Annotated in this window: 51 protein-coding genes, 3 tRNA genes and 3 rRNA genes (1 of these 57 only partly in view); 35 read left to right on the top strand and 22 right to left on the bottom strand. The window is 61.6% G+C overall.

Features of this window, described 5'->3' with window-relative positions; all coding sequences use genetic code 11:
* The 3 genes in view from A9D13_RS07085 to A9D13_RS07075 are tightly spaced (at most 58 nt apart) and all read right to left on the bottom strand, a layout consistent with a single transcriptional unit that may run on beyond the window.
* Positions 1-93 carry the start of a TetR/AcrR family transcriptional regulator gene (locus tag A9D13_RS07085; RefSeq protein ID WP_066772130.1) on the bottom strand. Its footprint begins 570 nt before the window's first position, so the window shows 93 of its 663 coding nt (coding positions 1-93); the start codon lies at positions 91-93; its stop codon lies off the left edge, out of view.
* Positions 94-151: 58 nt separating this feature from the next.
* A complete protein-coding gene (locus A9D13_RS07080; RefSeq protein WP_066771983.1) occupies positions 152-1,114 on the bottom strand; it encodes a quinone oxidoreductase family protein in 963 nt (320 codons plus the stop codon).
* Positions 1,115-1,132: 18 nt separating this feature from the next.
* On the bottom strand, positions 1,133-2,278 hold the full coding sequence (locus A9D13_RS07075; RefSeq protein WP_244884883.1) for an acyl-CoA dehydrogenase family protein: 1,146 nt from the start codon (positions 2,276-2,278) through the stop codon (positions 1,133-1,135).
* 183 nt (positions 2,279-2,461) lie between these two features.
* Here A9D13_RS07075 and A9D13_RS07070 point away from each other — a divergent pair, with 183 nt between their 5' ends.
* The 8 genes from A9D13_RS07070 to A9D13_RS07035 all read left to right on the top strand — a co-directional run bounded on the left by A9D13_RS07070 (position 2,462) and on the right by A9D13_RS07035 (position 10,235).
* Positions 2,462-3,232 (top strand): helix-turn-helix transcriptional regulator, encoded by a 771-nt coding sequence (locus A9D13_RS07070; protein ID WP_066771981.1) that lies wholly within the window; start codon positions 2,462-2,464, stop codon positions 3,230-3,232.
* A gap of 197 nt (positions 3,233-3,429) precedes the next feature.
* Positions 3,430-3,831: a Zn-ribbon domain-containing OB-fold protein gene (locus A9D13_RS07065; RefSeq protein ID WP_066771977.1), complete on the top strand. Its 402-nt coding sequence runs from the start codon at positions 3,430-3,432 to the stop codon at positions 3,829-3,831.
* Positions 3,831-4,976, top strand: coding sequence for a thiolase family protein (locus A9D13_RS07060; RefSeq protein ID WP_066771975.1), 1,146 nt, complete (start codon positions 3,831-3,833; stop codon positions 4,974-4,976). Before A9D13_RS07065 ends, A9D13_RS07060 begins: the two co-directional genes overlap by 1 nt.
* A 1-nt stretch (position 4,977) precedes the next feature.
* The gene (locus A9D13_RS07055; protein WP_066771973.1) at positions 4,978-6,183 is read left to right on the top strand and encodes an acyl-CoA dehydrogenase family protein; all 1,206 of its coding nucleotides are present in this window, start codon (positions 4,978-4,980) and stop codon (positions 6,181-6,183) included.
* Between the two features lie 27 nt (positions 6,184-6,210).
* Positions 6,211-7,197: a thiamine pyrophosphate-dependent dehydrogenase E1 component subunit alpha gene (locus A9D13_RS07050; RefSeq protein WP_066771971.1), complete on the top strand. Its 987-nt coding sequence runs from the start codon at positions 6,211-6,213 to the stop codon at positions 7,195-7,197.
* 19 nt (positions 7,198-7,216) lie between these two features.
* Complete coding sequence (locus A9D13_RS07045; protein ID WP_066771969.1) at positions 7,217-8,230, top strand: alpha-ketoacid dehydrogenase subunit beta; 1,014 nt, start codon at positions 7,217-7,219, stop codon at positions 8,228-8,230.
* Between the two features lie 14 nt (positions 8,231-8,244).
* Positions 8,245-9,675 carry a 2-oxo acid dehydrogenase subunit E2 gene (locus A9D13_RS07040; RefSeq protein ID WP_066771968.1) on the top strand — a complete coding sequence of 477 codons (1,431 nt, stop codon included), beginning with the start codon at positions 8,245-8,247 and terminating at the stop codon, positions 9,673-9,675.
* A 23-nt stretch (positions 9,676-9,698) separates the two neighbouring features.
* Positions 9,699-10,235: a VOC family protein gene (locus A9D13_RS07035; RefSeq protein ID WP_066771967.1), complete on the top strand. Its 537-nt coding sequence runs from the start codon at positions 9,699-9,701 to the stop codon at positions 10,233-10,235.
* Positions 10,236-10,248: 13 nt separating this feature from the next.
* Here the strand turns inward: A9D13_RS07035 and A9D13_RS07030 are convergent, their stop codons facing one another.
* From A9D13_RS07030 to A9D13_RS07020, 3 genes are read right to left on the bottom strand one after another with little or no spacing between them, the layout of a single operon-like run.
* On the bottom strand, positions 10,249-11,316 hold the full coding sequence (locus A9D13_RS07030; protein WP_066771966.1) for a phosphotransferase: 1,068 nt from the start codon (positions 11,314-11,316) through the stop codon (positions 10,249-10,251).
* On the bottom strand, positions 11,313-12,521 hold the full coding sequence (locus tag A9D13_RS07025) for an acyl-CoA dehydrogenase family protein (RefSeq protein ID WP_066771963.1): 1,209 nt from the start codon (positions 12,519-12,521) through the stop codon (positions 11,313-11,315). The genes A9D13_RS07030 and A9D13_RS07025 overlap by 4 nt, the downstream gene beginning before the upstream one ends.
* A gap of 4 nt (positions 12,522-12,525) precedes the next feature.
* Positions 12,526-12,924, bottom strand: coding sequence for a nuclear transport factor 2 family protein (locus A9D13_RS07020; RefSeq protein WP_066771961.1), 399 nt, complete (start codon positions 12,922-12,924; stop codon positions 12,526-12,528).
* A 152-nt stretch (positions 12,925-13,076) separates the two neighbouring features.
* On the opposite strand from A9D13_RS07020, the gene A9D13_RS07015 reads away from it, so the two are divergent.
* Both A9D13_RS07015 and A9D13_RS07010 read left to right on the top strand, forming a co-directional pair.
* Positions 13,077-13,427 (top strand): Rieske (2Fe-2S) protein, encoded by a 351-nt coding sequence (locus A9D13_RS07015; RefSeq protein ID WP_066771957.1) that lies wholly within the window; start codon positions 13,077-13,079, stop codon positions 13,425-13,427.
* Positions 13,428-13,524: 97 nt separating this feature from the next.
* Positions 13,525-13,953 carry a nuclear transport factor 2 family protein gene (locus tag A9D13_RS07010; RefSeq protein WP_066771955.1) on the top strand — a complete coding sequence of 143 codons (429 nt, stop codon included), beginning with the start codon at positions 13,525-13,527 and terminating at the stop codon, positions 13,951-13,953.
* A gap of 123 nt (positions 13,954-14,076) precedes the next feature.
* Here A9D13_RS07010 and A9D13_RS07005 read toward each other — a convergent pair whose 3' ends face one another.
* Positions 14,077-16,563 (bottom strand): TonB-dependent receptor, encoded by a 2,487-nt coding sequence (locus A9D13_RS07005; RefSeq protein WP_066771952.1) that lies wholly within the window; start codon positions 16,561-16,563, stop codon positions 14,077-14,079.
* A 138-nt stretch (positions 16,564-16,701) separates the two neighbouring features.
* Between A9D13_RS07005 and A9D13_RS07000 the strand changes: the two genes are divergently transcribed.
* Together A9D13_RS07000 and A9D13_RS06995 are read left to right on the top strand one after the other, a co-directional pair.
* Complete coding sequence (locus A9D13_RS07000) at positions 16,702-17,712, top strand: NADP-dependent oxidoreductase (protein WP_066771951.1); 1,011 nt, start codon at positions 16,702-16,704, stop codon at positions 17,710-17,712.
* 14 nt (positions 17,713-17,726) lie between these two features.
* Entirely contained in the window at positions 17,727-18,740 is a 1,014-nt protein-coding gene (locus tag A9D13_RS06995; RefSeq protein WP_066771950.1) for an NADP-dependent oxidoreductase, read from the top strand.
* 75 nt (positions 18,741-18,815) lie between these two features.
* Here A9D13_RS06995 and A9D13_RS06990 read toward each other — a convergent pair whose 3' ends face one another.
* Entirely contained in the window at positions 18,816-19,577 is a 762-nt protein-coding gene (locus A9D13_RS06990) for an SDR family NAD(P)-dependent oxidoreductase (RefSeq protein ID WP_066771949.1), read from the bottom strand.
* Positions 19,578-19,754: 177 nt separating this feature from the next.
* Between A9D13_RS06990 and A9D13_RS06985 the strand changes: the two genes are divergently transcribed.
* Together A9D13_RS06985 and A9D13_RS06980 are read left to right on the top strand one after the other, a co-directional pair.
* Positions 19,755-20,561 carry an SDR family NAD(P)-dependent oxidoreductase gene (locus A9D13_RS06985; protein ID WP_066772127.1) on the top strand — a complete coding sequence of 269 codons (807 nt, stop codon included), beginning with the start codon at positions 19,755-19,757 and terminating at the stop codon, positions 20,559-20,561.
* Between the two features lie 2 nt (positions 20,562-20,563).
* Positions 20,564-22,030 (top strand): FAD-dependent oxidoreductase, encoded by a 1,467-nt coding sequence (locus A9D13_RS06980; protein ID WP_066771948.1) that lies wholly within the window; start codon positions 20,564-20,566, stop codon positions 22,028-22,030.
* A 198-nt stretch (positions 22,031-22,228) separates the two neighbouring features.
* Here the strand turns inward: A9D13_RS06980 and A9D13_RS06975 are convergent, their stop codons facing one another.
* Positions 22,229-23,866 (bottom strand): AMP-binding protein, encoded by a 1,638-nt coding sequence (locus A9D13_RS06975; protein WP_066771947.1) that lies wholly within the window; start codon positions 23,864-23,866, stop codon positions 22,229-22,231.
* 245 nt (positions 23,867-24,111) lie between these two features.
* Between A9D13_RS06975 and A9D13_RS06970 the strand changes: the two genes are divergently transcribed.
* Together A9D13_RS06970 and A9D13_RS06965 are read left to right on the top strand one after the other, a co-directional pair.
* Entirely contained in the window at positions 24,112-25,299 is a 1,188-nt protein-coding gene (locus A9D13_RS06970; protein WP_066771946.1) for an aromatic ring-hydroxylating oxygenase subunit alpha, read from the top strand.
* A 10-nt stretch (positions 25,300-25,309) separates the two neighbouring features.
* Positions 25,310-25,666, top strand: a complete 357-nt coding sequence (locus A9D13_RS06965; protein WP_066771945.1) for an EthD domain-containing protein — start codon at positions 25,310-25,312, stop codon at positions 25,664-25,666.
* Between the two features lie 18 nt (positions 25,667-25,684).
* Here A9D13_RS06965 and A9D13_RS06960 read toward each other — a convergent pair whose 3' ends face one another.
* The 3 genes from A9D13_RS06960 to A9D13_RS06950 form a co-directional block, all read right to left on the bottom strand.
* On the bottom strand, positions 25,685-26,134 hold the full coding sequence (locus tag A9D13_RS06960) for a nuclear transport factor 2 family protein (RefSeq protein ID WP_066771944.1): 450 nt from the start codon (positions 26,132-26,134) through the stop codon (positions 25,685-25,687).
* 45 nt (positions 26,135-26,179) lie between these two features.
* Positions 26,180-26,869, bottom strand: coding sequence for an SDR family oxidoreductase (locus A9D13_RS06955; protein WP_066771943.1), 690 nt, complete (start codon positions 26,867-26,869; stop codon positions 26,180-26,182).
* A 187-nt stretch (positions 26,870-27,056) separates the two neighbouring features.
* Positions 27,057-27,740: a TetR/AcrR family transcriptional regulator gene (locus tag A9D13_RS06950; RefSeq protein ID WP_082922191.1), complete on the bottom strand. Its 684-nt coding sequence runs from the start codon at positions 27,738-27,740 to the stop codon at positions 27,057-27,059.
* 188 nt (positions 27,741-27,928) lie between these two features.
* On the opposite strand from A9D13_RS06950, the gene A9D13_RS06945 reads away from it, so the two are divergent.
* From A9D13_RS06945 to A9D13_RS06915, 7 genes are read left to right on the top strand one after another with little or no spacing between them, the layout of a single operon-like run.
* The gene (locus A9D13_RS06945; protein WP_066771940.1) at positions 27,929-30,247 is read left to right on the top strand and encodes a TonB-dependent receptor; all 2,319 of its coding nucleotides are present in this window, start codon (positions 27,929-27,931) and stop codon (positions 30,245-30,247) included.
* On the top strand, positions 30,247-30,996 hold the full coding sequence (locus A9D13_RS06940; RefSeq protein WP_066771938.1) for a glucose 1-dehydrogenase: 750 nt from the start codon (positions 30,247-30,249) through the stop codon (positions 30,994-30,996). The genes A9D13_RS06945 and A9D13_RS06940 overlap by 1 nt, the downstream gene beginning before the upstream one ends.
* 5 nt (positions 30,997-31,001) lie before the next feature.
* A complete protein-coding gene (locus tag A9D13_RS06935; protein ID WP_066771936.1) occupies positions 31,002-31,568 on the top strand; it encodes a nuclear transport factor 2 family protein in 567 nt (188 codons plus the stop codon).
* Entirely contained in the window at positions 31,565-32,914 is a 1,350-nt protein-coding gene (locus tag A9D13_RS06930; protein ID WP_066771934.1) for an aromatic ring-hydroxylating oxygenase subunit alpha, read from the top strand. The genes A9D13_RS06935 and A9D13_RS06930 overlap by 4 nt, the downstream gene beginning before the upstream one ends.
* Positions 32,914-33,354 carry a nuclear transport factor 2 family protein gene (locus A9D13_RS06925; protein ID WP_066771932.1) on the top strand — a complete coding sequence of 147 codons (441 nt, stop codon included), beginning with the start codon at positions 32,914-32,916 and terminating at the stop codon, positions 33,352-33,354. The genes A9D13_RS06930 and A9D13_RS06925 overlap by 1 nt, the downstream gene beginning before the upstream one ends.
* Positions 33,355-33,405: 51 nt before the next feature.
* A complete protein-coding gene (locus tag A9D13_RS06920; protein WP_066771930.1) occupies positions 33,406-33,858 on the top strand; it encodes a nuclear transport factor 2 family protein in 453 nt (150 codons plus the stop codon).
* A gap of 22 nt (positions 33,859-33,880) precedes the next feature.
* On the top strand, positions 33,881-35,227 hold the full coding sequence (locus A9D13_RS06915) for an aromatic ring-hydroxylating oxygenase subunit alpha (protein WP_066771928.1): 1,347 nt from the start codon (positions 33,881-33,883) through the stop codon (positions 35,225-35,227).
* A gap of 75 nt (positions 35,228-35,302) precedes the next feature.
* Here A9D13_RS06915 and A9D13_RS06910 read toward each other — a convergent pair whose 3' ends face one another.
* The 3 genes from A9D13_RS06910 to A9D13_RS06900 are packed head-to-tail and all read right to left on the bottom strand — an operon-like array spanning position 35,303 to position 37,672.
* Complete coding sequence (locus tag A9D13_RS06910) at positions 35,303-36,076, bottom strand: SDR family NAD(P)-dependent oxidoreductase (RefSeq protein WP_066771926.1); 774 nt, start codon at positions 36,074-36,076, stop codon at positions 35,303-35,305.
* Between the two features lie 13 nt (positions 36,077-36,089).
* Positions 36,090-36,893: an SDR family NAD(P)-dependent oxidoreductase gene (locus tag A9D13_RS06905; RefSeq protein WP_066771925.1), complete on the bottom strand. Its 804-nt coding sequence runs from the start codon at positions 36,891-36,893 to the stop codon at positions 36,090-36,092.
* Positions 36,890-37,672 carry an SDR family NAD(P)-dependent oxidoreductase gene (locus A9D13_RS06900; RefSeq protein WP_066771922.1) on the bottom strand — a complete coding sequence of 261 codons (783 nt, stop codon included), beginning with the start codon at positions 37,670-37,672 and terminating at the stop codon, positions 36,890-36,892. The genes A9D13_RS06905 and A9D13_RS06900 overlap by 4 nt, the downstream gene beginning before the upstream one ends.
* A gap of 160 nt (positions 37,673-37,832) precedes the next feature.
* Between A9D13_RS06900 and A9D13_RS06895 the strand changes: the two genes are divergently transcribed.
* The gene (locus A9D13_RS06895; RefSeq protein WP_066772125.1) at positions 37,833-39,251 is read left to right on the top strand and encodes an aromatic ring-hydroxylating oxygenase subunit alpha; all 1,419 of its coding nucleotides are present in this window, start codon (positions 37,833-37,835) and stop codon (positions 39,249-39,251) included.
* Positions 39,251-40,042: a ThuA domain-containing protein gene (locus tag A9D13_RS06890; RefSeq protein ID WP_066771920.1), complete on the top strand. Its 792-nt coding sequence runs from the start codon at positions 39,251-39,253 to the stop codon at positions 40,040-40,042. Before A9D13_RS06895 ends, A9D13_RS06890 begins: the two co-directional genes overlap by 1 nt.
* A gap of 10 nt (positions 40,043-40,052) precedes the next feature.
* Here the strand turns inward: A9D13_RS06890 and A9D13_RS06885 are convergent, their stop codons facing one another.
* Positions 40,053-40,577: a YceD family protein gene (locus A9D13_RS06885; RefSeq protein ID WP_066771918.1), complete on the bottom strand. Its 525-nt coding sequence runs from the start codon at positions 40,575-40,577 to the stop codon at positions 40,053-40,055.
* On the bottom strand, positions 40,574-41,086 hold the full coding sequence (locus A9D13_RS06880; protein WP_066771916.1) for a ubiquinol-cytochrome C chaperone family protein: 513 nt from the start codon (positions 41,084-41,086) through the stop codon (positions 40,574-40,576). The genes A9D13_RS06885 and A9D13_RS06880 overlap by 4 nt, the downstream gene beginning before the upstream one ends.
* A gap of 268 nt (positions 41,087-41,354) precedes the next feature.
* Here A9D13_RS06880 and A9D13_RS06875 point away from each other — a divergent pair, with 268 nt between their 5' ends.
* From A9D13_RS06875 to A9D13_RS06860, 4 genes are all read left to right on the top strand, one after another.
* The gene (locus A9D13_RS06875; RefSeq protein ID WP_229665546.1) at positions 41,355-41,858 is read left to right on the top strand and encodes an outer membrane protein assembly factor BamE; all 504 of its coding nucleotides are present in this window, start codon (positions 41,355-41,357) and stop codon (positions 41,856-41,858) included.
* 67 nt (positions 41,859-41,925) lie between these two features.
* Positions 41,926-42,516 carry an ATP-dependent protease subunit HslV gene (hslV, locus tag A9D13_RS06870; RefSeq protein WP_066771910.1) on the top strand — a complete coding sequence of 197 codons (591 nt, stop codon included), beginning with the start codon at positions 41,926-41,928 and terminating at the stop codon, positions 42,514-42,516.
* Complete coding sequence (gene hslU, locus A9D13_RS06865; RefSeq protein WP_229665545.1) at positions 42,513-43,847, top strand: ATP-dependent protease ATPase subunit HslU; 1,335 nt, start codon at positions 42,513-42,515, stop codon at positions 43,845-43,847. The genes hslV and hslU overlap by 4 nt, the downstream gene beginning before the upstream one ends.
* A gap of 11 nt (positions 43,848-43,858) precedes the next feature.
* A complete protein-coding gene (locus tag A9D13_RS06860; RefSeq protein WP_066771909.1) occupies positions 43,859-44,053 on the top strand; it encodes a DUF1737 domain-containing protein in 195 nt (64 codons plus the stop codon).
* A gap of 61 nt (positions 44,054-44,114) precedes the next feature.
* Here the strand turns inward: A9D13_RS06860 and A9D13_RS06855 are convergent, their stop codons facing one another.
* The 4 genes from A9D13_RS06855 to A9D13_RS06840 form a co-directional block, all read right to left on the bottom strand.
* Positions 44,115-45,035, bottom strand: a complete 921-nt coding sequence (locus A9D13_RS06855; protein ID WP_082922190.1) for an MBL fold metallo-hydrolase — start codon at positions 45,033-45,035, stop codon at positions 44,115-44,117.
* Positions 45,036-45,139: 104 nt separating this feature from the next.
* Positions 45,140-46,633 (bottom strand): SulP family inorganic anion transporter, encoded by a 1,494-nt coding sequence (locus A9D13_RS06850; RefSeq protein WP_066771907.1) that lies wholly within the window; start codon positions 46,631-46,633, stop codon positions 45,140-45,142.
* 112 nt (positions 46,634-46,745) lie between these two features.
* Positions 46,746-48,566, bottom strand: coding sequence for an ABCB family ABC transporter ATP-binding protein/permease (locus tag A9D13_RS06845; RefSeq protein WP_066771904.1), 1,821 nt, complete (start codon positions 48,564-48,566; stop codon positions 46,746-46,748).
* A gap of 39 nt (positions 48,567-48,605) precedes the next feature.
* Positions 48,606-49,388 carry an aspartyl protease family protein gene (locus A9D13_RS06840; RefSeq protein WP_066771901.1) on the bottom strand — a complete coding sequence of 261 codons (783 nt, stop codon included), beginning with the start codon at positions 49,386-49,388 and terminating at the stop codon, positions 48,606-48,608.
* A 791-nt stretch (positions 49,389-50,179) separates the two neighbouring features.
* On the opposite strand from A9D13_RS06840, the gene A9D13_RS06835 reads away from it, so the two are divergent.
* The 6 genes from A9D13_RS06835 to A9D13_RS06810 all read left to right on the top strand — a co-directional run bounded on the left by A9D13_RS06835 (position 50,180) and on the right by A9D13_RS06810 (position 55,527).
* A 16S ribosomal RNA gene (locus tag A9D13_RS06835) occupies positions 50,180-51,668 on the top strand.
* A gap of 212 nt (positions 51,669-51,880) precedes the next feature.
* Positions 51,881-51,957: transfer RNA gene (locus A9D13_RS06830), tRNA-Ile, on the top strand.
* Positions 51,958-51,976: 19 nt separating this feature from the next.
* Positions 51,977-52,052: transfer RNA gene (locus A9D13_RS06825), tRNA-Ala, on the top strand.
* 270 nt (positions 52,053-52,322) lie between these two features.
* A 23S ribosomal RNA gene (locus A9D13_RS06820) occupies positions 52,323-55,114 on the top strand.
* Between the two features lie 109 nt (positions 55,115-55,223).
* Positions 55,224-55,338 (top strand): 5S ribosomal RNA (rrf, locus tag A9D13_RS06815).
* The 16S, 23S and 5S rRNA genes sit together here with 3 tRNA genes alongside, the layout of an rRNA operon.
* Positions 55,339-55,450: 112 nt before the next feature.
* A tRNA-Met gene (locus tag A9D13_RS06810) sits at positions 55,451-55,527 on the top strand.
* A 167-nt stretch (positions 55,528-55,694) separates the two neighbouring features.
* Here the strand turns inward: A9D13_RS06810 and A9D13_RS06805 are convergent.
* A partial coding sequence (locus A9D13_RS06805; protein ID WP_156521949.1) for an integrase core domain-containing protein occupies positions 55,695-56,163 on the bottom strand: 469 nt, incomplete at its 5' end.

The following is a 56,163-nucleotide window of genomic DNA, read 5'->3' as shown; positions in this document are numbered from 1 at the left end:
GCGATGGGAAAACAGCCGCTCGGCCGCGTCCAGAATACTGGCGCGGGTCTTTGCTCCCTTTTGCAGATTGCCGCTCGCGCCGGTGCTGTCCATGTGCCGGTCCATAACGACAAGAGGGCGGCTTTGCACGGGTGCGTCCTGTTGACGCGGGTCAGGGCCGCATCACGACCCGGCCAAAGGGGTGCGCGCCCGCCACGTGCTCATGCGCGGCCTGCGCATCAGACAGGGCAAATTCCCGGTCGACCGGCATCGTCAGTCCGCCGTCTGCAAATCGCTCGAAGAGCGAAGTCAGCAGCGCATGCACGCGCGGCGTATGCATATCGCGGCCAAAGGATATGCCGGTGACCTGCATCGCCTTCCTGATCAGTTCGAAAAATCCGAAACTGGGCAGCGTACCCTCCGCCGCGCCGATGACCGCATAGCGGCCATGCGCGCGCAGCGCCGAAACCAGCTGATCCTTGCCCCGGCCACCCGCGAGATCGAGCACGATGTCGACGCCCTTGCCGCCGGTAATCTCGCGGCAGGCATCTGCGATATCCTGCGTCTTGTAGTCGATCCCGTGGTGAAGGCCGAACGGCTCGATCCGCGCCAGCCGCTCCGCCCCCGACGCGGTGCCGATCACGGTTGCGCCATGCTGCGCGGCCAGTTGCACCGCGGCCAGCCCGACACCGCCGGCGGCGCCCTGTACCAGCACGGTCTCCCCGGGCTTCAGCCCGCCATATTCGAACAAGGCATCATGCGCGGTGCCAAAGGCGATGGGGATAATGGCGGCGCTCTTGAGATCCATGCCGTCTGGCACGCGATAGGCATGGCGCTGCGAAACGGGGAATAGCTCGGCATGGCTGCCATTCCAGCCAAAGCCGACGACGCGGTCACCGGGGGCTAACCCTTCGACCTCGTCGCCCACAGCCTCGACGATGCCGGCTGCCTGGTAACCCGGCACGAAGGGGGTGGTGGCGGGCGGGGTGTGGATCCGGTTGAGGAGGTCACCCCCCTCGATGCTGATCCATCCGCTGCGAATGAGGACGGTGTCGGCGCCGACGTCCGGATCGGGCAGGTCGCCGAACCGGATGACCTCCGGTCCGCCATTCTCGAAATAAAACGCCGCCTTCATGAAACGATGTCCGGGCGCTCAAAGCGCTCCGGCATAGCGGTCCAGCGTCACGAGCGGCGCTTCAGGCCAGCGCGAAAGCACCAGCAGGCGTTTATGGCCCTGCCCGATCGCGAGTTCGTCGGTAACACCCATGCCGCCATGCAGCTGGATCATCTCATGCCCAAGCTCCAGCGCATTTTCCGCGATGAAGGCCCGCGCGCCATCGGTGTTCGCGGCGAACTCGGGGCTGTTCTCGCTCACCACTGCGAGCTCGATCAGCGCACGGCTCTGCTCGAGCAGCGCATACTGGCCCGCCATGCGATGCTGCACTGCCTGGAACTTGCCGAGCGGCATGCCGAACTGTTCGCGCGTGCGCAGATATTCGAGCGTTTCGTTGAACATGGCACCCATGATGCCCAACGCCTCGGACGAGCGGGCAAGGCTGGCGAGCGTCTCGATCCGCTGCTGATCCGCATCGTCGATGGCAAGCCGGTTGGATGCAGGGATCGTCACGCCTTCCAGCGTCAGCGAAGCGGTAAAGCTGCCATCGGCAAGCCGCCATTCGCGCGTATCCAGCCCCTCAGCGTCGGCGGGGATCAGGAAAAGTGCTTCGACCCCGTCTTCGCCGATGGCGCTGACGATAAAGCCGTCAGCCATGCCGCCGGCGATCGCATAGGCTTTTTCGCCCTCGATCGTGACATCGTCTCCGTTGCTGCGCACGGTGGTTTCGCGCGGTAGCGCCGGATCGCGCAGAGTCATTTCTTGCCGGGCCATGGCAACGCGTCTTTCGCCGGAGATCAACCCAGCGACCCAGTCATCGCGCAGGTCGCCGGCAAGGCCCGCGGCGATATAAAGTCCGGGCAGGATCGCACTTTCGAGGACGGGTTCGACCACGATACCCGCGCCAAGCGCCTGAAAAATAACAGAGAGCGCCGTGGCGTCGAGGCCGAGGCCTCCATCCTCATCGGAAAAGGGCACCGCCAGAACGCCCAGTTCGGCCAGCACGGACCAGTTGTCGGCGCTATAGCCGGCTTCTTCGTTCAGATAGCTGCGGCGACGTTCGACGTCATAGCGGTCGGCGACGAAACGCTCGACCACGGCCTTCAGCATCTCTTCGTCTTCGTTGAGTTCGAAATTCACTTTCTGCTCCTCTTCCGCCTTTCTGGATAGCAGCATTCGATCCATGCGAAGGCTCTGCAAAGTGTTAGGGGCGTGGCGGCTATGACCCCATAACGACCTCACGGTGGCCACGCCGGAGGGGCCACCATTGTCGCATGTTGGAAAGAGATGAATTTCGGCTATTCCGCGCAACGGACTTGTTCTTTGGTCCCGTGCTGGATAGTCCTTGCTTCCGGAGAGGTAAGAATAATGCCGAAGATTGTAATTGATCGGCTGGATGACGTGACCATCGTCAAGGCCGAAGATATCCGACCAGCTGCTCGCGCCCTCGCAGAGATTGCGGAGGCATATGGCATGCGTGTTGCGCCCGCGCATGATATCGCGGACAAGCGAACGCCGGTCGATGCCGACGGAAACATCCTTGCAAGCGAGATTTTCGGCTGGCCCGATAGCGAGAAAGTCTGGTGGCGCATTCCGCGCATCGCGCTCGAATCGCCGATCACCTCGGCCTGCCGCTATGAGACGGAGCCGTTCTGGATCAATGGCGAGGGGTTTCACCAGCGTGTGCCGAACCCCTTCCTCGACGCGATCGACCTCAATAACTTCGAAAGCAGGGCCAGGACGCGCGCTGCGATCGTGGTCCCCGTGCACATGGCGTTCGGGAAGATCGGGGCGGTGAGCTACAACCCCATCGACGCCGAATGCACCGACCTGTCGGAAACTTTCGAAAAGCATGGCGACGAGCTGGGCATCTATGCCCGCGCCTTCATCGCCAGCTATACGCGGATCATGGGCGAGATGCAGTCGCTCCCGCCCGGCTCGCGTCTTTCGAAGCGCGAGGTGGAGTGCCTGCGCTGGGCCGCCATCGGCAAGACCGACATGGAGATCAGCATGATCATGTCGCGCAGCCGCGCGACCGTGCGTTTCCACATCCACAACGCCTCGACGAAGCTGGATGCGGTGAACCGCAGCCAGACCGTCTTCAAGGCGGCGCAGCTCGGCTATCTTTCGGTGAACTGAGCGGGCGTAAGCCCTCCCTTCATCAGCGGTGATCCCCGGCCTCAAGTGCCGGGCGATGCCTTGTGCCGCCCGGCTTTCCTGACTGTGCGAGAGGATAGCCTATCGTTTTGAGCAGCATGCATCTGCCTCGGCTTTGCGCTTTAACTAGGACAAGCAAAGACGATTCATGCCCGCATACGGGCAGGAGAGGGAAATTGATGCAAGCGATTGCAGAGAACCTGTTCACAGATGAACAGCCGCCGCGCCTGATCGGCGGGCAGAGCAAGGCCAGCGGACGCATCGTATTTCCCTGTCCCGAAGGTGATGAATTCGAGCCCGTGGCCCTGTCGCGTGAAGGCACGCTGTGGAGCTACACCATCCAGCGTTTTCGCCCGAAGAGCCCGCCCTATCAGGGGCCGGAAGCTTTCGAACCTTTCTCTGTCGCCTATGTCGAATTGCCCGGACAGGTCATCGTCGAGGCGCGGCTGACCGATGTGGCATTCGAGGACATCGCCATCGGCATGAAGCTGGAATTCGCGCCCATGCCGTTTGAGAAATCGACGGGCGAAACCGTGCTGGTACCAGCGTTCCGCCCCGCAGCCATGGCGGAGGCGGCGTAATGGGCGACGTCTGCATCATCGGCATCGGCATCCATCCTTTTGGCCGGACCGAGGGAATGAGCGGCGTGGACCAGGGCGTGTTCGCCGTGCGCGAAGCACTGCGCGACGCGGGGCTGGAGTGGAAGGACATCCAGTTCGCCTATGGCGCGTCGGAAGCGGCGGGCAATCCCGACACCATGGTCGACCGCCTGGGCCTGACCGGCGTGCAGTTCATCAATGTGAGGAATGGCTGCGCGGCGGGCGGATCGGCGCTGTTTTCGGCACAAATGGCAATCAAGTCGGGCGAATGCGACATCGGCCTCGCCGTCGGTTTCGACAAGCATCCGCGCGGCGCCTTCGATGCCAAGCCTTCGGAATACAACCTGCCTGAATGGTATGGTGAGGCAGGCTACATGGTCACCACGCAGTTCTTTGCGAACAAGATCATGCGCTACATGTCGCTGAACGGCATTTCGCGTGACACGCTGGGCCGGGTTTCGGAAAAGGCGTTCCGCAATGGCGCGAAAGCGCCGCATGCATGGCGGCGCGAGCCGGTGCCGATCGACGTTATCCTCGACGCGCCGATGGTGTCCGATCCCTATTCCAAATTCATGTTCTGCTCGCCTGCAGAGGGCGGCGTGGCGCTGATCCTTGCCAGCGAGAAGAAGGCCCGCGAGCTGGGCATCACGCCGATCCGGCTGAAGGCCGCGACCATGCGCACCCGCCCGCCGGGCAGCTTCGAAGTGTTCGCCCCCAGCGTCGATGTCGAGCGCGGCGGCACCGCCACCAATATCGCCAGCCGCGACGCGTTTGAGATTGCCGGAATCGGCCCTGCCGATGTCCGTGTTGCCCAGCTTCAGGATACCGAGGCGGGCGCGGAGCTGATGCACATGGCCGAGAACGGTTTCTGCGCCGACGGCGAGCAGGAAAAATGGCTGGCCGAAGGCTGGACCGAGCTGAACGGAAAGCTGCCGGTCAATACCGATGGTGGCTGCCTTGCCTGTGGTGAGCCGATCGGCGCCTCGGGCCTGCGGCAGGTTTATGAAAATGTCGTGCAGCTGCGCGGTGAAGGTGGGGAACGGCAGGTGCCCGGCTCACCCAACACCGCCTACAGCCACGTCTATGGTGCCCCCGGCGTGTCCGCGGTCACGATACTGGAGCGTTGAGATGGATATCGAACTGAGCGAGCAGGAGGAGGCGTTCCGTCAGGAGGTCCGCGCCTTTCTGGCTGAAAACCTGACGGACACGATCCGCGATGGCGCGATCAGCTCCCCCACCGTTTTCGTCGAACCCGAAATCGGGCAGGAATGGAACGCGGTGCTGAACAAGAAGGGCTGGCTCGCCTATCAGTGGCCAAAGGAATGGGGCGGCACTGGCTGGACGCCGACGCAGCGCTATATCTTCGAAAAGGAATGCGCCCTTGCTGGCGCGCCGAACCTGACCGTGCTGGGGCTGAAGCTCGTCGCGCCCGTCATTTTCAATTTCGGGACCGAGGAGCAGAAGGAAAAATATCTGCCGCGCATCCTGTCGGGTGAGGATTACTGGTGCCAGGGTTTCTCCGAACCCAATGCCGGCTCCGACCTGGCCTCGCTCCAGACCCGCGCCGTGCGCAAGGGCGACAAGTATATCCTGAACGGTTCGAAGATCTGGACGACCCATGCCCATTGGGCGAACAAGATGTTCGTGCTGGCCCGGACCGATCCCAATGTGAAGAAACAGGCAGGCATCAGCTTCTTTCTTGTCGACATGGACCAGCCGGGCATCTCTGTTCGTCCGATCCTGACGCTGGCGGGCGACCATGAGGTGAACCAGGTCTTCATGGAAGACGTCGAGGTTCCGGCAGACGATCTTGTCGGCGCGGAAGGGCAGGGCTGGACCATCGCCAAGTTCCTGCTGGAGAACGAGCGCGGCGGTTCGTGCCACGCGCCCAAGCTTTCCTATGATCTCGAACAGATCTTCGCCATGTCGGAAAACATGGCGGCCAAGGGCGGCACGCTCAAGGACGACATCGACTGGCGGCGGCAGGTCGCGCGGCTTCGCCTTGGCGTGCAGTCGCTTGAGATGATCGAACTCAAGATCCTGTCGCGCATTGCGCGCGGTGAAAAGCCGGGGCCGCTGACTTCGCTGACCAAGCTGATTGCATCGAACCTGCGGCAGGATATCGACCTGCTGGCGGTCGATCTGTTCGGTCCTGCTGGCATGCAATTGCCGATGGCGCGCCCGCTCTATGGCGACAATGCCCCGCAGGCGCTGGGTTGCCCGCGTGCGCAGGTTGCTGCGCCGCGCTATCTCAACAGCCGTGCATGGACGATCTTCGGCGGCACCGATGAAGTCCAGAAAACCATCATCGCCAAGACCGTGCTGGGTCTTTGACGTCCATAATCCGGGAGAGACTAACCCATGCAACTCAGCCGTGAAGACCTGCTTCAGGCCTATCGCCGGATGAAGACGATCCGCGATTTCGAGGAACTGCTGCACGACGAGATCCAGACCGGCGAGATCGCCGGCTTCACTCACCTCTACGCCGGACAGGAAGCCGTGGCCGTGGGCGTGTGCGAACATCTGAGCGATGATGACAAGATCGTCTCCACCCATCGCGGCCATGGCCACTGTCTGGCCAAGGGCTGCGACGTGACCGGAATGATGAAGGAGATCTGGGGCAGCCGCGAAGGCCTGTGCAAGGGCAAGGGCGGTTCGATGCATATCGCCGACACCGACAAGGGCATGCTGGGCGCGAACGGCATCGTGGGCGCGGGCGCACCGATCGCGGTGGGCGCGGCCATGGCGGCCAAGCTCGACGGCAAGGACGAGAGCGGACGGCTCAAGGTCTCCATCGCCTTTTCGGGCGACGGGGCCTGTAACCAAGGCACCACTTTCGAAGCCATGAACATGGCCGTGGTGACCAAGGTGCCCGCGATCTTCGTGTTCGAGAACAACCATTATTCCGAGCACACCGGTTTCGAATACGCGGTCGGCACGCAGCAGGACATCGCCAGCCGCGCCGAGGCTTTCGGCATGAAGGTATGGCGCGCCGACGGCACCGATTTCTCCGCCGTGCACGACACGATGAGCGAAGTCCTCGAATATGTCCGCGCAGGCAATGGCCCCGCCGCGGTCGAGTTCGATACCGAGCGTTTTTATGGACATTTCGAGGGCGATCCGCAGCGTTATCGCGGTAAGGGCGAGCTTGACCGCCTGCGCGCCGAGCGGGACTGCATCAAGAAATTCCGCGAAACCGTGACCGAGGCCAAGCTGCTGGAAGGCAGCGACCTCGACACCGTGGACGCAGAGGTCGCCAAGACCATCGAGGAGGCGGTTGCCGCTGCCCGTGCGGCCGACCGGCCCACGCCCGAGGACGTCCTTGCCGACGTCTATATCGACTATTGATCCGGCGGAGACGATTACCGTGGCAAAAATGATGTATCGCGACGCCGTTCGCAACACGATCTTCCAGGAAATGAAGCGCGATGACAGCGTCGTCGTGCTTGGCGAGGATGTCGTCGGGGGCATGGGCACCGATGGCGGTCCCGAAGCCATTGGCGGGATCTGGTCGACCAGCACCGGCCTGTTCGGCGAATTCGGCGCGGACCGCGTGATCGACACGCCGATCTCCGAAAGCGCCATCGTCGGCGCGGCGGGCGGCCTTGCCCTGTGCGGCAAGCGCCCGATCGCCGAACTGATGTTCGCGGATTTCATCGGCGTTTCGCTGGACCAGATCTGGAACCAGATCGCGAAATTCCGCTATATGTTCGGCGGCAAGACGCGCTGCCCGGCCATCATCCGCATGGTCTATGGCGCAGGCTATAACGCCGCGGCCCAGCACAGCCAGAGCCCGCACGCGATCCTGACCGGCATGCCGGGGCTGAAGGTCGTGATGCCGACCACGCCCGCCGATGTCGCCGGGCTGCTGCGCGAAGCGATCCGTACCGACGATCCGGTGATCTTCATGGAGCACAAGGCTCTCTACGGGATTGAGGGCGAAGTGCCTGACGATCCGGATTTCACCATCCCCTTTGGCCACGCCCGGCTGACCCGCGCGGGCGAAGATGTGACCATCGTGGCCACCGGCATGATGGTCGGCATGGCCGAACAGGCCGCCGACGCGCTGGCCGAGGATGGCATCGGGGCGGATGTCATCGACCTTCGCACCACCAGCCCGCTCGACGAAGAAGCGATCCTCGATTCGGTCGAGGTCACGGGCCGTCTGGTCATCGTGGACGAGGCGCCGCCGCGTTGCAGTCTTGCCACCGACATCTCGGCGCTGGCCGCCGAAAAGGCGTTCGCGAGCCTCAAGGCTCCGGTCCAGATGGTGACCGCGCCGCATACGCCGATCCCCTTCGCGCGCGAATTGGAAAGCGCGTACCTACCCAACCCTGACAAGGTCGAGGCTGCCGTGCGCAAGGCCTTGGCCTATAGCTGAGGAGGCGCGAGACCATGGGAAAGATCCGTGCCTTTACGATGCCGAAATGGGGCATCGAGATGACCGAGGGAACCGTTGCGGAATGGAAATTCGCCGAAGGCGACAGCTTCGCCCGCGGCGACCTGATCTGCCTGATCGAGACTGCCAAGATCACCAATGAGGTCGAGGCCGAATATGATGCGACCATCCGCCGCATCGTGGTCGAGGGCGGCGGCGATGCCGAGCCTGTTGGCGCATTGCTGGCCGTGTTCGACGACGGCTCGGCCAGCGATGAGGAGATCGAGAGCTTCATCGCGGACTTCAAACCCGCCGAGGGCGGCGTGGCCGCTGGAAAGCAGAAGAAGAAGGAAGCCAAGCCCAAGGAAGCGGCGATAGCGGGCGAGGGCGACAAGCCCAGGGCCATAACCATCGACACCAACCGCCCGATCAGCCCCGAGGCGCTGAAACTGGCTGAAACCGAAGGTGTCGACATTACCGATATCGAGGGTTCGGGGCGCGGCGGTCGCATCACGTTTCAGGACGTGCAGCAGGCGCTGCGCGGCCCGTCCAGCCGCAGCTACAAGGGCACGACGGTCCTGCCTGACGAGGGCGAGTACTATGCTTCCCCTTTGGCACGGCGCATCGCCGCGATCCACGGGATCAGCCTTGGCGAAGTGAAGGGCACGGGTGCGCGTGGGCGCATCTCGAAGAAGGACGTGCTGGCGAAGGTGCCGCAGGATACCGGCGCCCCGGCGCTGGGTGCGCCTTTCGTGCCGGTGGCGAACGAACCCGATATCCAGCCCTTCGACAAGATCCGCAAGGTAGTCGCCAAGCGTCTGACCGCGGCCAAGCAGACGATCCCGCATTTCTACCTGCGGGTATCTGTCAGGGCTGATGCGCTGCTCGCCGTGCGCAAGACCGCGAACATGGTCTTGGGTGCCAAGGCGTCGGTGAACGACTATATCGTCATGGCCTCGGCCAAGGCGCTGGCGAAGCACCGCGATGTCAACGTGCAGCTGCATGGGGAGGAGATCCACAGCTTCCCCCACGCCGATGTCGCGGTCGCGGTGGCCAGCCCCAAGGGCCTTGTTACTCCCATCGTCAGGCAGGCCGACCGCATGCGGATCGACCAGATTGCCGGCGCGACCAAAGGGCTGATCGAAAAGGCCAAGGAAGGCCGCCTCGGCTATGAGGAGATGGATGGCGGCACGTTCACCGTCTCCAACCTCGGCATGTTCGGGATCGAGAATTTCGATGCCATCATCAACCCGCCGCAGGGTGCGATCCTGGCTGTCGGCGCGGCTGAACGCCGTGCCGTCGAAAACGAGGCGGGTGATATTGAATTCGCCACGATGATCTCGATGACGCTTTCGGTCGATCACCGCGCGATCGACGGGGCGGCGGGCGCACAGTTCCTCCAGACGCTGAAAGCCCTGATGGAAGACCCCGAACAGCTGTTCGCATAGAAAAGACAGACAGGAGAGACCCCATGCCCCGTTCAGGCACCATCGCCGCGCTTGGCCCGGTGATGCAGCAGGCATATTTGCCGGCGGATTTCGATGCCGCGCTGGAATACTGGACGAAGGACATGGGCGTGGGGCCCTTCTTCCTGCTGGAGAATATCCAGCTGGGCGACATGACCTGCATGGGCGAACCGACCGACGCGATGTTCAGCGTTGCCATCGCCTATTGGGGCGACATGCAGATCGAGCTGGTGCGGCCGGAAAACGATGCCCCGGCGCATTACACCGGGCGATATGCCGTGCATGACCGGTTGCACCACATCTGCCAGGTTGTCGATGATATCGCCGAGGCGCGCCGCGTGCTGGAAGCTGCGGGCGCGACCATCGTGGTCGAAGGCAAGATCGGCGAGGACGGGCGCGTCATTTACGCCGACCCCGGGTTTGGCGCGGGCGGCATCACCGAATTCGTCCAGCTGGGCGAGGGCGGAGCGGAGCTATTCGCAATGATGAAGGACGCCGCCGTCGACTGGGACGGCAGCGACCCTCTGCGCAAGCTGGGCTAGACGCCCGGCCCTGTCAGCCGCAGCGTTCCATCGCGTCTGCGGCAAGCTGCGCCAGCCTCGGAAAGGCCTCGGCCCTCTCGCGCGCCTGCGAATTGGCCGCGGTGCCGCGGATCACGCGGCCCTTGATGCCGTGGAAGATCGCGGCCAGCCGGAAGAACTGGAACGCGATGTAGAAATCCCAGTTGGGAATGCTCTCACGCCCCATGCGCGCGCAATAGGCGGCGACATAGTCCTGTTCCGAAGGAATGTTCAGCGCGGCAAGATCCGCGCCCTCCAGCCCCGCCACGATGTCGGGCGGCATGTGATACATCATCGCGTGATAGGCAAAGTCGGCCAGCGGATGCCCCAGCGTCGAAAGCTCCCAGTCCAGAACCGCCAGCACGCGCGGCTCTGTCGGGTGGAAGATCATGTTGTCGCAGCGGAAATCGCCGTGGACGATCGATGTCTCATCGCCATCGGGAATATTTGCGGGCAGCCATTCGACCAGCCGGTCCATATTGGGGTCGCGCCCAGCTTCTTCGTCGGCCAGATACTGCTTTGACCAGCGGCCGATCTGGCGCGCGAAATAATTGCCGGGGCGGCCATAATCGCCAAGACCGACGGCCTCGTAATCGACCTGGTGCAACTGCGCCATGGTCGCGTTCATCGCGTCGAAATAGGCGGGCCGATCCGCATTGGGCACGTCGGGGAAAGTGGCGTCCCAAAAGATGCGCCCTTCCACCATGTCCATCACGAAGAACCACGTCCCGATGACGTTTTCGTCGGTGCAGATGCCGTGCACCCGCGGCACGGGAAACCCGGCCTTGCCCAGACCCGTCATGACCTTCGCTTCGCGCTCCACCGCGTGCGCGCCCTTGAGCAGCTCGCCCGGCGGCTTGCGGCGCAGGACATAGCTCGCACCCGGCGTGGTCAGCCGATAGGTCGGGTTCGACTGACCGCCCTTGAACTGGGCGATGTCGATCGGGCCTTCGAAGCCTTCGACATTAGCCTCCATCCAGCCGGTCAGCGCGGCAAGGTCGATCTCATAGCCTTCGCGCACCGCGGTGGTGCCGGTATTGGCCTCGGCAATCGCGTCGGTCATGCGTTCGCTACCTTCCAGCCCTTCTTCAGCTTCTTGGCCAGCGACCATTTGTGCACTTCGGTCGGGCCGTCATAGATGCGGAAGGCGCGGATTTCGCGGAACACCTGCTCAACGATGGTGCGGTCGGTGACGCCGGTGCCGCCCATGACCTGCACGCAATTGTCGGCAATGGTCATCAACAGGTCGGCGACGGCCACCTTCGCCATCGAGCTTTCGGTCGTGCCCAGATTGCCGGTGTCGAGCACCGAGGCGCACCAGTAGATCATCAGCTCGGCTTGTTTGAGGTCGATCTTGTTCTGGGCCAGCATGAAGCCCACGCCTTCATGATCGATCAGCGGCTTTTTGAACGCTTCGCGGCGGCATGCGTAATCGACCGCGATTTCCTGCGCGCGGATGCAGCAGCCCAGCCAGCGCATGCAGTGCGAGAGCCGTGCAGGCGACAGGCGCACCTGCGCATATTTGAACCCTTCGCCCGCTTCGCCCAGCATCTGGTCGGCGGGAATGCGCAGGTTTTCGATGGTAATGGTCGCATGGCCGCCAGGCATCGAGGTGTCGATGGTGTTGGGAACCTCGTCGATGCGGATGGCGGGGTCGGGCAGGTCGACAAGGAACATGCAGGCACCTTCCGCACCCTCTTCCTCCGACTTGGCCATGACGATGCCAACCTTGGCGCCCTGCGCCCCGGTGATGAAGGTCTTGCGTCCGTTCACCACCCAATGGTTGCCGTCGCGCTTGCAGATCGTCTTCATCATCGAAGGGTCGGAACCTGCGCCGCCCCAATCGGCAGGCTCGGTCATGAAGAAGGCGCTGCGCGATTCGCCCGATACCAGCTGGTCGAGGAAGCGGCGCTTCAACTCGTCATTGCCGACATGGCCGAGGAGATACATGTTGCCTTCGTCCGGCGCCATGGTGTTGCAGGCAAGCGGGCCCAGCGGAGAGAGGCCCGAGCGGATCAGCACATAGGCGGTGTCGACCTGCGAAAGATGCGAGCCGTCGTCCATGATATGCGGGGTCATAACACCGGCTGCGCGCGCCTTTTCGCGCATCTCCGCCACCAGTTCGTCAGTGGCGGCGCCATGGTGGTCGCGGCGCGGGTCGCGCTCATAGGGGGCAATGGTTTCGCGCACAAAGGCCTCGACCTTGTCGCCGATCGCCTTCGCCTTGTCGCTTACGCCAAAGATGTTGGGCTGTGCCGTCTCGCTCATGATATCAGTTTCCAGTGTGCGCAGCCGCGGCCGCCAGAACGGGGGCCGGGTCGTAGTAATAGGGTTTGATTTCGCAGACCTTGCCGTCACGGAACCGGAACATCTCGACGAGCTCCGCCGGTTCGAGGCCCTTGCCGTAATGCATCTTGAGGATGACGCAGGCATATTCGCCGCCAAAGGTGCGCGAGATCGTCTCCAGCGATTCCACCTGCAGCTTGGCGAACACGTCGAGGAACAGCTCCTTCAGCGCATTGGTGCCGCGATAGGTGCCGGCCATCGGCAGCCCGTCCGCTTCGGTGATGAGGAGATCGTCGGTCACCATCGCCGCGACCTTGTCCCAGTCGCCGGTTCCGGTTGCGGCATAGAGTTCGTCGATGAATGCGTCGGCCTGTTCCGGTGTCATTTCCGCTCTCCCATTTTCTATCGCTTTGGACCAGTTTCTCGCCAATCCGGCGCGCTTGCGATAGCTATCGGATATAATAGCGTGAAACTGACTCGCGGGGCCGCTAGTCAGGAAAGCAAGGCTAAGAAGAGACAAAGAGGACTGACCTGATCGTGAGCGAAAGCTGGCACAAGTTGATTGCACAGGACGAATTCCCCGAAACCGGCAAGCTCGCCGCAATAGTGGCGGGCTGGTACGTTCTGGTGGCCAAGACCGACGACGGGTTCCACGCCGTCAATGACCGATGCACCCACCAGGCGGCGCTGCTTTCGGGTGGCCGTATCCGCCGCGGCGCGGTGATGTGTCCGCTGCACGGCGCACGTTTCGAAATGGCGACGGGCCGCTGCATCGGCGGGGCTTACAAGGATTTGCGCACATTCGACCTGCGCGTCGAGGACGGCCAGATCGAGGTCTGCGTCCCCGACGAACCGCCGGGCATGGAGGAAGTGCCGGTCGAGAGCTGACCGGCAAAGCGGCGCACCCTGCCGAAACCGCCAGTTTCGCGCTGCCCCTTCCGATCTCTACCCTCGGGCTATCAAAACCCTTGGGAGAGATGAGAAAATGCCATTTACCGGACCTCATGAAGATCGCCTTGCGATCCGCGACCTGCTGGACGCCTATGCCGACGCGGTGACGCAATGCGATGCCGAAAGCTGGGGCGCGACCTGGGCGCCGGAAGCGCGCTGGGAAATGCCCGACTACCCCGAGTTCCCGCCGCAGGAAGGGCGCGACAATATCGTCGGCCTGTGGGTAGAGGCGATGAAGCAATATCCCGGCATCATGTTTCAGGCATGGCCCGGCTCCATCGTGGTTGATGGCGATCACGCCACCGTGCGCAGCTACACCGCCGAGGTCTATGACAAGGACGGGCAGACCATGCGCGACCGCGGCGAATATGACGATGAATGCGTCAAGATCGACGGTCGCTGGTACTTTTCGCGCCGCGCCTTCAAGAACATCCACCGCCAGCAGGGGCCCAAGGGCATCTGATACCTCGCCATGACCGGGCGATCCGCTTCGCCCGGTCATGAGCAGCGGGCCAAAAAAGAGGGGGAGGAAGCGTTTGTGCTTCCTCCCCCTTTCACCATGCGCGGGGCTTGAGGGTCATCCGCGTCAGAAGCGCACGCTGGCCTGGACCATGACCGTGCGCGGGAGTGTGCCGAAGCCGAGCTGGTCGGCCTTGGTGCCGGCAGGGGAGCTTGCGACCGGGGTCGAAGGCCCGTCGACGACGCCCGTGACATAGAACTCGTTGGTGAGGTTCTTGCCGATGACAGCCAGTTCCCAGCCCTTGTCCTCTGCCCCGAAGCGGATACCGGCATCGAGCGTGACATAGCTGTCCTGCCGCGACAGCGGGTTGTTGAACGCCGAAGGCAAGTAGCTGTCGGAATAGCGGGCATCCGCACTGAAGCCCAGCATGTAGTCGGTGCCGACCGGCATGTCATAGGCCACGCCGAGGTTGCCAGTCCATTCCGGCGCGACCGAAAGCGTCGCCCCCGTCTGGTTCTGGCGCAGGCCGCCACCGGCAGAGACGATCGAGCAGCCTTCTGCAGCCGTCTGGCCCGCATAGCAGGGGCCTTCGGGGAACTTCGTGTACTGCGCATCGGTGTAGTTGATCGAACCGTGCAGGTTGAGCCCGTCGAGCGCATAGGGCGCATATTCGAACTCGACTTCCACGCCGCGGGTGCGGGCATCGGCGGTCAGCGTCTGGAAGGCGAAGACGGCCGAGCTGAAGAAGTCGATCTGCAGGTCGCTGTAGTCATAGTTGAACGCGGTCAGGTTCAGGCGCAGCTGGTTGTCGAGGATCGTCGACTTGATGCCCAGCTCGAAACCCTCTGCGGTTTCCTTGTCGAAGGTCAGGTCGCCCAGCGGATCGCTCGACAATTGCGAGTTGATGCCGCCGTTCGAGAAACCGCCCGACTTGTACGCCGTCTTGTACGCGCCATAGACGAGCACGTCGGGCGTCGCGTTCCAGGTCAGCGTGACTTCCGGCGACAGGTCCTTGAAGCTCTGCTTGGCGTTCACCTCGCCCAGACCGTCAGCCGCGTCGGGCGAACGGAAAATGCCTGTCAGCGCGGCATTGTTGTAGGGCTGCGCGAAATAGCTGTCCTTGCTTTCGTCGGTATAGCGCGCACCGGCGGCCAGCTCGAGATCGGGCATGATCTTGTAAGTCATCTGACCGAAGATCGCGAAAGTCTCGCCCTTGGTGAAGCTGGTCTTGGTCGTCGCCAGGAACTCGTTTTCGGGCGAAGCCGTGCTGTCCGACAGATTGGCGAACATGATGTACTGATCGAAGTCGCGGCGCGTGTCCTGATACAGGCCGCCGATCATGAAGTTAAGCGGACCGTCGAACTGTGTCAGCAGGCGCAGTTCCTGCGAGAAAGCCTTCCAGCTTGAATCCTCGGTCGCCCAGGTGCCGGCGTCGCTCGACTGGAAGTCGCAGGCGCAGGCCCATTGGTTGTTGTTCCACTGGTAGTTCGTGACCGAAGTCAGCTGCATGTCGCCCAGCTGCCACGCGACATTGCCGGTGACATTGGCCGATTCGTACCGGTTGAACAGGCTGCCGTCTTCCTTGGAAAGCGGGAACACCGGCGCGATGTCGGCCGGGATGTTGTTCTGGTGGGTGACGAAATCGTTGGTGCAGGCATAGCCGGTCAGCTGCGAATTGCCGCTGTCGAGCCCGCAGGCATAAGCGACATAGTTCCATGAGCTATTGTTGACCGTGTTGTGATCGTAACCGGCCTTCAGGGTGATGGTCAGGTCATTGTTCGGTTCGAACAGCAGCGTACCGCGGGTCAGGAATTCTTCCTCGCCCGGAGCTTTCGACGCGGCGGGATAGGCGATGTGGCTGGTGACGTCGCCGGTGGCGATATCAAGCGTCGCATAGTCGCGATTGACCGAGATATTGTCGTAGAGGCCGCCGTTCATCTTGGAATAGCGTGCCGCGATGCGCACCGCGATCTGATCGCTGAGCGGAACCGAGCCGCCAGCCTCCAGCCGCCACTGGTCAGCGGCGAATTCATAACCGGCCTTGGCGTTGAATTCGGGTACGAATTCGGGGCTCTTGGACGTGATGGCGATCACGCCGGCGGTGGCGTTCTTGCCGAAGAACAGCGCCTGCGGGCCCTTAAGCACTTCGACCCGTTCAAGATCGAAGAAGCCTTCCTGAATGATGCGGCCCTGCCCGTAATAGGCACCGTCGACGACGACCGCGACCGACTGTTCGATACCGATCGAGGTCGAGGACGAGCCAATGCCGCGAAGCGTAAGCTGCGCGCCCGAACCGTTGGATGCGCGGCCCACGTTGAACTGGGGAGCGATGGCGGCGATCTTCTCGACGCTGGTGATGTCGCGCGTCGCGATCGCCTCTTCGGAAATAGCGGTCACGGCGACCGGAACGTCCTGCACGCTTTCAGCGCGCTTACGGGCGGTGACGACGATTTCGCTTAGGCCGCCGCGCGTTGCGGGGGCAGCATTGGGGTCCTGGTTTTCGACCGGATCGACGGCGTTGCCGGTCTGGTCCTGAGCGATTGCGGGGTTAGCCAGCAAAACGAGGCTGGCAAGGCTCGACGCGGCCAACAGGCCGTGCTTGCAGTTAGACATCTCTACTCCCTTCACCCTTTTTATGGTGTGAACGAATCGATAGCAGGAGTTGCTCGCCTGCGCGCCTAACGAGAATGACAGGTGGCCACGTGGCGGCTGGGCGTGCACCAATCCCGCAATTGGGAAAGGATGCATAATATGACCACCAACCGTTTCTGGCGGCTCGATTCTCGTCCGGAAGGCGATGATTTCGCCTCCGCGCTCTCGCTTGTCAGCGAAGATCTGGCGCCGCTCGCCGATGGCGAGATCAGGGTGAAAGGCGAGTATCTTTCGATGGATGCGGGCACCCGCATGTGGATGAACTCGCGCGAGGACGGCTATCAGCCGCCGCTGCCGCTCGGTTCGAAAATGGCCGGTCAGGCACTGGGCCGCATAAGCGAAAGCCGTGATGATCGCTTTCCCGAAGGATCGCTGATCCGCGTGTTCGGCCAGTGGGCCGATTATTCGACCGTGCGTCCCGACGATGCATGGGCGGTGCTGGTCGACGATTCGATAGATGATCCGCGCCAGCATTTCGGCGTGCTCGGGCTCAACGGCTGGACCGCGCTTTATGGGGTGAAGGACATCCTTGGCATCAAGGAGGGCGAGACGCTTGTCGTTTCGGCTGCTGCGGGCGCGACGGGCAGCCTTGCCTGCCAGATCGGGCGCAACCTTGGCGCGAAGGTCATCGGTATCGCCGGCGGCCCCGAAAAATGCCGCCACGTCGTTGAAAATCTCGGCGCGGATTCGTGCATCGACTACAAGAACGAGAATGTCGCCGAGGCGCTTTCGCGGATCGAGGGCGGCATCAACGCCTATTTCGAAAACGTGGGCGGTGCGATCCTCGATGCCGTGCTGCAAAACATGGCGCTGCATGGCCGTATCGCGGTGTGCGGCATGATCGCCAATTACGCGGATGAACATGGCGCGCTGGGCCCGCGCAATTACGATCAGGTGCTGATGCGCCGTCTGAAAATCGAGGGGTTCCTGCTGCCCGACGTGCCCGAACGAGGCCCCGAATATTACGAAACGCTACTGAACTGGTACAAGGAAGGGCGCATCGACGTGCCCTTCGATATCACGACCGGCCTTGAAAACACGCTGGAGGCCTATTCAAGGATGATGACCGGCAAGAATACCGGCAAGGTGCTGGTCGAGCTGAAGTCCTAAAGGGGAGAGGGGGCATGCCCGGCAATCGCCGATTCATCCTGCGTCGCCGCCCGGTGGGCGATCCGGTGCCGAATGATTTCGAACTCGTCGACGAAGATATTCCCGCCGTGCCCGCAGGCGGCTTCGTCATGCGCAACCATTATTGCTCGCTCGATCCCGCGCAGCGCGGCTGGATGGCGGATGAAGAAAGCTACATGCCGCCGATCCCGCTGGGCGATCCTGTGCGCGCGACCTGCATCGGCACGGTGGAGGCCAGCGATAATGCGGATTTCCCCGTGGGAAGCTGGGTCGTCGAACTGAACTCGATCGAGGAATATAGCGCGGTCACACCCGGCCATTTCACCGCGGTCGTCGATGTCTCGATCGTCGACAGCCCTTCGCGCTTCCTGTCAGCCTTGGGCGCTGTGGGGCTGACCGCGTTTTTCGGCCTGACCGAAGTCGGCAAGCCGAAGCCCGGCGAAACCCTGTGCGTAAGCGCTGCTGCTGGCGGGGTCGGTTCCGCCGTCGGGCAGATCGGCAAGATATTGGGCTGCCGCACCATCGGGATCGCGGGCGGGCCGGAAAAATGCCGCCGCCTGACCGAAGATTACGGCTTCGACGTCGCCATCGACTATCGCGGCAAGGATCATGAGGCCCTGCGCGCCGAATTGGCCAAGGCTGCGCCCGATGGCATCGACATCGTGTTCGAAAACGTAGGCGGCGAAATATTGGAGGCCGAGGTATTCCACCTCGCGAAGGAAGCCCGCATCGTGCTGTGCGGCCTGATCAGCGAGTATAATTCGGTTGAACGCCACGGCCTCAAGAACCTGTGGCAGGTGCTTGTCCACCAGGCGACGCTGCACGGCTATCTCGTCATGGATTACGCCCCCCGCTTTGCCGAGGGCGGGGCACAGATGGCGCAGTGGATGGCCGAGGGGAAGCTGCGCGTGGACGAGGATGTGCAGGAGGGTATCGATAACAGCTACGATGCGTTCATGCGCCTGTTCAGCGGGCGCAATACGGGAAAGCTCATCCTCAAGATCGCCTGAACTGCAACGCATGTGAAAAGGGCAGGTCCCGCATCCGCGAGACCTGCCCTTTTTCTGTCGGCTATCAAGCGGCGATCAGAACTGGACGCGCTTGGTAAATCCGCCGTCGACCACGATATTCGCGCCCGTCATCGCCTTGCACGCAGGCGATGCGACAAAGGCGATGGTTTTAGCGAGTTCCTCGCCATCGGTCAGGCGGCCCGTCGGGATCTGGGCGAGGATCGAATCGTAAAACTCCGTCATGTTTTCCTTGATATGGACCCAGGGGCCATCCTCGCACATGACGGGGCCGGGCGTGATGCAGTTGGCACGAATGCCCTTGGCAGCAAGCGCCTGCGAAAGGGCGGAGGCATAATTCGAGACAGCCGCCTTCAGCGCGTTATAAGGCTGCACGCCCATGAAATCCTCAACCGCTCCGGTCGAGCTCAGACAAATGATCGAGCCTGCGTCTGATGCCTCCAGAAAAGGCATTGCCGCCTCGACGCCGCGGCGCAGCGGCAGGATGTCGACATTGAGGACGGTTTGCCATGCTTCATCGGTATCTTCGCCCGGATTGACCGAGGTGAAGCTGATGAAGATGTCGCAGCCGCCCAGCGCATCCGCGGCCTTCGTCACAAAGGCGGGAACGGTCGCGGGATCGGTCACGTCGAGCGCTTCGGCATAGACGGTCACGCCGGTCGGCTTCAGCTCGCCTTCCACCTTGTCGACCTTGTCCTGCGTGCGGCCGCAGATCGCGACATTGCATCCTTCGGCTGCCAGCGTCTGGGCGACCTTGCGCCCGATGCCGCCATTCGCGCCGACGAGTATGGCTTTCATGCCCTTGAGGCCGAGATCCATGTGGAGTTCCTTTCCCTTGTAATTCAGTCTTGAGTGCCGGCGAATTGCCGGGGCTCTTGGGCGCGATCCTAGGCCTTGCCGGCGCGCACATCGACTGCACTTTTTCGCAGTGCTGTTCGCCATGCGCCAGTGGTAACGCGGCTACCAGAACACAAGGCATGAATGGGAGAGCCGATCATGGCGAGGCTGGCAGGCAAACGCGCATTGATCCTTGGCGCAAGCAGCGCGGGCAACATGGGGCAGGTGATGGCGCGCCGTTTCTTTGCAGAAGGCGCGCAGCTGACCGTCGCCGGGCGCAAGCGCGAGGTTCTCGACCGCTTTGCCGAGGAAACCGGCGCCCATGCCGTGACCTGCGACATCACCAGCGAAGACAGCGTCAATGCACTGGTGGCGGACGCTGCCGGTGCGATGGGCGGAATCGATATTGCCGTGAATGCGACGGGCTGGGGGCTTCTGACCCCGTTTCTCGACAATACGCGCGAACAGCTTGAACGGATGAGCGCGCTGCAACTGGTCGGCCCGTTTCAGTTTTATCAGGCGCTCGTTCGCGTGATGGCGCGGTCGATGGGCGGCAATGGCGGTTCGATCATCCAGATTTCCAGCGCCACGGCAAAGATCATGCTGTGGAACCATGCCGCCTATATGGGGACGAAAGCCGCGACCGATCACATCATCCGCTGCGTCGCCAATGAATTCGGGCAGGACGGCATCCGCGCCAATTCGATTTCGCCGGGCCTTACGGAAACGCCGATGACCGAGGAGGCGGGCGAGGTGCCGGGCCTCCTTGAAAGCTTCATCCCCGGCTATCCGCTGGGCCGTTACGGGACGAGCGACGACATTGCCGCCGCCGCCGTTTTCTTGGCCAGCGACGAATGTTTCATGACGGGCGAGAACCTGCAGGTGAACGGCGGGCTTTGCCTGCGCGGCAATCCCACGCCTGCCGAGATGGAGGCCAGCATCGCCGCTGCGACCGAGGGGAAGTGAACATGAAGGAAGTGCCTGAACTGCTTGCCGACGATGCGATCCCGGGCTGGGACCGCGAATGCGATGTCGTGGTCATCGGACAGGGCGTTGCCGGAACCTGCGCAGCGCTGGAAGCGCACCGCGCAGGCGCAGACGTGCTGATCGTCGAACGCGCCTCGGGCGGCGGCGGGGCCAGTGCGATGTCTTCGGGCATCTATTACCTTGGCGGCGGCACGGCGGTGCAGAAGGCCATGGGTTACGAAGACACGCCGGACGAGATGGCCGCCTATATGATGGCGAGCTGCGATCCGCTCGACCCGGTTGCGGTGCGCAGCTTTTGCGATGATGGTCCGGCGCATTTCGACTGGCTCGAGGAGCAGGGCCTTCCCTTCGAGCGGACCGAGTTCAAGGGCAAGGCCGTGTTCCTCAACGACACGACCTGCCTGATGGGCACCGGGAATGAGAAGCTGTGGCCCTATAACATGATCGCAAAGCCCGCCCCGCGCGGACACAAGGTGGCGGGCACGGGCGAGAACGCCGGACACACCGGCATGGCTCCGCTGCTGCAGAAGTGCGAAGAGGAAGGCATCGCCGCGATCTATGACAGCGGCGTCACGGCGCTGGTCGCCGATGGTTCGGGCCGGATCGTCGGCGTGCAGATCAAGCAGACCGACGGCACGATCTACGCAAAGGCGCGCCGCGCCGTGATCATCGCGGCGGGAAGCTTCAACCTCAATCGTGAGATGATCGCCGAGAACATCCCCCTGCTGGGCGAGACGAGCGAGCCGCTCGGCATCCCGAGCAATGATGGCGCAGGCGTTTTGCTGGGACTTTCGGCTGGTGCGGGGACGAGCGCGATGGACGGGGTTATCCCGACCGCGTCGATCTATCCTCCGGGGCAGCTCATCAAGGGCATCGTCATCAACAAGCGCGGCGAACGTTTCGTGGCCGAAGACAGCTATCATGGCCGCACCGCGAACTTCGTGATGGAGCAGCCCGACCAGAAAGCCTATCTGATCGTCGACAGCGAGATATTCGCCTATCCCGAGATCCCGACCGCGAACCACACCCTGATCGACGGTTACGAAACGATCGAGGAGATGGAGGCGGGCCTCGACCTGCCGACAGGTTCGCTGGTCAGGACGATGGCGTTCTATAACGAGAACGCAGCCGAAGGCCGCGACCCGCTGCTGCACAAGGATCCGTCTTGGCTGAAGCCGCTGGACCAGGGGCCGTGGGCGGCATTCGACATCTCGTTCGACCGGTCGACCTATCTGTTCATCACGCTTGGCGGGCTGAAATCCGGCCCCAATGGTGAGTGCCTCGATCAGCGTAGCGAGCCGATCCCCGGCCTTTATGTCGTGGGGGCCAGTGCGGCGCATATCCCGCGTACCGGCAAGGCCTATGCCAGCGGTATGAGCCTCGGGCCCGGCAGCTATTTCGGCCGCCGCGCCGGTCGCCACGCAGCCGGCGCGAACTGGCAGGGCTGAGCCTTCGGCCGCCGAAGCGTTGGATCGCCTCGGTCCTGCAATTCGGTTCTGCGATAATGTCGAAGACAGCGCGCCGTCCGAACTCTCGTCGGACAGGCGCTGTATCGCCGCGATGCGCAATTTCGTTGTCGCCCACTCTTAAAGGCCGCGATCGACCTGGCCCTGAGCCGCTGCGAGTATCGCTGCCGCGAGGTTGCTCTAGGCGCGGGCCTCCGCGCGCTCTTCCTCGATCCTGGCCTTTACGTCGGCGCGTAACTGGTCCTTGCGGATCTTGCCCGACGCAGTGCGCGGATAGTCATCGACGAATATGAAGCGTTCGGGTGTCTTTTGCTTGGCCAGCCCGCTTGCCGCGACATGGGCGCATAGCACTTCTATTTCAGGCGTTTCGCCCGCGGCAATGACATAGGCGCACACGCCTTCGCCCAGCCGTTCGTGCGGCATGGCAACGACGCTCGCGTCCTTGACCAGCGGGTGAGTGCGCAAGACGTCCTCGATCTCGACCGCGCTGATGTTTTCGCCGCCGCGAATGATCAGGTCCTTCTTGCGCCCCGTGATGGTGATCGCGCCCTCGGGCGACAGCACGCCCAGATCGCCGGTCTTGAAATAGCCCTCGTCGTCGAAAGCAGCCGCGCTTTGCGCTTCATCCGCATAGCCCAGCATCATCGATGGCCCGCGGGCAAGGATTTCGCCTTCCTGCCCGGCGGCGACCGGCAAGCCCTCGTCATCGACCAGCTTGACTTCGTAATCGACGACCTCGCCATCGGTTGTGGCGGCCAGATGCTCGTTGTCGGGCCAGCCGAAGCTGACCAGCGGCACCTCGCTCGCGCCGAAAACGCGAAAGGCGCGCATGTTTTCGAACGCCGCATTGGCAGCCGGGATCAGCTCTGGCGGCACCGCCGCGCCGCCGCAGGCGAACATGCGCATCGTCGGCAGGCGCGTGCCTGCCTCGCGCGCCGTATCGGCCAGTTCGACAAGGAAGGGCGTGGCCGCGACCGTGCCCACGACGTCGTGCTCTTCGATCAGGCGGACCGCTTCTGCCGCGTTCCAGCTTTCCATCAACACCACGCGGGTGCCGACGATGAAGGGGGTTTCAAGCCCATTGGCATAGCCCGACACATGGGTGACGGGGGAGGGCATGAGCAGCGTTTCGCCATCGCCGATACGCCAGTGGGCATAGCTTTTGCGCACGATATTCTCGAGCGTGTCATGGCTATGGAGCACGCCCTTGGGCCGCCCGGTCGTGCCGGAGGTGAAGAGCACCATCTTGACCGAACCTGCATCCACCGGGACATCGGGGGAGGGCAGATCGCGGCCTTCCGCCACCATGGCGGCCAGATCGTCCCTGCCCGTTCCGCGCACGGTGAAGACATGGTCGAGATGTTCAAGCCCGGGCGCGAGCCGCTCTGCCATGGCGGCGAAGTCGAAGCGGCGGAATTCGGTGCAGGTAAAGATCGCGCGGGCGCGGCAATCGCGCAGCATCATCTCGACTTCCGCATCGCGGTAGATCGGGACGATCGGATTCACGACCAGCCCCAATATCGCGCAGGCAAGGTTGAGGATGCCCGCCTCATGCCAGTTGGGCGTCTGGAAGGCGATGGTATCGCCCTGCCGCAAGCCGCGGGCATAAAGCGCATTGGCCAGCGCCTGCGCATCATTCAGCCATTCGCGGCGGGTGAGGGAGCGTTTTTCATCGATCAGGGCAATGAAGCCGGGATCGGCATCAGCCTTCTCATGCGCGAGGTCAGCAAGCGTCTTGCCGCGCCATTCGCCCGCAAAAGGGGCGAGATGTGCAGGTGGCAGGGTCATCCACGCCCATGGCGGGTCCACTCGGTTCATTGATCGATAGCTCCTTTCCCACCTCCCGTTCTTGCCCATAAGCGCCTGCGGGGCCATTGGCGGAAATAATAGGGGGTGAGGCCGTGTTTGCCCACCGCATGCCATGTAACCGGCAATGCTGCCGGTTTTTCTTTTGCCCCTATGATTCCGAACAGTTGTAATCGTCCCACCTGCGCGGCAGCTTTGCGGCCAAGCAGAACAGGGCCCGGACGGGCCCGGTCGAAAATACACGTGGGAGAATGGCGATGGACCGCGCAGCACGCATCGGTCATCTGGGTGAACTGGCCGAAACGATGATCGGCTATGTCGAGAACAAGACGACCTATCAGGGCGACTACACCATGACGGTGCCGTCCGCGTCCTATTGCGACAAGGACGTGTACGACAAGGAGATCGAGACGGTCTTCAAGAAGCTGCCGCTGATGCTCGCCTTCACCGCCGAAATGCCCAACCCCGGCGATTACAAGGCGATGGAAGCGGTCGGCATGCCGGTCCTCATCACCCGCGACAAGGATGGCACGGTCCGCGCCTTTCTCAACGTATGTTCGCATCGCGGCGCGCCGGTGGCAGAGGAAGGACACGGCAATTGCCCGCGCTTCACCTGCAAATATCACGCATGGACCTTTGGCCGCGACGGCAAGCTGATCGGCATTTCCGACCAGAAGAGCTTTGGCGATGTCGACAAGTCGCAGCGCGGCCTGCGCCAGCTGCCATGTGAGGAACGTAACGGGCTGATCTTCGTGACGCTCGATCCCAATGGGTCGATCGATCTCGATGGCTATTTCCGCGGCTATCTCGACGATTTCGGCGATCTGGATTTCGCCGACTGGCATTTCATCAGCAGCCGCACGATCCATGGCGCCAACTGGAAGATCGCGTTCGACGGCTATCTGGAAGGGTATCATTTCCAGTCGCTGCACCCCGAAACGATCTTTCCGCGCACCCCGTCGAACACCATGCATTACGAAGGCTATGGCCCGTCGATGCGGATCAGCTTTCCGCAGCATGAGATCGCCGACCTGCTGAAGGACGTGCCGCGCGACGATTGGGGCAAGCGCGAGAATTTCGGCTATGACTTCGTGCGGATCCTGTTCCCCAATGTCTCGGTTTTTGTCGCGCCCGAAATCACGCAGGTCGCGCAGCTGTTCCCCGGGCCGACGCCGGGTGAGAACCGCACCGTGCTCAACTATCTGTGCCGCAACGCGCCCAAGGACGAGGCCGAGGCCGAGAAGCTGGAGCAGATGGTCAATTTCTTCCGCGACGTGACCTATGAAGAGGATTACGTCATCGGCCTCGAAATCCAGAAGGGCCTGGAATCGGGTGCGCATGAAGAGCTGATTTTCGGCAAGAACGAGCGCGGAAACCAGTATTTCCATGAATGGCTGAACTGGTACATGGCCGGTGATCCGGATGCGCCCGAACCTGTAATGTGATTATCGCGCCATGACGATCACCCTGATGACGATCATGCGCCGCCGTGCGGGCATGAGCCAGGCGGAATTCGTCGATTACTATGAGGCCGCGCATGCGCGGATCGGGGAAAAAGTGCTTGCCGGACATGCCACGCGCTATGTCCGGCGCTTCCTCATGCCGTTCGGGCATGATGATGAAGCGGGCGCGCCCGATGTTATTCTGGAAATAGATTTCCCGGACAGGGAGGCGATGGATGCATTCTTCGTCTCTGTCGCAGACCCCGCAGTCGCGGCGATGATCGCAGAGGATGAAGAACGTCTGTTCGACCGCCCTTCGATGCGCAGCTATCTGCTGGATGAGAGGGAAAGCGCCCTGCCACCGGTGTAGCAGGGCGCTCTCGCCAGCTTATTCGCCCTTGTTCCGGCGTTCGTGGAAGATGCGGTATTCGCGGCGGGTAAAGACCCATTTGCCGTCGATTTTCGCCAGCTCGTCCTCGTAATGGCCATTGCCGTGGACGGTCTCGCCGGTTTCGGGGTGCTGGTAGATCTCGATCGTCATGGTGGTGGCTTTCGCCTTGTCGCCATCGACCTCGATCCGGCCCGGGTGGGCAAGATAGACCATCGGGCGGGTCATGTTATCGAGGCCATAGACCTTCATCGACCCGACCCATGCGTCGACGATGGCCTTCTTCCCCTCGAACCCGCCAAGGTCGGGATATTCGGGCAGCGCCCAATAGGCGTCCTCCGCCCAGGTCGATGCCCATAGATCGGCATCGATGGACATGACGCCAAAGGCATAGGTTTCCATGGTCTCGCGAATGGCGATCCGGTCTTCGAGCGGGCCGGTGAAGGGCATGTCACTCTCCTGTGTTTGCGGTTTGGGGGCGCGGCTTATGGCCGATTACCAGGGGTGACGATCACCGTTCCATTTGAAGAAATCGCCGCTGTCTTCGATCGTCAGCGACTGGGAGAGGGCGTGAATGCCCGAGGCGCTTTCATCAGGCGTGATCTCTGCGTTGGGGCCGCCCATGTCGGTCTGGACATAGCCAGGGTGCAGCGTGACGACGATGATGCCCTTGTCCTTGAGGTCGATGGCGACCGAACGCATGACGCGGTTGAGCGCCGCCTTGGCCGCGCCATAGGCATACAATCCGCCATAGGGCCATGTGCTGGCGGCCAGCTGGCTGGAGAAATTGATCACCTTGCTGCCTTCGTGCATGCGCGGCAGAAACGCCTTGAGCACGGCGAGCGGGCCCTTGACCATCAGGTCGAAACTCTCGTCCCAGCCGTCCCAGTCAATGTCGGTTTCCAACTCGTTGTTGAGCGGGCCGGTATTGCCCGCCACATTATAGAGGATGTCGACCTTGTCGTCGCCGGTGGCGGCGGCAGCGGCGGGAATGGCCTTGAGGTCGCCTGCGTCCATCCGGTGGATCGTGACTTTCCCGCCCGATCCATCGGCGAGCGCGGTCAGATCGCCCGATTTGGTGGTGTCGCGCACCAGTGCAAAAACGCGGTCGCCCGCGGCTGCATGCTTGCGCGCCAGTTCGAAACCGATTCCCCGGCCGGCGCCAGTGATGAAGACATTTGCCATGCGAGGGCTCCTCTCTTGTCGTGGGTCAGGTCCTCGCCAGCGTCCGATGGGAATATCGATGCGCGGCGGCCTGCCGTGTTGCCGCCTTTCGGCGGGTGGATATGCCGTGCAAGTTGGGCGGGCGCATGGCCCGCTTCAACTATCCTTTCTCATAAGTGGTTTGGCAGCCGGCGATGTTTTCCGCCGGTCAGGCACCGGCCTCGCGCGCGATGCCTTCGACCAGGGCGATGATCTTTTCCTGCACATTGTGCGATCTCGCCGCGCCGATGGTCGATTGCTGGATCAGCAGCCCCGTGTGCACTGTCAGGACGATGTCGCTGGCAAGCTGCATCTCATCCTCGGCGCCGCGCCATTGCGGAAAGGCGTGGCGCATTTCGCCCAGCCAGACCTCGTCATAAAGGCGGGCTGCGGGCAGGAATATCTCGGCCAATGCCTCGTCGCTGCGGGCAGCGACCGACAGGCGCAGGAATGCGGCATATTCGCGGCTTTCCACCGATTGCCAGTGCATTTCCATCGCCAGGCGGTGAGGGGTCTGCGGCACATCCCCTGCCTCGGGCACTTTCAAGCGGGCGAGGAAATCGTCGAGAAACTGGCGCATGCGGTGATAGAACACATGCTCTATCAGCCCGGCGACCAGCGCCCCGCGTGAGGGGAAGTGATGGTGCACTGCCCCGCGCGATACGCCGGTGCGGCGCACCACGTCGTTGATGGACAGTCCCGCATATCCGAATTCGACAAGGCCATCGATCGCGGCTTCCAGCATGTCCTCGCGTGTTTGCAGGCTCTTGCGCTGCTGCCAGCGTTCATGGTCCTCGGGGCCGCCTCCGGGCCTGATCCGTCTGAGGGCCCGGGATCTGCGGGTAACTGTCATTGCTCACTTTCCATGCCTGAAGGCGCTGAACCTATCACTTCATTCAGTATCCTGCCGTAGCACTTTACGCCAATAAAACCGACATGGCTGCCGGTTATTTCCGGCGGCAGGCGAATTATGGCCGGGAAAGGCCAGGGCCAAGCCCTCGATCGCGACATAGATCGCGCCGGGGCATCGGGAGAGGAAGCATGGGAAAACACGTATTTTATTCCGGAACCGCACTTGCATCGGTGTTGCTGATGCCGGCGACCGCGCTTGCGCAGGATGCTGCGGACCAGGGCGATTCGGTTACGGCTGAAGCGCCGGCGCCGACTGGCGGTCTCGAAGAGATCGTGGTGACCGCGCAGAAGCAGAGCGAATCGATCCAGGACGTTCCGATTTCGATCACCGCGGTCGGCGGGCAGCAGCTGGCCGACATGCAGGTCACCACCCTGCAGTCGCTGCAGGGCAGCGTTCCCAATGTCCAGATCGACAATTTCGCCAACACCCCTGCCAGCGCCGTATTCACGATCCGCGCCATCGGCGTGATCGAGCCCGATCCCTATGCCGGCAACACCGTTTCGATCGTGGTCGACGGTGTGCCGCAGTTCTTCTCGATGGGCGCGCTCATCGATACCTATGATATCTCGCGTGTCGAGATTCTGCGCGGGCCGCAGGGCACGCTGTTCGGTGCGAACACCACCGGCGGCGTTGTCAATGTCGTCAGCGCGCAGCCGACCGGCGAATTCGGCGGCTGGGTCAAGGCGGCCTATGGCAACTGGAACCGCTTCGACCTGTCCGGCGCGATCGAGATGCCGCTGGTCGAGGATCTCGCCTCGGTCAAGGTCTCGGGCCTGCATACGCAGCGCGATGGCTGGGTGACGAACGTTTTCAACGGTAAGGACATGGGCAGCCGCAACGTGGACGCCGTGCGCGGCCAGCTGCTGGTTACGCCGACCTCCGACTTCAGCATTACGCTGCAGGGCGAATATGTCGCCGGTCGCAACGGCTCACCGGTCGTGATCAACGGCGGCCTGCCGGGCGAAGCGAATTATGTGCCCGAAGGCACTTTCTGGAACGGTGCGGAGCTGCCGCAGTACCAGAGCCCGTGCAGTGTGCCGGGCGAACCCTGTGTGGCGCCCGAGAAATATTTTTCGGGCAACAACCAGGTGCCCGACACGTCGGACATGGACACCTATTTCGGTGTCGCCACGCTTGAATGGGCGAACACGCCGCTGGGCGACCTGACCTCGATCACGGGGTACAAGGAATTCACCCTGTTCGAATATACCGACCAGGACGGCACGGCGAAGACCAACAACGCCACGCGGCGCAAGACCAATGGCTGGCAGTTCAGCCAGGAACTGCGCACTGCGTTCGAAAGCGGCATCTTCTCCGGCGTGGCGGGCGTCTTCTACCTCCAGACGCATTACGACCACTACCAGATGTACAAGCTGGATTTCGCTCTTGAGGGTCTGGCCCAGTTCAACAGCCAGGATCAGGACACGAAAAGCCTCTCGGCCTTTGCCCAGACCTATACGCAGATCACCGACCGCCTGAAGCTGTCGGCGGGTATCCGCTTTACCCATGACAAGATCGACGCGCGCTCAACGCTCGATACGGTGTTCGGTCTGCCGGCCCTGACCGATCCGGAATGGGATGGGGGATTGAACGATCCCTCGGCTGTCCACCAGATCAATGTCGGCGGCAAGAAGAGCTGGGACAATGTCGGCTGGAAGGTCGGTCTCGATTACGAGTTGACCATGGACGCGCTGGTCTATGCCAGCTGGGCGCGCGGCTTCAAGTCGGGCGGCTTCACCGGCCGTATCGGCGTTGCCGCCGATGGCGACACGCCGTTCGGCCCGGAAGAGGTCGATACCTATGAAGTCGGCCTGAAAGCCGATTTCCTTGATAATCGCCTGCGCACCAATCTGGCCGTGTTCTACACCGATTACCGCGACATGCAGCTGGCCCAGATCTATTTCGATCCGGCCACCAACACACAGGGCAACCGCATCCTCAATGCCGGCGCATCGACCATCAAGGGCTTTGAATTCGAAGCGCAGGCGGTGCCGGTCTACGGCCTGACCTTCCGCGGTTCGATCGCCTATCTCGACGCCAAGTACGACGAATTCATCTATGGCGATCCGGTCTCGGGCGAGTTCTTCGACCTCAAGGGCTACCGCTTGCAGAACGCGCCCGAATGGGCGGGCACGGTCGGCGTGAACTACGAATACGAGCTGGGTAGCGGCGGCCGCGTCGTGGGCGACATCAGCTGGCAGTACACGGACGAGAAATACTACACCGCCATCCTCGATACCCCGCGCTCGCTGGTGCAGGAGACCTATAACGTCGATGGCCTCTTGACCTATCACGCGCCCGGCGATGCCTGGCAGATCGGACTGTGGGGCAAGAACCTGCTCGACACGCGCTATATTTCCACCGCTTATGATTCGCCCGGATACATGGCGATCACGGGCTATGCGCCGCCTCGCCAGTACGGCATCTCCGCGCAGGTGAACTTCTGATGGGCGGCCGGGTCGAAGGGCGCGTTGCGCTGATCACCGGCGGTGCATCCGGCCTTGGGGCAGAGGACGCGCGCGTCCTCTCCCGCGAGGGTGCGAAGGTCGTCATCACCGACATCAACGAGGAAGCTGGCCAGCAGCTCGCCGAAGAGCTTGGCGAAGCCATCTATCTCCATCACGACGTGCGCGACGAGGCGCGCTGGGCCGAGGTGGTGAAGGCCACGATCGACCGGTTCGGCAGGCTCGATACGCTCGTCAACAATGCAGGCCTGGTGAAGTTCGGCACGGTCGAGGAGCAGTCGCCTGCGGATTTCCGCTTCCTCGTCGATGTCATGCTGACCGGCACCTATCTCGGCTGCCAGGCCGCGATCCCGCACATGTCTAAGGACGGGTCGGGTTCGATCATCAATATCTCGTCCATCGGCGGGCTGGTTGGGATGAGCGCGATTCCAGCCTATAGCGCGGCAAAGGCGGGGGTCATCGGCCTGACCCGTTCGGTCGCGGTGCACTGCAAGGAACAGAAATATCGCATTCGCGTCAACGCGGTCGCGCCGGGCAGCATCGTCACGCCCATGACGGCGCAGGCGCTGGCCGAACTGCCTGAAGGCAGCGCCGGGCTGGAGCATCAGGCCGCGTATGGCATGGGACAGCCCAGCGACATCGCGAACATGATCCTCTACCTCGCCAGCGACGAGGGGCGCCATATCAACGGCACCACGATCACCATCGACAATGGCGAAACGATGGAGTGACGGCGATGGCAGATCCGGAAACAGATCTGGGGCGGGAGATCCGCGATCTTGCCGCCCGCCGCGACATCAGTGATGCGGTCCAGCGCTACATGCGTGGGCTGGACCGCCTCGATCGTGACACGCTGCTCAGCGCCTTTCATCCCGATGCTTTCGTCGATTGCGGGCTCATGGCGGGAAACCGCGAGGATTTCGCCGATTTCGCCATCGACCTGCTTTCGGACATGGAGGGGACGCATCACTTCCTCGGGCAGGTCCGGATCGAGATGAAATCCGCAACCAGCGCATCGGGCGAATGCTATTTCCAAGCGTTCCACGATGTGCGCGACGAAACGGGGCAGATTCGCGACGTGATCGTCGCGGGCCGCTATGTCGATGAATATTCCTGCGAGAATGGCCAGTGGCGCATCATGCGTCGCAGGCTCATAACGGACTGGGTGACCGACCAGCCCGGAAGCCGGGTCTTCTTCGCCGAAAACCCCGCCGCACCGCGCGGGGGTAGGCGAGGAGAGGATTTCAGCGAAACGCGAGACTGGTCGGTCCTGTCACAGCAGGAAGAGGACCAGTTTTCATGAATATCCAGACCGGCGCAGCTCGCTATTCGGCCGAACACGACCAGCCCGTTCGCGGCGATACCATCACCGCCGACCGCTACACTTCGCGTGAGTGGATGGAGGGTGAGTACGAAAAGCTCTGGCCGTCGGTCTGGCACCTTGGCGGCGTATTGGCCGATCTTGAGGAAGAGGGCGATGTCATTCGCCACAACTTCGGCCGCGAATCCGTCATCATGGTCAAGCAGGCCGATGGCGGCGTGCGCGCGTTCTACAACACCTGCCCGCACCGCGGTAACCGGCTGGTGCTGGGCGATGTCGCCTCCACCCCGCGCATTACCTGCGCCTATCATGGCTGGCAGTTCGATCCGTCGGGCACGCTGGTCAATGTGCAGGACCCCGACGATTTCCCCGGCGGCAATCCGTGCGGCAAGGTCCATTTGACCGAACTGCGCTGCGAGACATGGGGGCCCTTCGTGTTCTGGGCGATGGATCAGGATATCGCCCCGCTTGAAGAATGGCTCGCCCCGTTCCCTGAGCGGCTGGCAGGCTATGGTCTCGAAAACTGGGTCCGCGTGCTGAATGTTTCGGCCGATTGCGAATTCAACTGGAAGATCATCCGCGACAATTTCAACGAGAGCTATCACCTCCCGACGATCCATCCCGAACTGGCGACCTTCATCAACGATGGCCTGCCGACCACATTGTTCGAGATGTATGAGAACGGCCACAACTCGATGTGGATGATCGGCCACCAGGCGACCAGCCGTAAGGATTACGTGAGCGGCGACGTGCCCCCGGGCCTGTACGAAGCGGCCGAGGCATGGGGCATCGACCCCAAGGAATATCGCGGCCGCACCGACGATATCCGTCAGGCCATCATCGAGGCGAAGCGCAAGCACGGTCCCGAACGCGGCTACACCAATTATCACGCGATGAGCGATCAGCAGCTGGTGGACTATTTCCACTGCACCCTGTTCCCCAATCTCACCATCACCATGAGCCCGGAGCAGTGCCAGATCCTGCGCACCGAACCGCACCCGACGGATCCGGCCAAATGCGTTTTCCAGCACTGGTGCCTCTATCCCCCGGTCGAGGGGATGAAGGAAGTCGAGACCCCGGTGGGCAAGGCGCCGCTGCGCCATGACGCGATCGCGCATCATTCCGTCTATGGCGATGGCGTGTCGCTGGGCTTCGTGGCGGATCAGGACCTGTCGATCGGCACGACGCAGCAGCAGGGCCTCAATTCCCGCGGTTTCAAGGGCTGCCTGCTGACCTATCAGGAAAAGCGCATCCAGCGGTTCCACGAACTGCTGAACGATGTCGTGCTCGGTCACCCGACCGAACAGAAGGCGGAGGCCGGCGAATAATGGCGAGCCTTGCCGAAAAGCACAGGACGATGCCCGAAGCGGTGTTCAAGGCGCTTTCGCGGCTGATGACCGAATATGCGCATGGCGTGGACACGCGCGGCGACCCTGAAAAGGTCGTCGCGTGCTTCACCCCCGATGCCGCGCTCGATTTTTCGGCCGTGGGCTTCCCGGTGATGAACGGAGAGGACGAGATCCGCGCCTTCTATACCGGCCTCGTCGAGAACATGGCCTATGAATTCCACATGGCTGCCAATCCCCGGGCTGAAAGCTGGGACGGCACCGTGGGCACGCTGACCTCCTATGTCATGGGCATGGGGCTGGCGAAGGATGGCACCGCAATTTCGGTGCAGGTCAAATACTGGATGGAATGTGTCGAGTATGAAGGGGCCTGGCGCTGCCGGCGCTTCACGCTCGAGGCGATGATGCCGATGGCCGCCTGACCGGGCGGCCCGGCGAAACGGGACGCGGTCCCGCAAAGGAGAGGAAGTACCATGTCGCAGATGCCCGAAGATGTCCGCACCGCGCTGGAGCGTCATCTGATCGAATATTGCTATGCCGTCGACGGGCTCAAGGATGTCGAGCCGCTGCTCGATCTCTTCACCGATGATGCGGTCGCCGACCTGACCGCGATCGGGCTGCCGATGATGAACGACAAGGGCGACATCCGCGCCTTTTTCGAGGCGGTCTTCGCCGACATGACGCATCACTTCCACTTCATCAGCAATTTCCGCCCTGAAAGCTGGGACGCGGACACCGGCGTGGGCGCGATGACCGCCTATGTCATCGGCATGGGCGCATCCAAGGACGGCAACACGGTCGAAGTGCAGGTGAAATACCGGATGGAATGTCTGCAGCAGGACGGCGCATGGAAGTGCCGCCACTACACCATCAGTCCGATGATGCCGATGCCCTGTTCGCTTAGTGAAATTCACGGCGAACGCTGAAACTCAAGAAGGAGCATATCGCATGGCAGACACGCTCGATCTTCCGCCGGCAAAGCCCGGCTATCCCACTCACCCCGATGCGCAGAAACCCGCCGCGCGCGGCGATGTGATCACCGGCGACCGCTATTGGTCCAGGGAATTCGCCGACCGCGAATGGGAACACATGTGGACCAAGGTCTGGCATGTCGGCGGCCGCACCGCGCAGCTGGAAGAAGCGGGCGATTTCATCACCCATGACTTCCGCCATGAATCGGTGCTGATGGTCCGCCAGCACGATGGTTCGATCAAGGCGTTCCTCAACGTCTGCCAGCATCGCGGCAATCTCCTCGTCAACACGGACGAGGGCGGGGTGAACGGGCAGTTCACCTGCCCCTATCACAATTGGAAATGGGGCCTCGACGGCATGCTCGAGGAAGTGCAGGACCCGGAAGATTTCCCCAAGGGCGACCCCTGCGGCAAGCTGAAGCTGCATGAACTGGCCTGTGACACATGGGGCGGGTTCATCTTCTTCAGCTTCAACCCCGATCCGAAACCGCTGCTCGATTATCTCGACCCGGCGCCGACGCTGCTGGCCAATCGCGATCTCGACAATTGGGTCCGCGTGGTGCGGCGCAAGCTGCGCGTGAACACCAACTGGAAGTTTGCCTCCGACAATTTTAACGAGGCCTATCATATCCCCGCGGTGCACCCGCAGTTCATGCCGATGATCGACGATCACTACTCGACCACAGTGTTCGAGATGTATCCGTCGGGCCACAACCGCATGATCGAAAAGCTGCAGCCGTCCTCGCGTTACGAGGATGCGCAGCAGATGAAGCCGCTGTGGGCGCAGGTCCTGTCCGAGTGGGACATTGATCCCAACGACTATGACGGGCGCGCACAGGAAGGCCGCAAGGCGCTGCAGGAGGCGCGTCGCCGTCTGGGGCCGTCGCGCGGCTATAAATATTTCGAGAACTTCACCGATGACGAGCTGACCGACCAGCTGCATCACACTTTGTTCCCGAACCTGACGCTGACCGGCACGCCCGAAGGGCTGCACGTCTTCCGCACCGAACCCGATGCCGACGATCCGAACTGGTCGACCTTCGACTATTGGTATCTCGTGCCCAAGGTGGAGGGACAGACCGAGGTCGCGACCCTGTACGGCATGCGTCCGTATGAGGAAGCCGAGCTGGAGACCGACGATTACGCCGATTACGAAGCGAATATCGCGCAGGGCGACTTCCTAACGCAGGATCTCTCGCTTGCCGTGACGCAGCAGCGCGGCCTGCACTCGATGGGCTTCAAGGGTGCCTATCTGTCGGGCCAGGAAGCCCGCGTGGCGCGTTTCCACGAAGTGCTGAACGATTATCTGGAAGGGCGGCGCTGAAGCCTACCGGATTGAACCAAATAGAAATGGCCCGGGACTGCAAAGGTCCCGGGCCATTTTCGTTTGCGCCTCGGATCAGATGCGGCTGAAACCGCCGTCCATCACCAGTTCGTCGCAGGTCATGAAGCTGGCCGCGGGCGAGCACAGGAACACGACCCCGCCCGCCATTTCCGCTGGCTTGCCCAGACGGCCGATCGGGTGTCGCGCGATGGTGGCGGCCTCAGCGACCTGCGCCGATGGGGCCGCGCCCAGTTCGACATAGCGGTCCATGATCGAACCCAGCATGCCGGTGTCGATGCCGCCGGGGTGCACGGAGTTGACGCGGATATTATAGCCCAGCGCACCGAATTCGGCCCCCATGCAGGTCGAGAGCATCTTCACTGCCGACTTGCTGGTGCAATAGGCGGCGTTGAAGGGCGCGCCGCGAAGGCCGCCGACGCTGGAGAAATTGACGATCGAGGCGCCGCTCTCACGCGCCTTTCCGCCTTCCTTGAGCAGCGACAGCAAGGCTTGCGTGCCGATGACGACGGCATCGACATTGACGCTGTTGACGCGGTGGAAATCGGCAAGCGGCGTATCCTCGAACCGCGTCACGATCGAAATGCCGGCATTGTTCACCAGCGCATCCAGACGCCCGTATTCCGATGCGATGAAATCGGCGATCCGCTTCCAGTCGTCCGCGCTCGTCACGTCATGGGTGAAATAATGATCGGCGCCTGATGCATCGTCCGGGCCAAGGTCCGTGGCGATGACGGTTGCGCCGGCCTTTTTCATGGCGGCGACGATCTCGCGCCCGATCCCGCCGTTCGCGCCTGTTACCAGCGCCATACAGTCATTGAGTTCAAACATCCCGGCACTCCTCTCAACGCGCGACATAGCCGCCGTCGACTACCATTTCAGACCCTGTCATGTAGCTCGATTCCTCGCTGGCCAGAAAGGCGATGGCATCGCCGATTTCCTGCGCCGTGGCGAGCCTGCCTACCGGTGTGGAGCTGCTGACAAGGTTTTTCAGATCCTCGGCCTTTTGCGCCTGTCCGCGCGCGACCATGGCATCGAAGCCTTCATCCAGCAGCGGCGTCTGCACGAAACCGGGATGGATCGAATTCGCCCGGATCGGCACGCCATGGGCGGCGAATTCTACCGCGCAGGCCTTGCTGAACTGGCGGATCGCGCCCTTCGACGCGCAATAGGCCGAGCTGTCGGGGAAGGTGACGAGACCCATGATCGAGCTGACATTCACGATCGATGACCCGCCCTTGCGGTCCTTGCCCGACGCTTCGAGCAGGGCATAGGCATGCTTCGTGCCAAGGAAGGCCGCGTCGCTGTTTACCGCCTGCACCCTGCGCCACTTGTCGAGCGAGAGATCCTGCACGCGGCCCGTGCCGTCGATCCCGGCGTTATTGACCAGCACGTCCAGCCTGCCATCGGCCTTGTCGATTTGCGCGATCGCATCCTGCCATGCCGCTTCCTGCGTGACATCAAGCTGCACATAGGCGCTGCCCGATAGCGAAGAGAGCGCATCGGCAACCGCCGGGTCGTCGCTGTCCTTGAGGTCGGCGAGCCAGACCTTCGCGCCCCTGGCGACCAGCGCCCTGGCCGCGGCAAAGCCGATTCCGCGAAGCCCACCTGTGACCAGCGCGACGCGCCCGTCCATGGTGGCGGTCATACCCCCGACATTCCGGCGGTGGTGGCACCGTCGATCGTGTATTCGCCGCCGGAGATAAAGGCGGCCTCGTCGCTGGAGAGAAATGCGACGAGGCCGGCCACCTCACCGACCTGTGCCATACGCTTCAATGGCGACATGCCTTCGTACATCGCGCGTGCGGCAGCAGGATCGGGTTGGGAATCGACGATGCTCGTGATCATTTCGGTTTCGACCACGCCGGGCAGGATGGAATTGACGCGGATCTTGTATCCGGCCTGGCCGCAATAATTCGCGGCGGACTTGCCCAGCGCGACCACGGCCGATTTCGTGACCGAATAGGCCATGTAATTGCCCATGGCGCGCAATGCGTTCATCGAGCTGTTGATGATGACGGAGCCGACAGGACCTTCAGGGTTGTCCTTCATGATCCGCACCGCGTTCTGCACCGTCAGCATCACGCCCGTCAGGTTGACCCCGAGGATATTATTCCAGTTTTCCAGCGTGATGGCCTCGATGCTGGAATCGCCCTTTTCGGTGCCCGCATTGGCAAAGGCGATGTCGAGCCGACCGAAATCCTTACGGATGCGGGCCGACAGCTCGTCCCATGCGGCCGCGTCCTGCACCTTGTGGGCAACGAAAGTCGCGCCTGTATCGGCACAGATGGGATCGGCTGCTTCCTTGCGCGAACCTGTGAAAATGACCTTGGCGCCTTCCGCGCTCAGGCGGCGGACAGTCGCCTCGCCAATGCCGGCGGTGCCGCCCGTGATAAGCGCAACCTTGCCTGCAAGCCTGTCTGACATCTGTAATTCTCCCAGTTCTTTGATTGCAGGATTGGCCAGAGCGCGGCTTCAGGCAACCTATGACTTCGACAAGGTGACGCGCTGTTCACTTCTGGGCACATTGACGTAAAGATTGGCGCGTAAGCGCCTCGCGCATGACATAATCGAGAGGACAATGGCGATGGCAGACATCGAACCCGACATCAAACCCGGCGAAGACCGTTCCGAAGGCATCAGCTGGAACGAGCTGATGGAGAAGGATTCGCGCAAGGCGCCCGATTTCCTGACCGAGGATGCCTATGATTATCGCGGATCGGAGCCGATCCCGGCAGAGCGTTACACCAGCCCCGAATTCGCCAAGCTCGAGCGCGAGCGCATGTGGCCCTATGTCTGGCAGTTCGCTGCCCGCGAAGAGCAGCTGAACGAGCCGGGCGATTTCGTCGTCTATGAAAACGCCGGTCGCAGCTATCTGATCGTGCGGCAGGACGACGGTTCGATCCGCGCCATGCACAATGTCTGCCTCCACCGCGGGCGCAAGCTGCGCACCGAGGACGGCAATGCCGAGAAGTTCGTGTGCCCCTTCCACGCTTTCGCGTGGAACAAGGATGGCAGTTTCGACCATGCGCCGTGCCAATGGGATTTCCCCCATCTGCGCAAGAAGAACATGAACCTGCCCGACGCCGAGGTCGACACCTGGCAGGGCTATGTCTTCCTGCGCGAAAAGCCGGGCGGGCCGAGCCTTGAGGAATATCTCGCGCCGCTGCCCGAACACTTCAAGCGCTGGCGCCATGACGAATGCGTCACGGTAATGCATGTGGCGAAGGAAGTGCCCGCCAACTGGAAAGTCACGATGGAGGCGTTCCTTGAGGCATGGCACACCATCGTCACCCACCCGCAGTTGCTGCCCTTCACCGGCGATTCCAATTCCGCCTATCGGACATGGGGCGACAATGTGAACGTCAATCTCGTCCCCTTCGGCGTGATGAGCCCGCATATCCAGGAAGGGCAGGGCGAACAGTGGATCGTTGACGAGTTCATCAAGTATAACGGCCGCAGCTCCGACAATTACGACCCCGATGGCGATCCGATGGCGATCGCGGTGCCCGAAGACCAGACCGCAAGGCAGGCGCTGGGCGCGAAGATGCGGCAGGTCTATACCGAGCAGACTGGATACGACCATTCCGACGCGACCGATGCCGAAGTGCTGGACGCGCTGGTCTATAATGTCTTTCCGAATTTCGGGCCGTGGGGCGGCTTCATGCCCAATATCGTTTATAGCTGGTTCCCGGGCGAGACCCCCGATACCTGCGTCATGGACGTGCGCATCCTCGCCCGCGTGAAGAAGGGCGAGCCCAAGCCCGCCGCCGCGCCGCGCAAGTTCCTCACGCTTGACCAGAAATGGACCGAGGCGCCCGAACTCGGCGGGCTTGGCGATGTTTTCGAGCAGGACATGGACAATCTGCCCTATGTGCAGGAAGGGCTGCACTGCTCTGCCAATGGCAAGGTCGAGCTGGGCAATTACCAGGAAATCCGCATTCGCCAGTTCCAGGACACGATGATGAAATACATCAATGGCGAGCTGGGAGCGAAGGCGGACTGATGGATCGCATCGACCATGGCCCGGACCCGTTGTCCGGCGCCACCGAAGACAGCCATCCCGCCCGCATCGATTGCGTGTTGATCGCGGGCGGCGTGTGGCACGACATCGATTTCGCGCGGCTGGAGCTGTTGAAGCTGCTGGCCGAAAATCCGCGTATCCGCACCCGCGTGTTCGAGGATTTCGAGAACGTCGAGGCGATCGCTTCGGCCGACATGCTGATCAGCTATACCTGCAATGTCGTGCCCAGCGACAAGGCGCAGGAAGCGCTGCGCGACTGGGTCGAAGGCGGTGGGCGCTGGTATGCGCTGCATGGCACGAACTCGATCCTCAAGCTGATGGACGACGGCCTGTTCCACGCCCCGCGTGAAGCGCCGCTCTTCATGGACATCCTCGGCAGCCAGTTCATCTCGCACCCGCCGATCGCGCCCTATCGCGTGACCGTGGCCGATCCCGATCACGAACTGGTCGCAGGGGTCGAGCCTTTCGAGACGAATGACGAGCTCTATCACCTCGAGACGCACGGGCCATTGCATGTCCTCCTCGAAACCGAATGCACCGAGGAAGGCACCGGTTTTGCCGAGGCCGCCGATGCGCCGGGGGTGCATCCGGTGATGTATATCCGTGAACGCGGGAAGGGCGCGGTACTGTACAACACCTTGGGCCATTGCCGGGGTCATTACGACCTTCAGCCCATGGCCGAATGGTGGCCGACAGTGGACCGCTGCGCGTGGGAGCTGCCGGTGTTTTACGACCTGCTGCGCCGGGGCATCGGCTGGATCTCGCCCAGCTAGATGCCGCCTGTCACTCCTTGAGATTAAGCCCCTTCAGCGCATCGAAGGGGCTTTTCTTTTGCGGCTCCGCAAGCCCCGCCTCTTGTCGCACGCGTTCGGCATCGGGGCCGGTGGCGAACGGATCAATGGCCAGCGCAAGGCTCTGCGCCACTGCTTCGCCAAGGTCGAAACGGTCGCCTGTATATTCGATCTCGTCCAGCTGGGCTTCGTCCAGTTCGATCTCTTCATCCTCCTCGTAATCTTCGCGCTCGGGCACGAAGAGAAAGGAGAGCGGCTCGTCGATCTTTGCAGGAAGCGGGTCGCCCGATACGGCGCAGCTCTGCACGATGGCAGCCTGCAATTGCCCGTTGGCGCTGACATCCTCGCCCTTGCGGTGGAGGACCAGTTTCGCGGACAGTCTGTCGACCGAGACGAGAGCGAACCGTTCGGCCAATGCGGCGCGCTCTGCTTCATCGGCGATGATCTCGACCTCGCGGCCCTCGCACTGGCGCACCGCGATCCAGCGTTCGAGTTCGGACTTGGCAGGTGCGCTCATCGCATGACCCTCCCTTCGAGGATATCGCCATCGTCCATCGCGGCCAGATCCGCCGACAGCGCCCGCAGGCGCTGCGCCACCGGGGCAGGGGCCGCGCCATCGAGCAGCGTGACATTGCGGTCCACCGCCTGTTCCAGCAACGCGTCATCGGCGCTCTCCAGCCCTTCGCGATAGGCCGCGATCCGGCCGCCCAGGGCGGAAACGAGCTTGCCGATATGCTTGCCCACCATCAGATCGCCCACGCCTTCCTCGCGCAGCTGGCCGTCCATGTCGGTGATGAACATCTCGGTCAGGGCGACGCCGTTTTTCGGGTCGGTCGACTCAAGCCGGATCAGCACCAGCGCAGTCACCGCGCTCACCATGTCGAAACGGCCCTCTATCGTGTCGGCAACGCCTGCATTGGCATACCATTCGGGTTCGCGCGCGATCGCGATGGTACGGTGCCAAAGGGCGGAAATGCCGGTCGGCTCCATCGGCTTGGGTCGGAAAAGGCGGGAAAACAGCGACATCTTGGTAACAGGCACTCCTGCCGAGAGGGCGCATGTGCATTATGCACCGGCCCGTTCATCGGCGATTAAATCGGTACTCTTCACGCCTGCAGGCAGGCGCAGCCAGGCTGTGGAGCGATCCGCCCGGTCGATAATCGTCCGGTACGCTTGTGCGCTTGCGGGTCAGGCTCTAAAGGCTTGGCGCAGACGATATAGTAAGGTCGCGCGGCGGGCGAAAGCCTTGGCGGACCATGGCAGGCCCCTGATGGGGCAAGAGTTAAGGCGGATCATGTTTTCCAAGCGCCCCTTCGACGTTTCTCGTATGGCCATTTTCGCGACGCTTGCAGGCGCCGCTCTCGCCACGGGTGGCTGCACATCGATCCGCGATCACCGCGGCTATATCTTTGACCCCGCGCTAGCCAATGCGATTCAGCCGGGCATCGACAACAAGCAATCGGTCGAAGGCACGCTGGGCCAGCCCAGCATCGCGAGCCAGTACGGTCAGCCGGTCTGGTATTATGTATCTTCCACCACTTCGCAACGTGTGTTGGGCGTTCCCAATACCGAAAAGCATGAAGTGTTGAAGGTCGCATTCGACGCGTCGGGCAACGTCGCCAGCGTGACACGGGGCGGCATGGACGATGTGCGCGACATCAACCCCAATGGCGACAAGACCGAGACGATGGGCCGCGACCGCAGCTTTATCCAGGATCTGTTCGGCAATATCGGCACCGTTGGCAGCATGCCCGGCGGCGCGGGCGGCAGTGCAGGCGGCGGCCCCAACGGCAGCTGATCGGTCGGGCGGGGTAAGCTGTCGCGGGTGATATTGAACCCGCGCGCGCCAGCCCCATATCCGGCGCATGGACGGATATTCGCATAATTCGAACTCGGCCCACGGGCTGACGCCATGGCATGGCACCACGATCATCGGCGTAAAGCGCGGCGGCAGGACCGTCGTTGCGGGCGACGGACAGGTATCGATGGGCAATACGGTGATGAAGCCGACTGCGCGCAAGGTGCGCCGGATCGGCAATGGCTCCGTGATTGCCGGTTTCGCAGGTGCGACCGCCGATGCCTTCACCCTTTTCGAACGGCTTGAACGCAAGCTGGAGCAGCATCGCGGCCAACTGATGCGCGCTGCGGTCGAGCTCGCCAAGGATTGGCGCACCGACAAATATCTGCGCAATCTTGAGGCGCTGATGATCGTCGCGGACAAGGACGTGCTACTGGTCATCACCGGCAATGGCGACGTGCTAGAACCCGATGGCGGCATCACTGCGATCGGATCGGGCGGCAATTATGCCTTGTCCGCTGCAAGGGCGCTTTCGGATTACGAGCAGGATGCAGAAACGATCGCGCGCAAGGCGATGAAGGTCGCCGCCGACATCTGCGTCTTTACCAATGACAATGTAACGCTGGAATCCATTGAGGATGAGAGCGCAAAGGCATGAACGATCTTTCCATGGACAATCTGAACCTCACCCCGAAATCGCTTACACCCAAGGCGATCGTGGCCGCGCTCGACGAACATATCGTCGGGCAGAAGGACGCGAAGCGCGCCGTGGCGGTCGCCCTGCGCAATCGTTGGCGCCGCCAGAAACTGCCCGCCGAACTGCGTGACGAGGTCACGCCCAAGAACATACTGATGATCGGCCCCACGGGCTGCGGCAAGACCGAGATCAGCCGCCGTCTGGCAAAGCTGGCCGATGCACCTTTCGTCAAGATCGAGGCGACCAAGTTCACCGAGGTCGGCTATGTCGGCCGCGATGTCGAGCAGATCGCCCGCGATCTGGCCGAAGAGGCGATCCGTCTTGAAAAGGACCGCCGCCGCGAAGCCGTGCGCGGCGCGGCGAGCGAGGCGGCGATGAAGCGCCTGCTCGACGCGCTGGTGGGCGAAAATGCGAGCGAGGCGACGCGCGAGAGTTTCCGCCTGCGCATCATCGACGATTCGATGAATGACAAGGAAGTCGAGATCGAGGTCGAGGACCAGCCCAACATGAACATGGAGCTGCCCGGCATGGGCGGCAATGTCGGCATGATCAACCTGTCGGACATGATGGGCAAGGCATTCGGGCAAAAGAACATGAAGCGCCGCAAGCTGACCGTGGCGCAAGCCTGGGACAAGCTGATCGACGAGGAAGCCGAAAAGCGCATGGACCAGGACGATGTCGCCCGCGTCGCGCTGCAGAATGCAGAGCACAACGGGATCGTCTTTCTGGACGAGATCGACAAGATCGCCGTGTCCGACCAGCGCGGCGGCACCGTCAGCCGCGAAGGCGTGCAGCGCGACCTGCTGCCGCTGATCGAGGGCACGACCGTCTCTACCAAATACGGTCCGATGAAGACCGATCACATTCTCTTCATCGCCAGCGGCGCGTTTCATGTGTCAAAGCCAAGCGACATGCTGCCCGAATTGCAGGGCCGCCTGCCGATCCGGGTCGAGCTGCAAGCGCTCACCGAAGAGGACTTCGTCCGCATCCTGTCGGAAACGCGCGCCAACCTCGTCGAACAATACTGCGCCCTGATCGCGACCGAGGAGGTCACTCTGGATTTCCATGAGGATGCAATTCAGGAAATCGCCTCCACCGCCGCGCAGGTGAACGAGACGGTCGAGAATATCGGCGCACGCCGCCTGCAGACGGTCATGGAAAAGCTGCTGGAGGAGGTGAGCTTCGACGCGGAAGAACGCACCGGTTCCACCGTCACTATCGACCGCGCCTATGTGCAGGATCGCCTTGGCGAGCTGGCGGGCGATGCCGATCTGTCGAAATATATCCTGTAAGGTCGAAACCCATGGACAAAGCCAACCCACCCGAAGGCCGCCTGCCTTACCGCTGCCTCACCGGCCCCGACGACCACGCCTTTTGCGAGCGTGTGTCAAAGGCGCTGGAAGAAGGATGGAAGCTGCACGGATCGCCATCGCTGACGCACGACGGCAGGCAGGTGATCGTGGCGCAGGCCGTGATCTGGCCCGGCTGGTCGGACTGATCCCTCGCCCTGAATAAAAGAAAGCCCCCGTGTCGATCAGACGCGGGGGCTTTTCTCATGCTCATTCGGGCGTAGAAACTTCGGGACGCATCTGGAGATATTCATTGTCGACCAGCTGGCGATAGACGCCCGCGATATTGTCATCGTGCCACTCGTCGAACATCTTGAGGTCCGAAAATTCGGAGAGGTCGAGAGATCCCTGTATCTCCTCCAGCGACTGACCTGCGATGATGCCGTCCAGCACGCCTTCATGCAGCGTTTCGAGATAGGCGAGCGAGCGGCGCACGTCTTCGGGCCCGCCCATGTCGGCATGGCCCCCGATAAATCGTGAGAATTCGACATCGTCGAGAACCGCGCGGATCGATGCGATCGCTCCGACGACGTCATAACCCTTGAGATCGAGATAAGGGAGGCGGCCCAGCGTGATCCAGTCGACGACATGCAGCGTGCCGTGTTCGGGCATCAGCATGCTGACCGATCCGCGCCCGTTATTGGTGCCCCAATATTGCAGCTCGACATGATCGCCGCCCGGCAGGGCCAGCGTGAAACTATCGGCGAAGGTAATGTCGGGCATGCGCACCTGCGCCTTGGTCAAGACCCAGGCTTGCGCCGCCAGTTCATGGGCGACGAATTGTGTCGCGCCATCGTCCAGCTCTTCCCCGCCATAGGCGTGGTCGGGGTGATTGTGGCTGTAGAGAACATGGGTAATGGGCTTGCCCGGAAAGCGCGTGCGCAATTCGCCGCGCAGCCAGCGCGCCGCTTCTTTGCTGAGCGGGTCGCCGGTTACGATGCCTTCGTCATGGACAAGGAAGAAGGAGTGATAATTGCCCGCCGTCCAGCGATAAAGCCCGTCGCCCAGATCGGAGATCGCCCGCGTTTCGCTTTGCGCGGCGGCGCTGGCGGGCAGGGCGGTTGCCGCGATGACCGGCGCGGCCAAAGTCAGCGATAGAAAAGAGGCGGAACGAAAAAGCTTGGCGACCATGCGGTGTCCTTCTTTGCGGCAGCGCCCGTCGCGCCGCCTGCCTCAAAAGGAATGTGGGTGCCGCCCTATCGTTCCGCCTGCAATCAATTCATACGCACTGATACTCAAGGATGCGGGGCGAGCCCTGTCTCCACGCCGGTCTTGTCGGTCAGCGCAAACTTGTCGACCAGGTCGGCGCTGGCGCGGTTGAGGCCCACGACCTGCACGCTGCGGCCATTGCGGCGCATGCGTTCGACCACCTTGTCCAGCGCACCCACGGCGGAGATGTCCCAGAAATGCGCCGAGGTCACGTCGATCACCACGTGATCGGCAGGATCGGGCTGCCCGCTTTCGGGGCCGAGCGCGGCCTGGAACCGGTCGACGCTGGCAAAGAAGATCTGGCCGGTGACGGTGTATTTCGCCACTTCGCCATCGCGCATGCGGGTGACGGAGAACATGCCCATCACCTTTTGCGCGAAGAAGATGCCCGACAGCACCACGCCAACCAGCACGCCCAGCGCGAGATTGTGGGTCGCGACCACGACCACCACGGTCGCCAGCATGACCACGCTTGACTGCCAGGGGTGGCGTTTGAGGTTCGGAATCGAGTTCCAGCTGAAGGTGCCGATCGACACCATGATCATGATCGCCACCAGCGAAGGCATCGGCACTTGCCCGACCCAGGGCCCGAGTACGGCGAGCAGGATCAGCAGCACGAAACCGGCGGTAAAGGTCGACAGCCTGCCGCGCCCGCCCGAAGTGACATTGATGACCGACTGCCCGATCATGGCGCAGCCGCCCATGCCGCCCAGCAGGGCCGCGACGATATTCGCTCCGCCCTGGCCTGCGCATTCGCGGCGCTTGTTCGAATCGGTGTGCGTCATGTCGTCGACGATCTGCGCGGTCAGCATCGATTCGAGCAGGCCGACAGCCGCCATCGTCAGCGAATAGGGCGCGATGATCGCCAGCGTTTCCCACGTCAGCGGTATCTGCGGCAGGTGGAAATAGGGGAGGCCTTCGGGCAGTTCGCCCATGTCGGCGACGGTGTTGACCGGCAATTCCATCGCGATCGACACGACCGAGAGCACGATGATCGAAATCAGCGGCGAGGGGATCGCGGTCGTCACCTTGGGGATGAGATAGATCATGGCCAGCCCCGCCGCGACCATCGCATAGGTGATCCACGTCACATTCGTCAGTTCCGGCAGCTGCGCCATGAAGATCAGGATGGCGAGCGCATTGACGAAGCCGGTGATGACCGAGCGCGAGACGAACTGCATCAGGAGGTCGAGGCGCATGATCGCCGCGATCCCCTGAAAGATGCCCATCAGGATCGTTGCGGCGAACAGATATTCGACGCCATGATCGCGCACCAGCGGCACCACCACCACCGAAACCGCCGCCGTCGCGGCAGAGATCATGCCGGGCCGCCCGCCGATCAGCGCGATCACCATTGCGATCGCGACCGAGGCATAAAGACCAACGCGCGGATCGACGCCCGCGATGATCGAAAAGCCGATGGCTTCGGGGATCAGGGCGAGCGCAACGACGATGCCGGCAAGAATGTCGGCACGCGGGTTGGAAAGCCAGTCGCGGCGAAGCGTGGCCGGATCGAACATAGGTCAGGTCCTGTGGGCTGTTGAGCGGCATGCGGGCCGCGATATGCCTTCGCATGTGCAGAAAACATGCGCGCAAGGCAACCCCCGGACTGTGGTGAGGGGCGTCCTGCCGCTATTCGGCGGCCTCGCTGGCAGCTGGCGCTTCGCTCGCCTGCCGGGCCCACATTTCGGCATAAAGGCCATCTTCGGCTAGCAGCTGAGCATGGCTGCCCTGTTCCACCAGTTGTCCGCCCTCCAGCACGATGATGCGGTCCGCGTCGACCACGGTCGACAGGCGGTGCGCGATGGTGAGCGTGGTGCGATCGGCGGCAACAGCGCGTATGGTGCGCATGATGTCCTGCTCGGTCCTTGTGTCGAGGGCGCTGGTCGCCTCGTCGAACAGGATGATCGGCGGGTTCTTCAAAAGCGTGCGCGCAATGGCGACACGCTGCTTTTCGCCGCCCGACAGCTTCAGCCCGCGTTCGCCCACTTCGGTTTCGTACCCGTCGGGCAGGCTTTCGATGAAATCGGCAATGGCCGCGCCGCGCGCTGCCGCCTCGATCTCGCTGCGGGTCGCGCCCTCTCGGCCATAGGCGATATTATAGCCGATGGTGTCGTTGAAGAGCACGCTGTCCTGCGGGACGATGCCGATATGGGCGCGCAAGCTCTGCTGGGTGACGGTTTTTATATCCTTGCCGCCGATCAGGATGCGGCCTGCGGTCGGGTCGTAAAAACGGAACAGCAGTCGCGCGATGGTCGACTTGCCCGCGCCCGATGGCCCGACAATGGCGACCCGCTCGCCAGCCTCCACCTTGAAGGTCAGAGATTTCAGGATCTCGCGATCCGGATCATAGCCGAAACGCACACGGTCGAACCGCAGGGTAGGGCGGGTGATGACCAGCGCGGGCGCGCCCGGCGCGTCGGACACTTCCATTGGCGTGTCGACCAGCGCGAACATCTCGGCCATGTCGATCAGTCCCTGCCGGACGGTGCGATAGACCATGCCCAGCATGTCCAGCGGGCGGAACAGCTGCGTCAGATAGGTCTGCACCAGCACCAGATCACCCGTCGTCAGGTCGCCGCGATACCAGAACCAGACCGTGTACCCCATGGCAAAGGCCATCAGCCCATTGGTGATCAGGGCCTGCACGATATTAAGGAGACCCAGCGAGTTCTCGCTCTTTACCGCCGCATCGGCATAGGCGCGGGCCGACCGGCCATAGCGTTCTTCCTCGCGGTGCTCGGCGCCGAAATATTTGACCGTCTCGTAATTGAGCAGCGAGTCGACGGCGCGGCTCAACGCCTGTCCGTCCAATGCGTTCATCTGCGCCCGCAGCTTGGTGCGCCACTCGGTGATCCAGCGCGTCGCCAATATATAGGCCACGACCGCAAAGCCGGTGGCGGCAACCAGCGTCCAGCCGAAATTGATATAGAAGATGACGCCCACCGCGATCAGCTCGATCACCGTGGGGGCGATGTTGAACAGCAGGAAATAGAGCATGGTGTCGATGCTCTTGGTCCCGCGCTCGATCGTCTTGGTCACCTCGCCGGTGCGCCGCGACAGGTGGAACCGCAGCGAGAGGCGATGAAGCTGCGCGAACACGTCCTGCGCCAGCGTGCGGGTCGCGTCCTGTCCCACGCGCTCGAAAGCGATGTTCCGGAAATTATTGAAAGCGACCGAGGCGAAACGCCCCGCCGCATAGGCCAGCACGAAGGCGAGGGCGACCATTGCCGCCTCGTTCGCGGGCGTGGTCATGGAATCGATCGCGCGCTTATAGGCAAAGGGCAAGGCGAGCGTCGTCGCCTTGGCCGCCAGCACCAGCGACATGGCCAGCACGATCCGCACGCGCAGGGCGCGATTGTTCGCTGGCCACAGATAGGGAAGGAACCGGCGCAAGGTGCGCCAGTCAGCCTGGCTTTTCAGCTGGCCGGTGGAAATATGATCGGGCGGCATGGCCCCCTATCTAGTGACGGCACCGGGATAAGCCAGTGGTCAGCCCTTCAGGTCGAACGAAACCTCCCGCCGCGCGAAGTCGACCGAGATCCGGCGGAAGGCGCGCAGATGGTTCATGCCAAGCAATACCGCGGGCTGATCCGACAGGCCGAGCGATTCGAAGGCGGGGGAATCGCTGATGATGAAGGCGCTCTCGCCCATGACCAGCGGACCCATCCGAAAGCTGTCGGCCAGCACGACTTCACGCAGACCTTCCGCGCCGGTCACGTCCAGTATGCTCGCCTTCCCAATCGCGCGCGCGCGCGACAGCCGCCGGCGAAGCGCGGGATTGGCGATCGAGACATTGCTGCCGGTATCGATGATGACCTGTACCGGCACACCGTCGAGATCGGCCGAAGTCAGCACCATCCGGTCATCGACTCGCCTGGCGCGGACCGTGATTTCGAAGCTGCGACCGTCCGATCGCGCCGACAATGCGGACTTGGGGCGGCTTCGCGAACGGGTGATGGTGATGTTGTCACTCTCGAAATCGAAGACCACCCGGTAATCGCGAAGGCTGTCGATCCCCAGCACGCCGGCTGCGCCGAGATGTTCTGCTTCCAGCAGGACGGCACGGGCCGAACTGATGGCGTGTTTGCCGATATTAAACCGTGTCGCCCCGATTCTCTGGGCATCGGCCCGGCCGATCCCTCCGGCGAGGCTGAGGCTGCCTAAGGCCACCAGTCCGAGATCGGCGGCTAGCTGGGTGCTGAACACCGTCGTCTCTGACCCTGTATCGATAAGAAAGGGAAAGGGGCCGACGCCATCGAAGTGAACGGGCACCGTTATTCGCTCGAAGGAATTCGTTCCGGCAATCGTCCCGTGCTCCCCGGAAGCCGATCCATCGCGCATCTCGCCAGGGCCATGGAGGGAATCGTCCTGAGCTGCACGATCAAGGGGAGGGGGCTGGGCGGATGCTGCTCCGCTCATGACGATGGCAGGGACGACCAATGCGGTCGCAAACGCGAACCTCTCCAACGAGTCCATCTCTCTTCTCCCGCTGGCATCCTACTCCTTGTCCGGCAAAATCCCAAGCAGAGGCCCCGGAATCCGCCGTTTGCGGCTATCCGGCAATCAGGAAATCTGCGGCGCGAGGAGGGGGGAGCCTACTGTAAAACAGCATAAGTTACTGAAATGCAGCATTTTATCACTTTTTTGAAAGAAAAATGAAAAACATGTGTTGACCGACTCAAAGGGTGTCCATATATGCCGCCTCACCGACGGGGACGACGCTTCAACGGCTCGCTTCTGACGGTCGCCAACATAGACGGACAGCAGCTCCTCCGAACGTTAAGATCGGGGCGGCTTAGTTGTCCGCCTTTAATTGTCTGGCGGTTCTTTGACATTGTAGGTTTTAGATGAAGGGACATGTGGGCGACGGCGCCCCGTCCGGGGAGCTTCAGGCTCCGTGTACGGGTTGATTAAGTCGATGCCACGTTCTGCCGGCCACCACGGCTGGTATGAATGATACATGTCCTTCGTATCCATTACGTTTGACAAGTGCAGGTATCGGCTCCTGAAGTTCGGTGCATTGGGCGGGTCAGCTTCGGCTGATGCTCATTGTGTCGTGACACAAACTTGAGAGTTTGATCCTGGCTCAGAACGAACGCTGGCGGCATGCCTAACACATGCAAGTCGAACGAAGGCTTCGGCCTTAGTGGCGCACGGGTGCGTAACGCGTGGGAATCTACCCTTAGGTTCGGAATAACTCAGAGAAATTTGAGCTAATACCGGATAATGTCTTCGGACCAAAGATTTATCGCCTTTGGATGAGCCCGCGTTAGATTAGGTAGTTGGTGAGGTAAGAGCTCACCAAGCCGACGATCTATAGCTGGTCTGAGAGGATGATCAGCCACACTGGGACTGAGACACGGCCCAGACTCCTACGGGAGGCAGCAGTGGGGAATATTGGACAATGGGCGCAAGCCTGATCCAGCAATGCCGCGTGAGTGATGAAGGCCTTCGGGTCGTAAAGCTCTTTTACCAGGGATGATAATGACAGTACCTGGAGAATAAGCTCCGGCTAACTCCGTGCCAGCAGCCGCGGTAATACGGAGGGAGCTAGCGTTGTTCGGAATTACTGGGCGTAAAGCGCGCGTAGGCGGCTTGCCAAGTCAGGGGTGAAATCCCGGGGCTCAACCCCGGAACTGCCCTTGAAACTAGCAGGCTAGAATCTTGGAGAGGTCAGTGGAATTCCGAGTGTAGAGGTGAAATTCGTAGATATTCGGAAGAACACCAGTGGCGAAGGCGACTGACTGGACAAGTATTGACGCTGAGGTGCGAAAGCGTGGGGAGCAAACAGGATTAGATACCCTGGTAGTCCACGCCGTAAACGATGATAACTAGCTGTTCGGGTTCACAGAACTTGGGTGGCGCAGCTAACGCATTAAGTTATCCGCCTGGGGAGTACGGTCGCAAGATTAAAACTCAAAGGAATTGACGGGGGCCTGCACAAGCGGTGGAGCATGTGGTTTAATTCGAAGCAACGCGCAGAACCTTACCAGCCTTTGACATCCTGGTCGCGGATTAGAGAGATCTTTTCCTTCAGTTCGGCTGGACCAGTGACAGGTGCTGCATGGCTGTCGTCAGCTCGTGTCGTGAGATGTTGGGTTAAGTCCCGCAACGAGCGCAACCCTCATCCTTAGTTGCCATCATTTAGTTGGGCACTTTAAGGAAACTGCCGGTGATAAGCCGGAGGAAGGTGGGGATGACGTCAAGTCCTCATGGCCCTTACAGGCTGGGCTACACACGTGCTACAATGGCGGTGACAGTGGGCAGCGAACTCGCAAGGGTGAGCTAATCTCCAAAAACCGTCTCAGTTCGGATTGTTCTCTGCAACTCGAGAGCATGAAGGCGGAATCGCTAGTAATCGCGGATCAGCATGCCGCGGTGAATACGTTCCCAGGCCTTGTACACACCGCCCGTCACACCATGGGAGTTGGGTTCACCCGAAGGCGTTGCGCTAACTCGCAAGAGAGGCAGGCGACCACGGTGGGCTTAGCGACTGGGGTGAAGTCGTAACAAGGTAGCCGTAGGGGAACCTGCGGCTGGATCACCTCCTTTCTAAGGATTGATGCGAAAGCGTCCGACGTCAGTTGGAAAGAGCTTCGCAGCTTCCAAAGAACATGCCGTCGTCCTCATGTCCCTTCATCACTGGAGATCAGCACCGCTGCTGCAAAGCGCGTGTGCTGTGTCGCCTGAGCTGGCCATTCTGGCTTCCACTGGCGCCCGCTGCGGCTGCCTTCTGCAAGGAAGGATTGAGCCGGCGGGCAAGTGGGCCTGTAGCTCAGTTGGTTAGAGCGCACCCCTGATAAGGGTGAGGTCGGAGGTTCGAATCCCCCCAGGCCCACCAATCGTTTTGCGTTTCTAAAGGGGCCTTAGCTCAGCTGGGAGAGCACCTGCTTTGCAAGCAGGGGGTCATCGGTTCGATCCCGATAGGCTCCACCAGAACGCAGATGGTGACGAACTACTCCAGGGATGAAGAGAAAGCTGATCCGGCTTATGCCGGTTAGGCGATCATATGGATCGCCGATCTTTGACATTGTGAATGGGTTTTTAAATCGATGCCGTGGCGGTATCGTGTGACGAGCAGGGAGACCTGCGCGTGCATGGTATCATCACAAGATCAATCAAAATTGATTATCTGGCTGAGATATCGTCCGCACCTAGTTAACAGCGCAGGCATTATGCAGGCCTGTCGTTGATGGTGTGGATTCTCAAGCGTGAGGTAAGAGCATTTGGTGGATGCCTTGGCATGTACAGGCGATGAAGGACGTGGCACGCTGCGATAAGCGTCGGGGAGTTGTGAGCAAACTTTGATCCGGCGATTTCCGAATGGGGAAACCCACCTTCACCATTTCTCTCGTTGTTCGAGCAATCGGGCAGTGAGTGAGGTGGATAAGGTATCCCGAGGTGAATAAAATAGCCTTGGTGAAGCGAACCCGGGGAACTGAAACATCTCAGTACCTGGAGGAAAAGACATCAACCGAGATTCCGTTAGTAGTGGCGAGCGAACGCGGACCAGGCCAGTGCCTGTATCTAAACTAGCAGAACACTTTGGAAAGAGTGGCCATAGCGGGTGACAGCCCCGTATGCGAAAATGAGGATACAGGACTTGAGTAGGGCGGGACACGTGAAATCCTGTCTGAACATGGGGGGACCACCCTCCAAGCCTAAATACTCGTACATGACCGATAGCGAACTAGTACCGTGAGGGAAAGGTGAAAAGCACCCCGATTAGGGGAGTGAAACAGTACCTGAAACCGAATGCTTACAAGCAGTTGGAGCCTCTTTAGGGGGTGACAGCGTACCTCTTGCATAATGGGTCAGTGACTTAATTTATCATGCGAGCTTAAGCCGTTAGGTGTAGGCGCAGCGAAAGCGAGTCTGAATAGGGCGACTGAGTATGATGAATTAGACCCGAAACCCGGCGATCTATGCATGACCAGGTTGAAGGTGCGGTAACACGCACTGGAGGACCGAACCGGTGAATGTTGAAAAATTCTCGGATGAGTTGTGTTTAGGGGTGAAAGGCCAATCAAGCCGGGAAATAGCTGGTTCTCCGCGAAATCTATTGAGGTAGAGCGTCAGATGTTTGCCGATGGGGGTAGAGCACTGGATGGGCTAGGGCGGCGCGAGCTGTACCAAACCTAACCAAACTCCGAATACCATCGAGTCTAGTCTGGCAGACAGACGGCGGGTGCTAAGGTCCGTCGTCAAAAGGGAAACAGCCCTAACCTACAGCTAAGGTCCCCAAGTCATCACTAAGTGGGAAAGCATGTGGGAATCCCAAAACAACCAGGAGGTTGGCTTAGAAGCAGCCATCCTTTAAAGAAAGCGTAACAGCTCACTGGTCTAAATAAGGGTTCCTGCGGCGAAGATGTAACGGGGCTAAAGTGATGCACCGAAGCTTAGGGTTCATAGTTTACTATGAGCGGTAGCGGAGCGTTCCGTAAGCGAGTGAAGCGATCTGGTAATGGGTCGTGGACGTATCGGAAGTGCGAATGCTGACATGAGTAGCGACAAACAGGGTGAGATGCCCTGTCGCCGAAAGACCAAGGGTTCCTACGCAATGCTAATCAGCGTAGGGTGAGCCGGCCCCTAAGACGAGCCCGAAGGGGGTAGTCGATGGGAACCACGTTAATATTCGTGGGCCTGGAGATGTGTGACGGATTGCGGAAGTTGTTCTCTCTTATCGGATTGAGAGGGCAGCCATGTTGTCCCAGGAAATAGCCTCTCCATATAGACCGTACCCGAAACCGACACAGGTGGTCAGGTAGAGTATACCAAGGCGCTTGAGAGAAGTATCCTGAAGGAACTCGGCAAATTGCCTCCGTACCTTCGGAAGAAGGAGGCCCTCTTTCTACGCAAGTAGTTGGAGGGGGCACAGGCCAGGGGGTAGCGACTGTTTAGCAAAAACACAGGACTCTGCTAAGTCGGCTTCAAGACGACGTATAGGGTCTGACGCCTGCCCGGTGCTGGAAGGTTAAGAGGAGGAGTGCAAGCTCCGAATTGAAGCCCCAGTAAACGGCGGCCGTAACTATAACGGTCCTAAGGTAGCGAAATTCCTTGTCGGGTAAGTTCCGACCTGCACGAATGGCGTAACGACTTCCCCACTGTCTCCAGGATATGCTCAGCGAAATTGAATTCTCCGTGAAGATGCGGAGTACCCGCGGTTAGACGGAAAGACCCCGTGCACCTTTACTGCAGCTTCAGAGTGGTATTAGGAAAGAGTTGTGTAGCATAGGTGGGAGGCTTTGAAACGTTGGCGCCAGCTGACGTGGAGCCATAGGTGAAATACCACCCTGCTGTTTTCTGATATCTAACCTCGCGCCGTTAGCCGGCGTAGGGACCCTCTGTGGCGGGTAGTTTGACTGGGGCGGTCGCCTCCTAAAGAGTAACGGAGGCGCGCGATGGTAGGCTCAGGCCGGTTGGAAACCGGCTGCAAGAGTGCAATGGCATAAGCCTGCCTGACTGCGAGACTGACGAGTCGAGCAGAGACGAAAGTCGGTCATAGTGATCCGGTGGTCCCTCGTGGAAGGGCCATCGCTCAACGGATAAAAGGTACGCCGGGGATAACAGGCTGATGATTCCCAAGAGCTCATATCGACGGAATCGTTTGGCACCTCGATGTCGGCTCATCACATCCTGGGGCTGGAGCAGGTCCCAAGGGTTTGGCTGTTCGCCAATTAAAGTGGTACGTGAGCTGGGTTCAGAACGTCGCGAGACAGTTTGGTCCCTATCTGCCGTGGGCGTCGATACTTGAAAGGAGTTGCCCCTAGTACGAGAGGACCGGGGTGAACATACCTCTGGTGTACCTGTCATCCTGCCAAGGGTGCCGCAGGGTAGCTATGTATGGACGGGATAACCGCTGAAAGCATCTAAGCGGGAAGCCTCCCTTAAGATTAGGTATCTTCGAACCGTCGTAGACCACGACGTTGATAGGCCGGGTGTGGAAGTGCGGTAACGCATGGAGCTAACCGGTCCTAATAGTTCTGTTCGCGCTTGAGAATTCCACATCATCAATGACAGTCCTGTCTTTGATGTGGACGATCCTCGACCAGATATTCACCCTCAAGGGTGCATCGATTTAAAAACGCTGCCACGCCTGCTTCATTGCTTGGTGACCATGGCGTCTGTGACCCACCCGATCCCATCTCGAACTCGGCCGTGAAACCAGACTGCGCCGATGGTACTAATGCTCAAGCATTGGAAGAGTAGGTCGTCGCCAGGCATTGAAGCCGGCGTGTCAGCGAAAAACCCATTCACATGACTTCCAAAAAGCCGCTGCCGGATATTACCGAGCGGCGGCTTTTTAGTCTCTACGCTGCCCAGCAGCACGGTGACGCGGGGTGGAGCAGTCCGGTAGCTCGTCAGGCTCATAACCTGAAGGTCGTTGGTTCAAATCCAACCCCCGCAACCACCGATATAGAACTCCTCATTGCACCTAGATCATGCGCCGGCGCCTTCGTGGCCGCCAGACCCACCACGTGTGCCGGGTCGAGTTCGACTTCCGCCTCGACATCATTGCTCTGCCACCTGAAACTTGGACCATTCAGCGTGTTGGTCTGAGCCCGAAGTTTCTACCAGTTACGAGTAGAGCCTTGGGCCGTTTTGATGCCCATCGCTGGGCGTGATGGCAACAACCGTATTGGGGGCATGCCCCCAATACGGTTTGCCGTTTGATCCGGCACCGATCTCGGCCGGAGTTCTGTTTCCGAGGCTCGAGTGGGGCCGGAAGTGGTTGTAGTCGTGTCGCCATGCCTCCAACTCCTGGCGGGCATGGGCGAGGCTGGTGAAGATCGTCTCGTTCAAGAACAGCCGCGCGTTGAAGCTCTCGATGAACCCATTCTGGTATGGCTTGCCCGGCGCAATGTAGTGCCATTCCACATTGCGCTCCTTGGACCAGCGCAGGATCGCCATGCTGGTGAGTTCTGTCCCATTGTCGCTGACAATCGTGTGGGGCCGCGCCATCCGATCAAAGACCGCTGCATCGAGCTCCCGCCCGACCCTGGCGCCGGAGATCGATGTGTCGGCGATCAGTCGGACGCACTCTCGG

This window comes from Croceicoccus mobilis (genome assembly GCF_001661965.1).
In the GTDB taxonomy this organism is placed as follows: domain Bacteria; phylum Pseudomonadota; class Alphaproteobacteria; order Sphingomonadales; family Sphingomonadaceae; genus Croceicoccus; species Croceicoccus mobilis.
The sequence above is the reverse complement of the archived record's forward strand: the minus strand, read 5'-3'. Positions and strand labels throughout refer to the sequence as shown.

What these genes read in the sequence shown, in the direction of transcription:
- A9D13_RS07080 (WP_066771983.1), bottom strand. Translation starts at nt 1,114, where the DNA reads ATGAAGGCGGCGTTTTATTTCGAGAATGGCGGACCGGAGGTCATCCGG.
- A9D13_RS07075 (WP_244884883.1), bottom strand. Translation starts at nt 2,278, where the DNA reads ATGGATCGAATGCTGCTATCCAGAAAGGCGGAAGAGGAGCAGAAAGTG.
- A9D13_RS07070 (WP_066771981.1), top strand. Translation starts at nt 2,462, where the DNA reads ATGCCGAAGATTGTAATTGATCGGCTGGATGACGTGACCATCGTCAAG.
- A9D13_RS07065 (WP_066771977.1), top strand. Translation starts at nt 3,430, where the DNA reads ATGCAAGCGATTGCAGAGAACCTGTTCACAGATGAACAGCCGCCGCGC.
- A9D13_RS07060 (WP_066771975.1), top strand. Translation starts at nt 3,831, where the DNA reads ATGGGCGACGTCTGCATCATCGGCATCGGCATCCATCCTTTTGGCCGG.
- A9D13_RS07055 (WP_066771973.1), top strand. Translation starts at nt 4,978, where the DNA reads ATGGATATCGAACTGAGCGAGCAGGAGGAGGCGTTCCGTCAGGAGGTC.
- A9D13_RS07050 (WP_066771971.1), top strand. Translation starts at nt 6,211, where the DNA reads ATGCAACTCAGCCGTGAAGACCTGCTTCAGGCCTATCGCCGGATGAAG.
- A9D13_RS07040 (WP_066771968.1), top strand. Translation starts at nt 8,245, where the DNA reads ATGGGAAAGATCCGTGCCTTTACGATGCCGAAATGGGGCATCGAGATG.
- A9D13_RS07035 (WP_066771967.1), top strand. Translation starts at nt 9,699, where the DNA reads ATGCCCCGTTCAGGCACCATCGCCGCGCTTGGCCCGGTGATGCAGCAG.
- A9D13_RS07030 (WP_066771966.1), bottom strand. Translation starts at nt 11,316, where the DNA reads ATGACCGACGCGATTGCCGAGGCCAATACCGGCACCACCGCGGTGCGC.
- A9D13_RS07025 (WP_066771963.1), bottom strand. Translation starts at nt 12,521, where the DNA reads ATGAGCGAGACGGCACAGCCCAACATCTTTGGCGTAAGCGACAAGGCG.
- A9D13_RS07020 (WP_066771961.1), bottom strand. Translation starts at nt 12,924, where the DNA reads ATGACACCGGAACAGGCCGACGCATTCATCGACGAACTCTATGCCGCA.
- A9D13_RS07010 (WP_066771955.1), top strand. Translation starts at nt 13,525, where the DNA reads ATGCCATTTACCGGACCTCATGAAGATCGCCTTGCGATCCGCGACCTG.
- A9D13_RS07005 (WP_066771952.1), bottom strand. Translation starts at nt 16,563, where the DNA reads ATGTCTAACTGCAAGCACGGCCTGTTGGCCGCGTCGAGCCTTGCCAGC.
- A9D13_RS07000 (WP_066771951.1), top strand. Translation starts at nt 16,702, where the DNA reads ATGACCACCAACCGTTTCTGGCGGCTCGATTCTCGTCCGGAAGGCGAT.
- A9D13_RS06995 (WP_066771950.1), top strand. Translation starts at nt 17,727, where the DNA reads ATGCCCGGCAATCGCCGATTCATCCTGCGTCGCCGCCCGGTGGGCGAT.
- A9D13_RS06990 (WP_066771949.1), bottom strand. Translation starts at nt 19,577, where the DNA reads ATGGATCTCGGCCTCAAGGGCATGAAAGCCATACTCGTCGGCGCGAAT.
- A9D13_RS06985 (WP_066772127.1), top strand. Translation starts at nt 19,755, where the DNA reads ATGGCGAGGCTGGCAGGCAAACGCGCATTGATCCTTGGCGCAAGCAGC.
- A9D13_RS06980 (WP_066771948.1), top strand. Translation starts at nt 20,564, where the DNA reads ATGAAGGAAGTGCCTGAACTGCTTGCCGACGATGCGATCCCGGGCTGG.
- A9D13_RS06975 (WP_066771947.1), bottom strand. Translation starts at nt 23,866, where the DNA reads ATGAACCGAGTGGACCCGCCATGGGCGTGGATGACCCTGCCACCTGCA.
- A9D13_RS06970 (WP_066771946.1), top strand. Translation starts at nt 24,112, where the DNA reads ATGGACCGCGCAGCACGCATCGGTCATCTGGGTGAACTGGCCGAAACG.
- A9D13_RS06965 (WP_066771945.1), top strand. Translation starts at nt 25,310, where the DNA reads ATGACGATCACCCTGATGACGATCATGCGCCGCCGTGCGGGCATGAGC.
- A9D13_RS06960 (WP_066771944.1), bottom strand. Translation starts at nt 26,134, where the DNA reads ATGCCCTTCACCGGCCCGCTCGAAGACCGGATCGCCATTCGCGAGACC.
- A9D13_RS06955 (WP_066771943.1), bottom strand. Translation starts at nt 26,869, where the DNA reads ATGGCAAATGTCTTCATCACTGGCGCCGGCCGGGGAATCGGTTTCGAA.
- A9D13_RS06950 (WP_082922191.1), bottom strand. Translation starts at nt 27,740, where the DNA reads ATGACAGTTACCCGCAGATCCCGGGCCCTCAGACGGATCAGGCCCGGA.
- A9D13_RS06945 (WP_066771940.1), top strand. Translation starts at nt 27,929, where the DNA reads ATGGGAAAACACGTATTTTATTCCGGAACCGCACTTGCATCGGTGTTG.
- A9D13_RS06940 (WP_066771938.1), top strand. Translation starts at nt 30,247, where the DNA reads ATGGGCGGCCGGGTCGAAGGGCGCGTTGCGCTGATCACCGGCGGTGCA.
- A9D13_RS06935 (WP_066771936.1), top strand. Translation starts at nt 31,002, where the DNA reads ATGGCAGATCCGGAAACAGATCTGGGGCGGGAGATCCGCGATCTTGCC.
- A9D13_RS06930 (WP_066771934.1), top strand. Translation starts at nt 31,565, where the DNA reads ATGAATATCCAGACCGGCGCAGCTCGCTATTCGGCCGAACACGACCAG.
- A9D13_RS06925 (WP_066771932.1), top strand. Translation starts at nt 32,914, where the DNA reads ATGGCGAGCCTTGCCGAAAAGCACAGGACGATGCCCGAAGCGGTGTTC.
- A9D13_RS06920 (WP_066771930.1), top strand. Translation starts at nt 33,406, where the DNA reads ATGTCGCAGATGCCCGAAGATGTCCGCACCGCGCTGGAGCGTCATCTG.
- A9D13_RS06915 (WP_066771928.1), top strand. Translation starts at nt 33,881, where the DNA reads ATGGCAGACACGCTCGATCTTCCGCCGGCAAAGCCCGGCTATCCCACT.
- A9D13_RS06910 (WP_066771926.1), bottom strand. Translation starts at nt 36,076, where the DNA reads ATGTTTGAACTCAATGACTGTATGGCGCTGGTAACAGGCGCGAACGGC.
- A9D13_RS06905 (WP_066771925.1), bottom strand. Translation starts at nt 36,893, where the DNA reads ATGACCGCCACCATGGACGGGCGCGTCGCGCTGGTCACAGGTGGGCTT.
- A9D13_RS06900 (WP_066771922.1), bottom strand. Translation starts at nt 37,672, where the DNA reads ATGTCAGACAGGCTTGCAGGCAAGGTTGCGCTTATCACGGGCGGCACC.
- A9D13_RS06895 (WP_066772125.1), top strand. Translation starts at nt 37,833, where the DNA reads ATGGCAGACATCGAACCCGACATCAAACCCGGCGAAGACCGTTCCGAA.
- A9D13_RS06890 (WP_066771920.1), top strand. Translation starts at nt 39,251, where the DNA reads ATGGATCGCATCGACCATGGCCCGGACCCGTTGTCCGGCGCCACCGAA.
- A9D13_RS06885 (WP_066771918.1), bottom strand. Translation starts at nt 40,577, where the DNA reads ATGAGCGCACCTGCCAAGTCCGAACTCGAACGCTGGATCGCGGTGCGC.
- A9D13_RS06880 (WP_066771916.1), bottom strand. Translation starts at nt 41,086, where the DNA reads ATGTCGCTGTTTTCCCGCCTTTTCCGACCCAAGCCGATGGAGCCGACC.
- A9D13_RS06875 (WP_229665546.1), top strand. Translation starts at nt 41,355, where the DNA reads ATGTTTTCCAAGCGCCCCTTCGACGTTTCTCGTATGGCCATTTTCGCG.
- hslV (WP_066771910.1), top strand. Translation starts at nt 41,926, where the DNA reads ATGGACGGATATTCGCATAATTCGAACTCGGCCCACGGGCTGACGCCA.
- hslU (WP_229665545.1), top strand. Translation starts at nt 42,513, where the DNA reads ATGAACGATCTTTCCATGGACAATCTGAACCTCACCCCGAAATCGCTT.
- A9D13_RS06860 (WP_066771909.1), top strand. Translation starts at nt 43,859, where the DNA reads ATGGACAAAGCCAACCCACCCGAAGGCCGCCTGCCTTACCGCTGCCTC.
- A9D13_RS06855 (WP_082922190.1), bottom strand. Translation starts at nt 45,035, where the DNA reads ATGGTCGCCAAGCTTTTTCGTTCCGCCTCTTTTCTATCGCTGACTTTG.
- A9D13_RS06850 (WP_066771907.1), bottom strand. Translation starts at nt 46,633, where the DNA reads ATGTTCGATCCGGCCACGCTTCGCCGCGACTGGCTTTCCAACCCGCGT.
- A9D13_RS06845 (WP_066771904.1), bottom strand. Translation starts at nt 48,566, where the DNA reads ATGCCGCCCGATCATATTTCCACCGGCCAGCTGAAAAGCCAGGCTGAC.